A 55,007-nucleotide genomic window follows, 5' to 3' on the forward strand; every position below is an offset into this window, starting at 1 on the left:
CATCAGGCGCCAGCCGGCGGGATTGGCCGGATCGGTCATGGCGGCGGCATTGGCGAGAGGCAGGGCGCCGCGCGCATCGCCGCGGGAAAGCGCGGCATTGCCGTCGCGCAGCAGCGTCGCGAGGGGACGCTGGCTCGCCCCGACCTCGCGTTTCAGCCTTTCCTCCAGCCGCTGGCCGTCACCGGCGAGATCGGGCCGGACATAGGCCTTCTGGGCCAAGGCCGGCGCGGCAGCGAGAGCGAGACCGAGGATGAGGGCGAGACGGGCGAGGAGGGACATGGCTCGGTCTCCGGGGAGGCAGCAGGCGGCGTGAGGATAGCCGCGGCAGGCGTCGACGCGATGACGTAACGTCGCGCCGTGGCCGAAACGAGGCTATCATCAGGCCCGACTAGCGCAACTTGCAAGGCCGGGCCAACCGGTGCGTTTGGCGAGGTCTGAGCGGCTTTTGCCGAGCGGTCCGTCAAATCGTCCGTCATCCTCGACCTGCGCCTCGCCCCCTTGCCTCGGCGGCACAGCTCGCGCTGAATAGCGGCCCGCGGCACTGCCTGCGCGCCTGAACGGGAGGTCGTCTTGATCAGTTTCCGGTCGATACCCGGCCTCGTCGCAGCTCTGCTGCTCTGCCATGGGCCGGCGTCGGCACAGCCGCGCCCTGCGGATCCGCGCGTGGAAGCTGCGACGCGCATCTTCGAAGGACTGTCAGAAGCCGAACGCAAGGCGATCCAGGCCGATCTGATCTGGACCGGGCATCTCAACAGTGCCGCCACCGGCAATTTCGGACCGCTGACCTTCCGGGCCGTCAATGGCTTCAAGGCCGGGCGTGGTCAGCCGGACGGCCGGTTGAGCCCCGCGGAACGGCAGGAACTCGCCCGGCTGGCGCGGACGGCGCGCGAGGCGGCGGGGTTCGCGGTCGTCACGGACGAGCGCACCGGCGTGCGCATCGGCATCCCGCAAAGGCTGCTGCCGAAGCGCGAGGCTCTGCCGAACGGCGGCAGCCGCTGGCAGAGCGCCGATGGCAGGATCACGCTCGATGTCAGCGCCGGGCCGGCGAGCGAGCCGCTGGCGGCGCTGTTCGAGCGGCAGATCGCCGTCAATCGGAACGTGCCGCGCCGCATCACCTACAAGCTGCTGCAGCCGAGTTTCTTCGTTGTCGCCGGCGAGACGCCGGGTGGCAGGTTCTTCCGCAGGCAGGCGAGCGGGCCGTCCGGTCTGCGCGGCTTCTCGGTCGGCTACGACAAGGCGGTGTCGGCGACCTTCGACAAGGTCGTGACCGCGATCGCCGACAGTTTCGAGCCGTTTCCGACCGGCCCGGCTCCGGCGGCGCCCTTGGCCGGCGCGGCGATGGCAAACGCGACGCCGGTCGCCGCAGCGACGGAGCGTCTCGGTGTCGGCCTCGTCGTGGCCCGGGAGCTGGTGCTGACGGCCGGGGTCGCAGTCGAGGCCTGCAAAGCGCTGAAGGTCGGCGGACATCCGGGGAAATTGCGGCTGCAGGATCAGGCGAGCGGGCTGGCCCTGCTCGACGTGCCCGGCCTCGGAGAGCAGCCCGGCCTCGGCCTGCGCGATAATGCGGCGCAGCCGGCGCAAGCCGCGGTGGTGCTCGGTTTCGACAGCAATGGCGCGGCGCGCGGCGCCGTCGCCCTGGCCGCGGAACTGCGCGGCGAGGCCGTGCTCGCGCCGCTGCAGCCGGGTGGGGCGGGGAGCCCGGTCTTCGACCGGCAAGGCCGGCTCGCCGGGCTCGTCACTGCCGGTCCTTCGGACAAGGCGCTTGTCGCAGGCGTCGCTCCGCAGCGGAGTTATGCGATGGCGGACACGGGAGCGTTGCAGGCATTCCTGGCCCGGACGCAGACCCGGATTCCGGCCGCGAAAGGCGATGCGCCTGAGCAAAGTACTGGCGCGATCGTCGAGGCCGCCGGAAAGGCCGTGGTCCCGGTGAGCTGCGCGCCCTGAGAAAAACTTGCATGCAAGCCGGTGCATACTGCATGCAAAACTGTTGCCTCTGCGGCTGCAATCAGTTCAGATGGCGCCCGAAGTTCAAGATGGCCCCGCTGCGCGGAGAAGCCGTCACCTTCTAAATCGATTGAAGTGGAGGAGCGCTATCGTGAGTGAGTTCAGCAGACGTACGATTCTGAAAGGTGCCGCGGCCGCCGGTGCGACCGGGCTGATCGCGCACCCGGCGATCGCCCAGGCACAATGGCCGAACCGGCCGGTGACCCTGGTCTGCCCCTGGGGGGCCGGCGGCGGCACGGACGCGACGGCGCGCATCGTCGCCGCCATGCTGGAAAAGAGCCTCGGCCAGCCCGTCAACGTGGTCAACCGGACCGGCGGCTCGGGCGTGGTCGGCCATTCGGCGATCGCGACGGCGGCGCCCGATGGCTACACGATCGGCATGATCACCGTCGAAATCACGATGATGCATCATCAGGGCCTGACCGAGCTCAATCCGACCAGCTACACGCCGCTCGCCCTGATGAACGAGGACCCACCGGGCGTGCAGGTCTCGGCCTCGAGCCCCTACAAGGACATCAAGGCGCTGGCCGATGCGATCAAGGCTGCGCCTCCCGGCAAGTTCAAGGCGTCCGGCACCGGCCAGGGCGGCATCTGGCATCTGGCGCTGATCGGCTGGCTGGTCGCCATGGGCCTTAAGCCCGACCATGTCGCCTGGGCTCCGTCGAACGGCGCGGCGCCGGCGATGCAGGACCTGGCGGCGGGCGGCATCGACATCGTCACCTGCTCGGTCCCCGAGGCGCGTGCCATGCTCGATGCCGGCAAGGCGAAGTCGCTCGCCATCATGGCGAAGGCGCGCAACCCGCAGTTCAAGGACGTGCCGACCCTGAACGAGACCCTCGGCATCAACTACTCGGTCGGCGCCTGGCGTGGCATCGCCGGGCCGAAGGGGCTGCCCGAGGCGGTGCAGACCAAGCTCGTCGCCGAGCTGAAGAAGGCCTATGAGTCGAAGGAGTTCCAGGACTTCATGAATGCCCGCGGCTTCGGCATGACTTTCGCCGACCAGGCCGGCTTCACCAAGTTCATGGCCGACGGCGACAAGGCGATGGCGGCGGCGATGAACGCCGCCGGGCTGGCGAAGAAGGCCTGATTTCAACCTGATTTCGAACGGGCCGGCTTTGCCGGCCCTGGCCCCGCGCGGGACTGCCGCGCGGGTCGATGGAGAGACTGCCAATGCGTTTCAACGACGCCGTGGTCGGGCTGGTGTTCCTCGCGATCGCCGCCGCCATGATCGCGATGACCTTTTCATTTCCGGCGTTCCCTGGCCAGCAATACGGGCCGAGCCTGTTTCCGCGCATTCTCGGTGCCGGAATCATCGGCTGCTCGGTGCTGCTGATGCTCCGCGGCTGGCGCGAGCATGCCGCAGGCGGACGCTGGCTCCTGCTCGACGGCTGGACCTCGCAGCCGCGCCGCGTCGCCTCCTTTGCTTTGATGCTCGGCGCCATGGCGTTCTACATCCTCGCCTCCGAGCCCCTCGGCTTCATTCCCAGCGCCATGCTGATCCAGCTCGTGCTCTTTCTCTGGTTTGGCGTAAGGCCGCTGACGGCGGTCATCGTGGCGGTCGGCATGACGTTGCTGGTCCACTGGTTCTTCAGCTCGATGATGCGCGTGCCGTTGCCGCGCGGCATTCTCGACAGCGTGCTCTGAGGAGGCGGTAATGGGCGCAATCGCAACCGCTTTCGGGCTGGTCTTCGACCCTTATGTCCTGGCCATCATCATGGGCTCGGCCGTGTTCGGCATGTTCGTCGGAGCGATGCCGGGGCTGACCGCGACCATGGCCACGGCGCTCCTGGTGCCGGTCACCTTCTTCATGGCGCCCGTGCCGGCTCTCGGCGCGATCGTCACCGCGACCGCCATGGCGATCTTCGCAGGCGACATCCCGGCGGCGATGCTGCGCATGCCCGGCACGCCCGCCTCGGCGGCCTATGCCGATGAGAGCTATGAGATGACCAAGAAGGGTCAGCTCGATCTGTGCATGGGCGTCAACCTGGTCTTCTCGGTGCTCGGCGGTATTTTCGGCGTCGCCATCTTGGTGCTGCTGGCGCCGGTGCTCGCCGAGGTCGCGATCAATTTCTCCTCCTTCGAGTATTTCTGGCTCGCCTGCCTCGGCCTGACCTGCGCTGTCTTCATCGGAACGGGCGATCCGTTGAAAGGACTGCTCTCGCTGTTCATCGGTCTCGCCATCGGCACGGTCGGCATCGATCCGGCGGCAGGCCAGCCGCGCTTCACCTTCGGCAATGTCGATCTGTTGTCGGGCATCAACTTCATCCCGACGCTGATCGGCATGTTCGCCGTCTCGGAGCTGCTGCGCGGCGCCGTGACGATGGAGGCGGCCGGCGCGCGGGTCCAGCAGGCGGTCGGCAACATGTTCGCCGGGCTCGGCGCGGTAGCGCGGCGCTACTGGAAGAACTTCATCCGTGGCTCGGTGATAGGCACCGTGATCGGAGCCCTGCCGGGCGCCGGCGCCGACATCGCGGCCTGGGTCTCCTATGCCGTTTCGAAGAAAATGTCGAAGGAGCCGGAGAAGTTCGGGACCGGCCATATCGAAGGCATCGTCGATTCGACCTCGGCCAACAATTCGGCGCTGGGTGGCGCCTGGATCCCGGCCCTGGTCTTCGGCATCCCCGGCGATTCGATTACGGCGATCGTCATTGGCGTGCTCTATATGAAGGGCATGAACCCCGGTCCGACCGTCTTCCTGCAGACGCCGGAGCTGATTTATGCCGTCTTCATCATCTTCATCCTCGCCAATCTGCTGATGTTCCCGCTCGGGTGGGCGGCGATCAAATCGGCCAAGCAGATCCTGCGCGTGCCGCGCAACATCCTGCTGCCGGTGATCCTGATCTTCTGCATGGTCGGCTCCTTCGCCATGACCAACTCGCTCTACGGCGTGGTGCTGATGGTCGTCATGGGCGTCTTCGGCTGGCTGCTCGAGGAGCACGGCATCCCGGTCGCACCGCTGATCCTCGGCCTGGTGCTCGGCGAGATGCTCGAGCAGAACTTCATGTCCTCGATGATCAAGGCGAGCGGCTCCTTCATCGGCTTCCTCGACCGGCCGATCGCCGGCACGCTCGGGGTGCTGACCATACTGCTCTGGGCCGTGATGGCCTGGAAGGCGCTGCCCTTCGGGCGGCGCCAGCCCGTCGCCGCCTGAGCCGCTCGCCTGCGGCGGCTTCGCTTCTCGCCGGTCATCGCGGCGAATCAGTGCTAGAGACGGGCGCATGGACGATGCGCTCGACAAGGGGCAGGGCGGCGGCACGGTCGAGGTGCTGATCCCGCTCGGTCTCGACCAGGCTTACAGCTACGCCGTCCCGGCCGGGCTCGCGCTCGCGCCGGGCGACGTCGTTCAGGTGCCGCTCGGACCGCGCGAGACGATCGGCGTGGTCTGGGAACGCGGCTCGGGCCGCGGCGGCAACCTCAAGAAGGTCGCGGCCAAGCTCGACTTGCCGCCGCTCGATCCGGCGCTGATGAAACTGGTCGACTGGGTCGCCTGGTACACGCTCGCCGCCAAGGGCTCGGTGCTGGCACTCGCCCTGCGCCGACCGCCGGACGACCGGCCCGAGCGCCCCAAGCTCGGTGTGCGGCTCGTCGGCCCGCCGCCGGCCCGGATGACGCCGGCCCGCGCCCGCGCCATCGCCGCGGCCGAAGGCGGATTGCTGGTCGGCAAGTCGGCGCTGGCCGAGGCGGCCGCGGTCAGTGCCGCGGTGATCGATTCGCTGGTCGACGCCGGCACCTTCTGCGTCGAGGCGCTGCCCCAGCAGGCGATCGCCGCGAGGCCCGATCCGGACCATGCGAGGCCGGCGCTCTCCGAGGGCCAGCAGGAGGTGGCGGAGCGTCTCGTCGCCGCCGTGTGCAGCCAGGCCTACAGCGTCGCGCTGCTCGAGGGCGTCACCGGCTCCGGCAAGACCGAGGTTTATTTCGAGGCGGTCGCCGAGGCGATCCGGCTCGGGCGCCAGAGCCTGATCCTGATGCCGGAAATCGCCCTGACGGCGCAGTTCATCGACCGTTTCGAGAGCCGCTTCGGTGTCCGGCCCGGCCTCTGGCATTCGGCGGTGAGCGGGCGACGCCGCGAGCGGCTGCAGGCGGCGATCGCCGAGGGCGAGGCGCTGGTCGTCGCCGGCGCACGCTCGGCGCTGTTCCTGCCCTATCGCGACCTTGGCCTGATCATCGTCGACGAGGAACACGAAGCGGCCTACAAGCAGGAGGACGGCGTCGCCTATCACGCCCGCGACATGGCGGTTGTGCGCGGCAAGATCGAGAGCGCTCCGGTGGTGCTGGCCTCGGCGACGCCCTCGCTGGAAACGCGGGTCAATGCCGAGCGCGGGCGCTATCTTCACCTCAAGCTGCCGGAGCGCTTCGGCGGGAGGCACCTGCCGACGCTCGGCCTGGTCGACCTGCGCCGCGACAAGCCCGAGCGCGGGCGCTGGATCTCCGGGGCGCTGATCAAGGCGGTCGAGGCCAATCTCGAGGCGAAGGAGCAGTCTCTGCTCTTCCTCAACCGGCGCGGCTATGCGCCGTTGACGCTCTGCCGCGATTGCGGCCATCGCTTCCAGTGCCCGAACTGCTCGGCCTGGCTGGTCGACCATCGTTTCCGCCGCGCTCTGGTCTGCCATCATTGCGGCCATGTCGAGCGCCGGCCGCATGAATGCCCTTCCTGCCACAAGCCGGAGACGCTGGCCGCCTGCGGCCCCGGTGTCGAGCGCCTCGCCGAGGAGGTCGCGACCCTGTTCCCGCAGGCGCGGGCGATCGTGCTTTCGAGCGATTTCCCGGGCGGGACCGAGCGCCTGAAGCAGGAGCTGATGGCAGTCGCCGAAGGCGAGTTCGACATCGTCATCGGCACCCAGCTCGTTGCCAAGGGCCATAATTTCCCGGGCATGACGCTGGTCGGCGTGGTCGATGCCGATCTCGGCCTGACCTCGGGCGATCCGCGCGCCGCCGAGCGCACCTTCCAGGTGCTGCGGCAGGTCACCGGCCGAGCCGGGCGCGGCGAGAAGCCGGGACGCGCATTGCTGCAGACCCATGATCCCGCTCACCCCGTCCTGAAGGCGCTGGTCTCCGGCGATCCTGAACGCTTCTACGCCGCAGAGACGGCGGCACGCGAGGCGGCCGGGCTGCCGCCCTTCGGGCGCCTTGCGGCGCTGATCGTCTCGGCCAATGCGCAAGCCGAGGCCGAGACCCATGCAAGGGCGCTGGCCCGCTGTGCCGAGGCGCCGGCCGGCGTCGCCGTCCTGGGGCCGGCCGAGGCACCGCTCGCCATCCTGCGTGGGCGCCACCGCATGCGGCTGATCGTGCGCACCTCACGGGAGATCGATCTGCAGGGCTATCTGCGCGCCTGGCTGAAGCGGGCGCCGCGGCCGAAGGGCTCGGTCAGGGTGGCGGTCGACGTCGATCCGCAGAGCTTCCTCTAGCGAATGTCCGAATTTCGCCGAAACGCGAAAACGCCCTGCGCCCCTGTCATGTAGAATTGTCTTCGCACGAGCCGGCAACCGCCTCGTGCGAAAATGTGCCGGACCGCGATCGGCCTTGCCGAAAGGCGCCATGTCGCCTCCAGAGTCCGAACACCGGACCGGCCGGTTGGAGCCTGCATCGAACGTGGCCACGGGCCGAGTCGCCGGCCTTGTCGCGCGGTTGGCGCATGGGGCGCTTCCTTTGACCGCATCCAAAGCGTGCGCTACCCCGTTCCGTCGGGTTGCGGCCCCCCGATCCCCATGCTAGTGCACCGCCGCAATCCAAGCGCGGCGCGCCCTGGCAACGGGCGGGCGTGCGCTTGATCATCGCAGCGTCGGGACCATGCACTCCACCTTCGTCAGAAGGTCGCCGGGGCGGTCCCTTGGAAGAGAGAGCGAAGCGTGGCCCAGGGCGGATCGCAGGAACAGTCCCCTGTCTCGGGTGTTGCCGGGCGCTATGCCACGGCTCTGTTCGAGCTGGCCACCGAGGCCAAGACGGTCGATGCCGTCGCCACCGATCTCGACTCTTTCAGCGCGATGATCGCCGAGAGCGCCGATCTGCAGCGGCTGATCGGCAGTCCGGCCTTCTCCGCCCAGGATCAGGTCGCAGCCGTCAACGCGCTGCTCGCCAAGGCCGGGATCGCGGGTCTCGCCGCCAATTTCATCGGCCTCGTCGCCAGCAAGCGCCGTCTGTTCGCGCTGCCGGGCATGATCCGCGCCTACCGCGCCAAGGTCGCCGAGGCCAAGGGCATCGTCAGCGCCGAGGTGACGCTGGCCGAGGAGCCCTCCGCCGCCCAGCTCAAGGACATCACCGCGACTCTCAAGGACGTCGCCGGCCAGGATGTCGCGCTTTCCGTGAAGATCGACCCGGCCATCATCGGCGGACTCGTCGTCAAGATGGGCTCGCGCATGGTCGATGCGTCCCTGAAAACCAAACTCAATTCAATTCGTCTTGCCATGAAAGAGGTCGGCTGATGGACATCCGCGCCGCTGAAATCTCCGCGATCCTGAAGACCCAGATCAGCAATTTCGGGTCCGAGGCGTCCGTCACCGAAGTCGGTCAGGTTCTCTCCGTCGGCGACGGCATCGCCCGCGTCTACGGCCTCGACAAGGTCCAGGCCGGTGAGATGGTCGAGTTCGAGTCCGGCGTGCGCGGCATGGCCCTCAACCTCGAGAGCGACAATGTCGGCGTCGTGATCTTCGGTTCCGACCGCGAGATCAAGGAAGGCCAGACCGTCAAGCGCACTGGCGCCATCGTCGACGTGCCGGTCGGCAAGGAGCTGCTCGGCCGCGTCGTCGACGCGCTCGGCAACCCGATCGACGGCAAGGGCCCGATCAAGGCCAAGACCCGCGCCCGCGTCGACGTCAAGGCGCCCGGCATCATTCCGCGCAAGTCGGTGCACGAGCCGATGGCGACCGGCCTCAAGGCGATCGACGCCCTGATCCCGATCGGCCGCGGCCAGCGCGAGCTGATCATTGGCGACCGCCAGACCGGCAAGACCGCCGTGGCGCTCGACACGATCCTGAACCAGAAGTCGCTCAACGTCGAAGGCGCTGACGAGCAGCAGAAGCTGTACTGCGTCTACGTCGCCGTCGGCCAGAAGCGCTCCACCGTCGCCCAGTTCGTGAAGGTGCTCGAGGAGCGCGGCGCGCTGGAGTACTCGATCGTCGTCGCCGCGACCGCCTCGGACGCCGCCCCGATGCAGTTCCTGGCGCCCTTCGCCGGCTGCGCCATGGGCGAGTATTTCCGCGACAACGGCATGCACGCCGTGATCATCTATGACGACCTCTCCAAGCAGGCCGTCGCCTATCGCCAGATGTCGCTGCTGCTGCGCCGCCCGCCGGGCCGCGAGGCCTATCCGGGCGACGTGTTCTATCTCCATTCCCGCCTGCTCGAGCGCGCCGCCAAGATGGGCGACGCGGCCGGCAAGGGTTCGCTGACGGCGCTGCCGGTCATCGAGACCCAGGCCAACGACGTCTCGGCCTATATCCCGACCAACGTGATCTCGATCACCGACGGGCAGATCTTCCTCGAGACCGACCTGTTCTACCAGGGCATCCGCCCGGCGGTGAACGTCGGCCTTTCGGTGTCGCGCGTCGGCTCGGCCGCGCAGACCAAGGCGACCAAGAAGGTCGCGGGCAAGATCAAGGGCGAGCTCGCCCAGTATCGCGAGATGGCGGCCTTCGCCCAGTTCGGCTCGGACCTCGACGCGGTCACGCAGCGCCTGCTCAACCGCGGCGCCCGCCTGACCGAGCTCCTGAAGCAGGGCCAGTTCTCGCCGCTGAAGATGGAAGAGCAGACGGTCGTGATCTATGCCGGCGTCAACGGCTATCTCGATCCGCTGCCGGTCAACAAGGTCCGCGCCTTCGAGGACGGCCTGCTCTCGCTGGTCCGTGCCAAGCATGCCGACCTGCTGAACGAGATCGGCTCGACGAAGGATCTTTCGGACGCGAACGCCGCGAAGCTGAAGGACATCGTCTCGGGCTTCGCCAAGACGTTCGCCTGAGGCGTGCAAGCGCCTGGCCGCGCGAATGCCCGGCCATGAGGGTCAAGGACACGGCTGGTCGCGAAGATCGCGGCCGCTGCGGATCGAGACGGGATTGGCCGCGCGCGGTCATGACGGGGTGAGAGCTAGACATGCCTTCATTGAAGGACCTGCGTAACCGGATCGCCTCGGTGAAGGCGACGCAGAAGATCACCAAGGCCATGCAGATGGTCGCGGCGGCGAAGCTGCGCCGCGCCCAGATGGCGGCCGAAGCCGCTCGTCCCTATGCCGAGCGCATGGAGAAGGTGCTGGCCAATCTCGCCGGCGGCATCTCCGGCGACAGCGCGCCGCGCCTGATCTCCGGCACGGGCTCGGACAAGGTCCACCTGCTCGTGGTCTTCACCGCCGAGCGCGGCCTGTGCGGCGCCTTCAACTCGTCGATCGCCCGTCTGGCGCGCGACAAGGCGCAGGCGCTCAAGGCCGAGGGCAAGACGGTCAAGATCCTCTGCGTCGGCAAGAAGGGCTACGACGCCCTGAAGCGGCTGTTCGAGAACGACATCATCCAGGTCGTCGACCTGCGCGAGTTCAAGCAGGTCGGCTTCGCCAATGCCGAGGCGATCACCCAGAACATCCTGACGCGCTTCGCCGCCGGCGAGTTCGACGTCGCGACGATCTTCTTCTCGAAGTTCAAATCGGTGATCTCGCAGATCCCGACGGCACAGCGCATCATTCCGGCAGAGATCCCGGCCGGCACCGCGACCACCGAAGCGGTCTATGATTACGAGCCCGAGGAAGGCGAGATCCTCGAGACGCTGCTGCCGCGCAACCTGACGGTCCAGGTGCTGCGGGCGCTGCTCGAGAACGCCGCCTCCGAACAGGGCGCCCGCATGTCCGCGATGGACTCCGCCACCCGCAATGCGGGCGAGATGATCAAGAAGCAGACGCAAATCTACAACCGCTCGCGTCAGGCGATGATCACCAAGGAACTCATCGAGATCATCTCCGGCGCGGAAGCGCTCTAATCGCCGCCTGAACATTAGGCCGGCGCGCCGGCCACCGACACGCTGAACGCGAATCCGAGGTTTTAAAACCATGGCCAAAGCCGCAACCAAGACCAAGTCCGCCGAGAAGCCCGCCAACACCGGTACCGGCCGCGTCGCGCAGGTCATCGGCGCCGTCGTCGACGTGCAGTTCGACGGCGTCCTGCCCGAAATCCTGAACGCGCTCGAGACCGACAATCTCGGCAACCGCCTGGTCCTCGAGGTGGCGCAGCATCTCGGCGAGAACACCGTGCGCACCATCGCCATGGACTCGACCGAAGGTCTGGTGCGCGGCCAGTCCGTCACCGACACCGGCGCCCCGATCTCGGTGCCGGTTGGCGACGAGTGCCTGGGCCGCATCATGAACGTGATCGGCGAGCCGGTCGACGAGGCCGGCCCGATCGGCGCAGCGACCTCGCGCGGCATCCACCAGCCGGCCCCGAGCTATTCCGAGCAGTCGACCGAGGCGCAGATCCTCGTCACCGGCATCAAGGTCGTCGACCTCCTGGCTCCCTACGCCAAGGGCGGCAAGATCGGCCTGTTCGGCGGCGCCGGCGTCGGCAAGACCGTGCTGATCATGGAGCTGATCAACAACGTCGCGAAGGCCCACGGCGGCTACTCGGTGTTCGCCGGCGTCGGCGAGCGTACCCGCGAGGGTAACGACCTCTATCACGAGATGATCGAGTCGAACGTCAACAAGGACCCGAAGGAGAACGGCGGCTCGGCGGCCGGCTCCAAGTGCGCCCTCGTCTATGGCCAGATGAACGAGCCCCCGGGCGCCCGCGCCCGCGTCGCCCTGACCGGCCTGACCGTCGCCGAGCACTTCCGCGACCAGGGCCAGGACGTGCTGTTCTTCGTCGACAACATCTTCCGCTTCACCCAGGCGGGTTCGGAAGTGTCGGCGCTGCTCGGCCGCATCCCCTCGGCGGTGGGCTATCAGCCGACGCTCGCCACCGACATGGGCGCGCTGCAGGAGCGCATCACCACCACGACCAAGGGCTCGATCACCTCGGTGCAGGCGATCTACGTGCCGGCGGACGACCTGACCGACCCGGCCCCGGCGACCTCCTTCGCCCACCTGGACGCCACGACCGTGCTCTCGCGCTCGATCGCGGAAAAGGGCATCTACCCGGCGGTCGACCCGCTCGACTCGACCTCGCGCATGCTCTCGCCCGCCATCGTCGGCGAGGAGCACTATGCGGTGGCCCGCCAGGTCCAGCAGATCCTCCAGCGCTACAAGGCGCTGCAGGACATCATCGCGATCCTCGGCATGGACGAGCTCTCGGAAGAGGACAAGACGGCGGTCGCCCGCGCCCGCAAGATCGAGCGCTTCCTGTCGCAGCCCTTCCACGTCGCCGAAGTCTTCACCGGCTCGCCGGGCAAGCTCGTCGCGCTTGAGGACACGATCAAGAGCTTCAAGGGTCTGGTCGAGGGCAAGTACGACCACCTGCCGGAAGCGGCCTTCTACATGGTCGGCTCGATCGACGAGGCGATCGAGAAGGCGCAGCGCCTGGCCGCCGAAGCGGCGTAAGTTTCACGGGCCAATCCGGCCGGCCCTGCCGGCCGGGAGACGTGACACGCGTCATTCTCGGGCCTGGCCCGAGAATCTCTGGACGAGAAGACACTGGTTTCAGAGATGGTCGGGTCAAGCCCGACCATGACGAGCCTGGAGAGATTGTACGATGGCCACCTTCAAGTTCGAACTCGTCTCGCCGGAGCGCATCCTGTTCTCGGGCGAGGTCGTCAGCGTCATCGTCCCCTCGGTCGAGGGCGAGATGACGATCCTGGCCGGTCACGCCCCGCTGGTGGCGGTGCTGAAGCCCGGCATCGTCATGCTCCAGACGGATGCGAACAACGGCAAGGAATTCTACGTTTCCGGCGGCATCGCCGAGGTCAATGCCGAGAGCCTGACCATTCTCGCGGAGCAGGCTCGCTTCATCGAGGACGTCAACCTGTCGGTGCTCGACCAGGAAATCGTGACCGCCGAGACCCGTCTCGCCGGCTCGCAGGACGAGGCCGAGCAGAAGCGCCTTGCGGAGCAGCTGGTGCAGCTGCGCGAGTTCCGCGGCGTCTTCGAGGATCGCAAGGCCGCCTGACGCGCAGCCGATCGACGGAATTGAGAGGCTGGGAGCTCGCTCCCGGCCTTTTTTATTGTGACGCCGGTGCCTATCACGAGCGGGCCTTCGTCATGGCCTGCCATCAGAGTCGCAGCCCCGCCCGAGGCGAGAGGGCGCCGCGGCCCTCCTGGCATGCGGGTCCGAGCGAAATCGGTCCGAACTGGCGAGGCTCAGATCGCCTCGGCGAGCGCGACGACACGGCGCGCCATCTCGGCATGCAGGCGCTCGACCATGCGGCCATCGAGCTGGATCGCGCCCTTGTCGGCGTTCTCGGGTTGCTCGAAGGCGGAGATGATCGCGCGGGCGCGCTCGATCTCGGCAGTTTCAGGGGCGAAAACGGTATTGGCGGCCGCGACCTGATTGGGATGGATCAGGGTCTTGCCGTCGAAGCCGAGATCGCGGCCCTGCTCGCACTCGGCCAGGAAGCCGGCCTCGTTCTTGAGGTCGTTGTAGACTCCGTCGATCACGTCGAGCCCATGGGCGCGCGCCGCCAGGATCGCCGTGGTGAGCCAGGGCAGCATCGGCGCCCGGCCGGGCACGAAACGCGCGCGTGTCTCCTTGGCGAGGTCGTTGGTGCCGAGGATGAAACAGGCGAGCCGGGTCGAGGGATCGCGCGCCGCGCGCGCGATGCGCTCACAGTCGAGGATGGCGAGCGGGGTCTCGATCATCGCCCAGATCTGGGTTTCCGGCTTGGCCCAGAGCCCGACCAGACGCTGGCCGATCTCGACCAGCGTCTCGGGGGAAGCGACTTTCGGGATCAGGATCGCGTCGGGCGCGGCTTCCGTGGCGGCGGCCAGATCGGCATCGAACCAGGGGGTGTCGAGCCCGTTGGTGCGGATCACCAGTTCCCGTCGGCCATAGCCGCCGGCCTTGACGGCGTCGCAGACCTGGGTACGGGCGAGGTCCTTGGCCTCTGGCGCGACCGCGTCCTCGAGATCGAGGATCAGGGCGTCGGCCGCGATCTCGCGCGCCTTTTCGAGCGCACGGGCATTGGAGCCGGGCATATAGAGCACGCTGCGGCGCGGACGGATTTCGGTCATGGCGACACTCCTCACGGTTCTTATTGCAGCGCACACTAAACGCTGCGCAATGGCGACGTCACCCCCGGGCGGGAGAATTCGAGAATGGGCTGGATCGTGGGCGTGGATGGCTGCAAGGCCGGTTGGATCGCAGCTTCCTATGACGTTTCGACAACCAAGGCCCCGATCCTGCAGGTCGAGCGCAGCTGGAGCGGCCTGATCCGCAGCTTGCCGCCGGGCAGCCTGGTCGCGGTCGACATGCCGATCGGCCTGCCGGACCATATCGAGCGGGCCGGCCGCGGGCCGGAGCAGGCGGTACGCAGCCTACTCGGGGCGCGGCAATCCTCAGTCTTCGCGATTCCCTCGCGCGCCACGGTCTACGCCGACACCTATCAGGAAGCTTGCAGCGCCGCGCTCGCGACCTCGTCGCCGCCGCGCAAAGTGTCGCGGCAGGGCTTCCACCTCTTCCCGAAGATCCGCGAGATCGACGGTTTCCTGCGGGCGGAGCCCGCCTGGCGTGGGGCAATCTTCGAGGTGCATCCGGAGCTCGCCTTTCGCACCTTGCGGGGTGCGCCCCTGCAGCACCCCAAAAAGATCAAGGGCGCCGTCAATCCCGAAGGCATGGCGGAGCGGCGGGCGCTGCTGCGGGCCGCCGGCCTCGCCGAAGCGGTGCTGGCCGCCGCGCCACCTCGCGGTGCCGCAGCCGATGACGTGCTCGACGCGCTCGCGGCCCTGATCGTCGCCCGGCACATTGCGGCCGGGCGTGGGAGACCCTTTCCGGATCGGCCGGGACGCGATAGCCACGGTCTTCCCATCGCGATCTGGAGCTTCGCGCCGGATCGGCCCGCTTCGCAGGATATCGCCATGTCTGACCAGCCCGTTCCGCGCCCGATGATCGAAGCCGCGGCCGAACGCATCGCCGGCCATGCCCGCACCACGCCGGTGATGCGGCTCGGAACCGGCGCCTTCGGATCGCGCGCCGATGTCTCGCTCAAGCTCGAATGCCTGCAGCATGCCGGCTCGTTCAAGACGCGCGGTGCCTTCAACAATCTGCTCTCGCTCGATGTCCCGGCCGCCGGGGTGGCGGCGGCGTCGGGCGGGAATCACGGCGCGGCCGTCGCCTATGCCGCCGGCAAGCGCGGGGTCAGGGCGACGATCTTCGTGCCGGAGATCTCGCCGGCCGCGAAGGTCGAGGCGATCCGGCGCTTCGGCGCCGATGTCCGCATTGGCGGCGCGCAATATGATGATGCCCAGGCGGCCTGCGACCAGTTCGTGGCCGAGACAGGCGCGCTCAAGATTCATCCCTTCGCCGCCCCGGAGACGATGGCCGGCCAGGGCACGCTCGGAAAGGAATGGCAGAACCAGGAGCCGGATCTCGACACGGTGCTGGTCGCCGTCGGCGGTGGCGGGCTGATCTCCGGCATCGCCTCCTGGTTCGCGGGTACCAGGGTCAAGGTCGTCGGCGTCGAGCCTGAAGGCTCGCGGGCGTTGCAGGCGGCGCTGGAGGCCAAGGCGCCGGTGACCGTGCAGGTCGCCTCCGTCGCGGCGGATTCGCTGGGCGCGCGCAATGTCGGTCAGCTGGTCTACGATGTCTGCAAGGACACGGTCGACCATGTCGTGCTCGTGCCCGACAGCGCGATCGGCGAGGCGCAAGGCGCGCTCTGGCGCGATTTCCGCCTCGCGGTCGAGCCTGGTGGGGCTGCGGCGCTCGCGGCGCTGCTCCACGGCGCCTATAAGCCGGGGCCGGGCGAGCGGGTCGGCGTCCTCGTCTGCGGTGCCAATGTCGATCTCGCCCGTCTGCAGACGGTGGCGGGGTAGGCGGCTCCCACATCGCCAATGCGCCGAAGCGGCGGCCGGAGGGCTCTTCGGCGCGCTTCGGCCGGGCTGCCGCGATCCTGCCCGCTGCCGGCTTTACCTGCGCCCCCGTTGCAGCGCACAATCGCGTTTCCGCAACGAGAGCCCGTCATGTCCGAGATCGCCCCCAAGACCAGCCCCGGCCGCTTCTTCGAGGATTTCCGCCTGGGCGAGACGATCGTGCATGCGACGCCGCGCACGGTGACGAGCGGCGATGTCGCGCTCTATACAGCCCTCTACGGGGCACGCTTCGCGGTGCAGTCCTCGGACGCGCTGGCCAAGGCGATCGGCTACCCTGCCGCACCTGTCGACGATCTCCTGGTCTTCCATATCGTCTTCGGCAAGACCGTTCCGGATATCTCAATCAACGCCGTCGCCAATCTCGGCTATGCCGATGGCCGCTTCCTGAGGCCGGTCTATCCGGGCGATACGCTCTCGGCGACCTCGGAGGTCATCGGGCTGAAACAGACCTCGGGTGGCGAAGCCGGCATCGTCTATGTCCGCTCGATCGGCCGCAACCAGCATGGCGAGATCGTGCTGAGCTATGCCCGCTGGGTGCTGGTGCGCAAGCGCAGCCCCGGTACGCCGGCGGCGTTCGAACTCGTTCCCGAGCTGCCCAAGGCGGTGCTGCCGGACGCTCTGGGTGAGAGCTGCCCGGCGCTCGCGCTCGCCGGCTATGATGACGGGCTCGCCGGCTCGCCCTTCCGCTGGGGCGACTACCGGGCGGGCGAGCGCATCGACCATGTCGACGGCATGACCGTCGAGGAAGCCGAGCATCAGATCGCGACGCGGCTCTACCAGAACACCGCCAAGGTGCATTTCGACGGCTATGGCGCGCGCGAGACCCGTTTCGGCAAGCGCCTGATCTATGGCGGCCATGTCATCAGCCTGGCGCGAGCCCTGTCCTTCAACGGGCTCGGCAATGCCTTCCATGTCGCCGCGATCAATGCCGGCCGGCATGTCGCGCCGCTCTTCGCCGGCGACACGGCCTATGCCTGGAGCGAGGTGCTCGAGGCGGCCGAACTGCCGGGACGGGAGGATGTCGGGGCGTTGCGCCTGCGGCTCGTCGCGACCAAGAACCTGCCCTGCAACGAGCATCCGCTGAAACAGGGCGACCAGTATGCCGAGGGCGTCATCCTCGATTTCGACTATTGGGCGCTGCTGCCGCGCTGAAAGCCCGCCAGGCGCGGTCCGAACCGCATATCCTCGCGGTTCGGAGCCTGAAGGCAGCAGGCGGGCCGGCTTTCGCATGGCGGCTTGCAAGAGCGGGATCCGGCGAGCTAAAGTTACAGGATCGCGTTTCTGTAACCGAGCCTTGACGCTCTCGCATTGCAGCAGAGGTCGGGTTTCGTTAGAGAGCCATTCACTCTAGAACGATACCAAGCGATCGTTCATTGGCGAGCTTGAAGGTTCGGGAGAGTTCAACTTGGCCGAGGTCAAACCGGCGGCGCGCCCGCTTTCGCCGCATCTGCAGATCTACCGCTGGTCCTGGACGATGGCGATGTCGGTCGCCCATCGCGCCACCGGAGCGGCGCTTTACGGAGGCACCTTGCTGGTCGCCTTCTGGCTCGTCGCCGCGGCGTCCGGCCCTGCCGCCTATGATACCGCGCAGGCGATCGCCGGCTCGGTGCTCGGCCGCCTCGTGCTGTTCGGCTACACCTTCGTGCTGCTCCACCACATGGTCGGCGGGCTGCGCCATTTCGTCTGGGACATGGGCCATGGCTATGATCCGCAGACCCGGATGAACCTCGCCAAGTTCAGCGGCCTGGTCTCCGGCGTCCTGACCTTGCTGGTCTGGATCGCCGCCTACGCCCTGCGCTGAGGAAACGCCGATGCTCTCAAATTCGTCGATGCGCACCCCGCTCGCCCGCGTCCGCGGCCTCGGCTCGGCCAAGTCCGGCACCGGACATTTCTGGCTGCAGCGCGTCACCGCCGTCGCCAATGTCCTGCTGACGCTGGCCTTCCTCTGTGTCGTGATCTCGCTGATCGGCAAGCCTTATGCGGCCGCCGTCGCGACGCTGGCCAACCCGCTGGTGGCGATCCTGATGCTGCTCTTCGTGATCTCGGGAGCGGTGCATATGCGCCTCGGCATGCAGGTCATCATCGAAGACTATATCCACAGCGAGGGCCTGAAGATCCTGGCCGTGATGGCCAACACCTTCTTCGCGATCGCGGTCGGCGCCGCCTGCGCCTTCGCATTGCTCAAGCTGTCGTTCGGAGGCTGACCCATGGCGATCACCCGTGGCCCCGCGCGGCCGGCCTATACCGGCCAAGCCTATCCGATCACCGATCACAGCTTCGACGTCGTCGTCGTCGGCGCCGGCGGCGCGGGCCTGCGTGCCACCGTCGGCTGCTCGCAGGCCGGCCTGCGCACCGCCTGCATCAGCAAGGTCTTCCCGACGCGCTCGCACACCGTCGCGGCCCAGGGCGGCGTCGCCGCCTCGCTCGGCAATATGGGCAAGGACACCTGGCAGTGGCACATGTACGACACCGTCAAGGGGTCGGACTGGCTCGGTGACCAGGATGCGATCGAATATCTCGTCCGCAACGCCCCGGCCGCGGTCTATGAGCTCGAGCACTGGGGTGTGCCCTTCTCACGCACCGAGAGCGGCAAGATCTACCAGCGTCCCTTCGGCGGCATGACCACCGAATTCGGCGAAGGCCCGCCGGCCCAGCGCACCTGCGCCGCCGCCGACCGTACCGGCCACGCCATGCTGCACACGCTCTATGGCCAGGCGCTGCGCTACAATACCGAGTTCTTCATCGAGTATTTCGCCATCGACCTGATCATGGACGATGACGGCCATTGCCGCGGCGTGATCGCGCTCAAGCTCGACGACGGCACGCTGCACCGCTTCCGCTCGCAGCAGACCATCCTGGCGACCGGCGGCTATGGTCGCGCCTATTTCTCGGCGACCTCGGCCCATACCTGCACCGGCGATGGCGGCGGCATGGTGCTGCGCGCCGGCCTGCCGCTGCAGGACATGGAGTTCGTGCAGTTCCACCCGACCGGCATCTATGGTTCGGGCTGCCTGATCACCGAAGGCGCGCGCGGCGAGGGCGGCTACCTTACCAATTCCGAGGGCGAGCGCTTCATGGAGCGCTATGCCCCCTCGGCCAAGGACCTCGCCTCGCGCGACGTCGTCTCACGCTCGATGACCATGGAAATCCGTGGCGGGCGCGGCGTTGGCAAGAACAAGGACCACATCTACCTGCATCTCGACCATCTCGACCCGAAGATCCTGCACGAGCGCCTGCCGGGCATCTCGGAAAGCGCCAAGATCTTCGCCGGCGTCGACGTCACCCGCGAGCCGATCCCGGTGCTGCCGACGGTGCACTACAACATGGGCGGCATCCCGACGAACTTCCACGGCGAGGTGCTGACCAAGGTCGGCGGCGATCCGGATGCCGTGGTGCCCGGGCTGATGGCGATCGGCGAGGCGGCCTGCGTCTCCGTCCACGGCGCCAACCGCCTCGGCTCGAACTCGCTGATCGACCTCGTCGTCTTCGGACGCGCGGCCGGGCTGCGCTGCGCCGAGACGGTCCAGGCCGGCGAGAAGCAGCCGGAACTGCAGAAGAATTCGGCCGATCTCTCGCTCTCGCGCCTCGACAAATACCGCAACGCCAAGGGCGGGACCTCGACGGCCGATCTGCGCGACCGCATGCAGCGGACCATGCAGAACAACTGCGCGGTCTACCGCACCGGCGAGACCCTGGAAGAGGGCCACAAGCTGATCCACGAGGTCTGGGGCGGCATCACCGACATCGCCGTGACCGACCGCTCGCTGATCTGGAACTCGGACCTGATCGAGACGCTGGAGTTCGAGAACCTGATCACCCAGGCCGTGGTGACCATGGATTCGGCGCTGAACCGTCCGGAAAGCCGCGGCGCCCATGCCCGCGAGGACTATCCGAACCGCGACGACAAGGACTGGATGAAGCACACGCTCGCCTGGATCGACGACGAGAAGCGCACCGTCACGCTCGACGACCGTCCGGTGCACACCTACACGCTGTCCAACGACATCGAGTACATCAAGCCCAAGGCGCGGGTGTATTGAGGACGATCTGACAGATGGCTGAATTCAATCTTCCTCAGAACTCCCGCCTGACCGAGGGCAAGGCTTGGCCGAAGCCGGCCGGCGCCAAGAAGGTCACCGAGTTCAAGGTCTATCGCTGGAATCCCGACGATACCGCCAATCCGCGTACCGACACCTATTATGTCGACCGCGAGGATTGCGGGCCGATGGTCCTCGACGCGCTGATCTGGATCAAGAACAAGGTCGACCCGACGCTGACCTTCCGGCGCTCCTGCCGCGAGGGCATCTGCGGTTCCTGCGCCATGAACATGGACGGCAAGAACGGGCTCGCCTGCACCACCGGCATCGACGAGTGCGGGTCCAAGGGCAAGGTCGCGATCTATCCGCTGCCGCACATGCCCGTGGTCAAGGATCTCGTCCCCGACCTCACCCGCTTCTACGCCCAGCACGCCTCGATCGAGCCCTGGCTCAAGACGACGACGCCGGCGCCGGAGAAGGAATGGTCGCAGGCCAAGGATGATCGCGAGAAGCTCGACGGGCTCTATGAGTGCATTCTCTGCGCCTGCTGCTCGACCTCCTGCCCGAGCTATTGGTGGAATGGCGATCGCTATCTCGGCCCGGCGGCGCTGCTGCAGGCCTATCGCTGGCTGATCGACTCGCGCGACGAGGCTACCGGCGAGCGCCTCGACGATCTCGAGGATCCGTTCCGGCTCTATCGCTGCCACACCATCATGAACTGCGCCAATGCCTGCCCGAAGGGGCTGAACCCCGCCAAGGCGATCGCCGAGGTCAAGAAGATGATGGTGGCGCGCCAGGTCTGAAGGCGGCGCGGCCGTCCGACACGACGGCCAGCGCTTCCGGTTCTCGAAAAACGCCAGCCCCCGGGCTGGCGTTTTTCGTTGGCGTGATCCGCGCGGCAGCAATGAGGCGTGGGGGCCGCCTCAGAGATAACGCCCCGGCGCGTAGGGCTTCGGGTCGATCGGCGGCGCTTCGCCATTGAGCAGCGCCGCGAGCAGTTCGCCGGTCATCGGGCCGGTCGAGAAGCCGAGATGCTGGTTGCCGAAGGCGAGCCAGAGGCCCTGATGCCCGGGCGCGGCGCCGATCATCGGCAGCGAATCCGGGAGGGTCGGCCGGGCTCCGCGCCAGGTCTTGCCGCGGACCGCGCCGAGCGGGAAGGCTTCGCGCGCGCTCTGCGTGACGCTTTCGATCTGGCGCAACTGGTCGGGCGCGTCGCGCCGGCTGAGATCGACACCGCTGGTGACGCGGTAGCCCTCTTCCATCGGCGTCATGAAATAGGCTGCGTCGACATCATAGACCGGCCGGCTCAGACGGGCGCCGGCGCTCGCCGCGAAATGGCGATGATAGCCGCGCTCGACATCGAGCTTGGGGTCGAGGCCGAGCGGGCGCAGCAGATCGGCGCTCCAGGGGCCGAGCGCGATGACGACGTCGCCGGCTTCGTGCAGGCGCTGCGCTGTCTGGATCCGCCAGAGCGTGCCCTCCCGGCGAAGTGCCGTGACTTCGTCCTGAACGAGCGTGCCGCCGCGGGCGACGAACAGGGCGGCGTAGCCGGCGGTGACGGCGCCGGGCGAGTCGACGGAGCCATTGGCCGCGATGAACAGACCAGTCGGGAAGATCGGTTTCAGGGATGGCTCGAGGGCGGAGATGCCCTGCCGGTCGAGGATCTCGGATGCGATGCCATGGGCCTGGAGCAGGGCCTGTTCGGCCCGGGCCGCCGAGAGTCCCGCTTCGCTACGCCAGAGCTTGAGCGTGCCGGTCTCGCGCAGGCGATGGCTGATACCGGCCTGCTGCATCAGGGAGCGGTGCAGCGTGACCGCCGTCGCGGTCAGCCCGTCCATCGCCGCGATCCGGGCCGCAGCCTGCGAAGGCCGGGCTTCCCAAAGGAAACGCAGCATCCAGCCCGGGCTGGTCAGCGCGCGGCGCCAGTCGAGATGCAGGGCGGGATGGCGGTTGCCGAGATAGCCCGGCAGCTTGGCGTAGAGCCCGGGGTTGTTGAGCGGCACCAGCGAGGAGCGGCCGATCACCCCGGCATTGCCATAGGAGGTCTCGCGGCCGGGCTCGCGCCGGTCGAGCAGCGTCACGGCGAAGCCGCGCTGCTGCAGGGCGAGCGCGCAGGAGACGCCGACAATGCCGGCGCCGAGGACGAGGATGCTGCGGCTCATGTCGATGGCTCGGCGGTTTCCGGCTGTTTCAGCCAATGGTCGAGGAAGGCGTCGAGCCAGCCGCGGACGGCCGGGTCGTATTGGTACCAGCCGTCGAGATGCTGCTGGCGCAGTTGCGCGCCCGGCATCAGCGTGCGCTCATGGCCGCGGACGGACCAGCGGCACATCATGGCGGGCGTCACCTCGGGGTGGAACTGGATGCCATAGGCCCTTTCCCCGGCGCGGATCGCCTGCACCGGGAAATCGGATCCGGTCGCTAGGCATTCGGCCCCGGGCGGGCAATCGAAGCCTTCGCGATGCCATTGATAGACCGTTCCGGGCCAGGCGAAGCCGGCGGCGTCCGCATGGCTCCTGCCAATTTCGGTCTGGTCGAGCCGGTAATAGCCGACCTCGGCCCGGCCCTGCGGATGAGCATAGACCGTGCCGCCGAGATGACGGGTCAGCATCTGGGCACCCAGGCAGATGCCGAGAAAGGCGGCGTTTTCCTTCAGGCAGGTCCCGATCCAGTCGATCTCCGCCTTGACGAAATCGTCGGGATCATTGGCGCTCATCGGGCCGCCGAAGATCACCGCGCCGGCATGGTCGCGCATCGTCGCGGGAAGAGGGTCGCCGTAGCGCGGCTTGCGGATGTCGAGGGCATGGCCACGCTCGACCAGCAACCGACCGACCCGGCCTGCGGTCGAGTTCTCCTGATGCAGGACGATCAGGACGGGTTTCCTGGTGGTAGGCAGGTCGTCGAGGCGCGTTCGCAGCCGGCGCCGGGGCGGGAGGCGAAAGGACTGGTCGTTCATCGCGGCGGTCGGTCGCGTCCCCGAACTCTCGGCATGGCCAGATGCGGGGGAGAATGCGGCTTCGGGCCGGCAGCGGCAAGGGGGCAAGCGACATGGCGGCCATGGCGCCGTCGCACGGGGAGCATGCGCAATGCAATCTGACGCCGTCGTTTACCAGACATACAACCATTGGCCGTATTCGCAGTTGACAGCCGGATTGCGTTACGACATGAGAATGAACGTTCATTCTCATTTATTTGGCCGTGCCTTGTCGCAGATCGCAGACCAGCTACCGGCCGAACGCGGCCCGTCCGAGCGCCATATCCGCATTCTCGACGCAGCGGAGCGCGTCTTCGCGCGCTCCGGTTTCCATGCCGCGACGATGAACGATGTCGCGCTCGAAGCCGGCATGAGCCCCGGCAATCTCTATCGCTATTTTCCCTCGAAGGACGCGATCGTCGCCGGCATCGCCGAGCGCGACCGCAGCGAGATCGCCGCCGATTTCGCCGGGCTCGACCCGGATAAGGGCGGACTGCTCGACCAGCTGGAGGAGCTCGGCCGTTTCCATCTCGTGCACAAGCCGCGCGAGAAGGCGATCATCGCCCTGCAGATCTGGGCGGAGGCGGCCCGCAATCCCCAGATGGCGCAGATGTGCGCGAGCATCGACGGCACGGTCGAGCAGGGTGTGACTGCGGCGGTCGCGGTCGCCCGCGAGAATGGCGAGCTGCCGGTCAATCTCGATCAAGCGCGCTTTCTGCAGGCGATCTTCATGATGGCCGATGGCTTCTTCTGCCGGCGCGCCGTCGACCCGGAATTCGACGCCGCCGCCGGCGCCGAGACGCTTTTCGCCGCGATGCGCGGTCTGGCGCAGGTCCTACTGCTGCCGCCGGGCCAGGACGAGCAACCATGAACGCGCAAAGAGCCGCACCCATGCCCAGCTTCCGCAAGACCCTCGCCGCGCTGTCCTTCCTCGCCTCCGCCGGCTTGCCGGCGATCGGGCTGGCCCAGGCGCCGGCCGCCGCGGCCGTGCAGCCGGCCCAGGCCGCGCCGGCGATTACGGTGACATCGGCCAAGCGCGACGAGATCGTCCAGAGCGTCGTCGTCTCCGGCTCGATGATCGCCCGCGACGAGGTGATGGTGACGCCCGAGATCGATGGTTTCGTGATCACCGAGCTCTTGGCCGAGGAGGGCGATCGCGTTGCCGCCGGCCAGGTTCTGGCGCGGCTCTCGCGCGTCAGCCTCGATGTCCAGCGCAGCCAGAACGACGCACAGATTCAGCGCGCCGAGGCGGGCGTCGACCAGGCCAAGGCGCAGATCGTCGAGGCCGAGGCCAATCTCGTGCAGGCGAACAACGCTTTCGAGCGGACGAAGTCCCTGCGCGACAGCGGCAATGCCAGCGTCGAGACCTATGATCTGCGCGCTACCGCCGCCCGGGCGGCGCAGGCGCGGCTGAACTCGGCCAAGCAGAACCTGGCGATCATGTCCGCCGATCTCGCCCTGGCGAAGGCGCAGGGCAAGGATATCGACGTCAAGCTGGCACGCACCGACATCAGGACGCCCAAGGCCGGGATCGTCAGCCGTCGCAATGCGCGGCTCGGCGGCATGGCCGCGATGGCGTCGGCCGAGCCGCTGTTCAAGGTCATCGCCGAAGGTGCGGTCGAGCTCGAGGCGGAGGTTGCGGAAGTCGAGATTCCCGGGCTGAAGCCGGGCCAGCGCGTGACGGTGACGCCGGCGGGTGCGGCCCAGATCCTGGAAGGCGAGATCCGGCTGATCGCGCCGGAGGTCGACAAGGCCTCGCGGCTCGGGCGGGTGCGGATCGCGCTCAAGGGCAATCCGCCGGTGGCGATCGGCTCCTTCGCCCGCGGCGTGATCGAGACCGGCCGCAAGACCAGTCTCGTCCTGCCGCTGTCGGCGCTGACCTATAGCCGCGGCGGGGTGACGGTGCAGGCCGTCAAGGATGGCAAGGTCACGACCAAGCCGGTCGAGCTCGGGCTGATCGGCCATGGCCGGGCCGAAGTCCTTTCCGGCCTCGCCGAGGGCGAGAGCGTCGTGGCGCGCGCCGGCACCTTCGTGCGCAATGGCGACGTGATCACGCCGATCATGACGAATTGACGAGCCCGGCCATGAACATCAACTTCTCAGCCTGGTCGATCCGCAAGCCGGTTCCGGCGATCCTGCTCTTCGTCGTGCTCTGCGTGCTCGGCCTGCTCTCGTTCTCGAAGCTGCCGGTGACGCGCTTCCCGAACATCGACGTGCCGCTGGTCTCGGTGACGGTGACGCAGTCCGGCGCGGCGCCTGCCGAGCTCGAAAGCCAGGTCAGCAAGCGCGTCGAGGACGCGGTCGCCAACATCACCGGCGTCAAGCATGTGATGTCGACGCTGACCGACGGCGCCTCGACCACGTTGATCGAGTTCCGCCTGGAGACCGATACCGACCGGGCGGTCAACGACGTCAAGGACGCGATCGCCAAGATCCGGGCCGATCTGCCGCGCCAGATCGACGAGCCGGTGATCCAGCGCATCGATGTCGAAGGCCAGTCGATCCTGACCTATGGCGCGGCCTCCGCCGGCATGACGCTCGAACAGCTCTCCTGGCATGTCGACGACGTCGTCGCACGCGAATTGCAGGGGCTGAAGGGTGTCGGCCGGGTCGAGCGCTATGGCGGCGTCGATCGCGAGATCAGGATCTCGCTCGATCCCGACCGGCTGCTCGCGCTCGGCGTCACTGCCGGCGAGGTCAACCGCCAGATCCGCGCCACCAATGTCGATCTCGCCGGCGGGCGCGGCGAGGTCGGCGGCCAGGAACAGGCGATCCGCACGCTCGCCGGCGCGCGCAGCGTCGCCGAGCTGGCCGAGAGCAAGATCCAGCTCACCGGCGGGCGCGAGGTCCGTCTGAAGGAACTCGGCCGCGTCGAGGATTCGAACTCGGAACCGCGCGCCTTCGGCCGGCTCGACAAGCAGCCGGTGGTCTCCTTCGCGGTCTTCCGTTCGAAGGGGTCGAGCGAGCTCTCGGTCAAGGATGTGGTCGCGGCCAAGATCGACGAGCTCAACAAGCGCTATCCCGAGATCGCGCTGAAGTCGATCGATGACGCCGTCTCCTATACCCATGGCAACTACAAGGCGGCGATGGAGACGCTGCTGGAGGGCGCGGCGCTGGCCGTGCTCGTCGTCTTCCTGTTCCTGCGCAACTGGCGCGCGACGCTGATCACCGCGGTCGCTCTGCCGCTTTCCGCGATCCCGACCTTCTGGGCGATGGAGATGATGGGCTTCTCGCTCAATCTCGTCAGCCTGCTCGGCATCACCCTGGTCACCGGCATCCTGGTCGACGACGCCATCGTCGAGATCGAGAACATCGTCCGCCACATGAAGATGGGCAAGTCGCCCTATCGCGCCGCGATGGAGGCGGCCGACGAGATCGGCCTCGCGGTGATCGCGATCACGCTCACCATCGTCGCGATCTTCGCGCCCGTCTCGTTCATGGGCGGCGTCGCCGGCCAGTATTTCCGACAGTTCGGACTCACTGTCGCGGTCGCGGTGCTGTTCTCGCTCCTGGTCGCGCGCCTGATCACGCCGATGATGGCGGCCTATCTGATGCGGCCGATGGACCATCAGGAGCCCAAGGACGGGCTCGTGATGCGCGGCTATGTCGGGCTGCTCAAGGCGACGCTGAAGGTGCGCTATCTGACGCTGGCCATCGGCTTCGTCTTCCTCTGGGGCTCGATCCAGGCCACCTCGCTGCTGCCGACCGGCTTCATCCCGGACGAGGATACGGCGCGCGTCGTCGCATCAGTCGAATTGCCGCCCGGCTCGACGCTGGAGGATACCCGGATCACCTCCGACAAGATCGTCGACAAGCTGCGCGAAATCCCGGAGGTCACCCGTGTTTTCGTGCTGGGCGGGGCGTCGCCGACCGGACAGCGCGAGGTTCGCCGCGCCGCGGTCTTCATCATGCTGCAGCCGAAGGCCGAGCGTGCCATCCCGCAAAAGGAACTCAAGGTCACGATCGCCGAGAAGCTCGCCGCGGTGCCCGATGTCCGCGCCTGGTATGTCAACGAGCGCGGCGAGCGCGAAATGGCCTTCTCGATCCTGTCCAAGGATGGGGCGGCGCTCGACGAGGCGGTGGCCCGGATCGAAGCGCGGATGCGCAAGGTCGACGGCTATCTCAACGTCGCCACCGCCGGGTCGCTGAGCCGGCCGGAGATGCGGGTCACGCCGAAGCTCGAACAGGCCGCCAATCTGGGCGTCACACCGGAGGCGATCTCGGAGGCGATCCGGGTCGCGACCATCGGCGATATCGGTGCCAATCTCGCCAAGTTCAACGCCGGCGACCGGCTGGTGCCGATCCGCGTCCAGCTCGACGAGCAGGCGCGCACCGATATCCGCAACATCGCGGCGCTGCGCGTCACCAATGTCAACGGCGTCTCGGTCCCGCTCACCGCGGTCGCCGAGATCGGCTTCGGCGAGGGCCCGTCCTCGATCGACCGCTATGACCGCGTCCGCCGGGCCGCGATCGGCGCCGATCTGAAGCGTGGCTTCGAGCTCGGCACCGCCCAGGAGACCTTCAACAAGATCGTCGCGGAGGTCGGGCTGCCCGAGGGCGTGCGCATCGCCGCGACCGGCGATGCCGAGATCCAGGGCGAGGTCGTGCAGGGTTTCATCACCGCGATGACGACCGGCCTGATGCTGGTGCTCGCCGTGCTGATCCTGCTGTTCGGCTCGGTCTTCCAGCCGATCACCATCCTGCTCTCGCTGCCGCTCTCCTTCGGCGGCGTGGTCATCGCGCTGCTCGCGACCAACAATCCGGTCTCGATGCCGGTCTATATCGGCCTGTTGATGCTGATGGGCATCGTCACCAAGAACGCGATCATGCTGGTCGATTTCGCGGTCGCGGAGGTCGGGCGCGGCAAGGACCGGATGACGGCGCTGATCGAGGCCGGCCGCAAGCGGGCCCGGCCGATCGTGATGACGACGATCGCCATGGCGGCGGGCATGCTGCCTTCGGCCTATGGCGTCGGCGATGGCGGCGAGTTCCGCTCGCCCATGGCGATCGCGGTGATCGGCGGGCTGATCGTCTCGACCGTGCTCAGCCTCGTCTTCGTGCCGTCCTTCTACACGGTGATGGATGATCTCGGGCGCCTGCTGGCCTGGGCCTTCGGCCGCTTCTTCAGCAAGGCCGAGGACGAATCGACCTGGGAGCCGATCCACGATCCCGAGCACATGCCGGGCGAAGCCAGCGCCAAGGCGATGGCCGGCAAGCTCCCCTCGCCGCGACTGGCGGCGGAGTAGAAGAACAAGGGCCTGCCTCCGGGCGGGCTCTTTCTTTTGCACGTCACTCCTCGCGCAAGGCGAGGTCGAGATTCTGGCCCTGTCCCGGCTTGCTGCCGCGCAACGTCAGGGCGATGCCGCCCTGCCGGCGGGTGATGGTCAGGGTCGCCGGCGGGTTCGGCCGCACGCTCTCGGCGGTTTCGGTGAAGGCGAGGGTCAGACGCTCGCCCTGGCGCCGGCCGCCGAGATCGGCCACGGTCCCCGTGCTCTCGCGAAAGCTGCCGGCATAGCGCCCGGTCGCCGGATCGTGCCGGAGCTCGATCCGGATCGTCGCGCTGAAGATCGCGGCGGTACGGCAGCTGCCGTCGAGGCTGAGCCGCGAGCCCTGCTGGTCGCCATTGAACTGGCATTTGAGGGAGCGGCTGCTTCCGCCGGCGTTCTGAAGCGTGCCATCGCCGCTGAAGCGCCCTTCGAGCGCGTTGAGGAAGCTTGCTTCGCCGTTGCCGGGCTCGGTCTGGGCGGCGCCGGGGCCCGCCAGCAGCAACAGGGCGGCCGCGGCGCAGGCTATCGTCATCGGATGTCGTTCCATGACAGCTCCTCCTGCCGGCTAAACGCCGGAGGAGCCGTTTGGATCGGCCGAAGGCTGAAATCGTGAAGTGAGCCGCCGGCCCGGAATCGGCCTCAGCCCTTCCTGACCATCAGTACGGCGGCCAGAATCGCGACGCCGCCGAAGGCCTGGGCGGGGCTCGGCTGCTCGGCGAAGATCGCCCAGGCGGCGAGCACCGAGACCAGCGAAGGCCAGACCATGACCAGCGAGGTCGCGTTGGCGCCGTAATGGCCGAGCGCCAGCGTGATCAGCCCCTGGCCCATGGCATGGGCGATCAGGCCGAGTGCCGCGACGGCGAGCCAGCCGGTCAGGCTCTGCGGCAGGATTGTCTCGCCGAGAGCCAGAGCGGCGGCGAGGCAGAAGACGGCGCAGATCGCCGTCGAGATCAGGCCGATGCGGCCGGCATCGGCGCGGTTGCGGGCGCGGCGGACGGCAAGGATATAGGCGGCATAGGAGAAGGCTGCGCCGACGGCGAGCGTGTCGCCGAGCAGGGAGCCGGCGGCTGGTGCGCCGGTGAACTTGGGCAGCACCAGCATGCCGGCGCCGCCCAGTGCCAGCAGCAGGGCACCGAGGATGCGCCGCGTCGGGCGCTCGCCGAAGATCAGCCAGCCGCCGAGGATGACGCCGACCGGCGAGAGGTTGCCGAGCAGCGAGGCGTTGGCGATCGTCGTGTGCAGCAGCGAGCCGTTGTAGAGGATGACGTCGACGCCGAAGGCGATGCCGGCGAGCGTGATCGGAAAGAGCGCGCCGGACCTGACGCCCGCTGTTCCGGTGCGACGCCCCTCCAGCGCCATCCAGGCGCCGAGCACCGGCAGCGCGAACAGCATGCGCCAGAAGCCGGCGGCGGCGGGGCCGACATCGGCGAAGCGCACGAAGATGCCGGAGAACCCGATGCAGGTGGCGCCCAGCATCAGGATGAGGAACATGCCGAACGCCGGCGAGGCCGGGCGGTCGGAAAGGCTGAGGCCGGGGGCGGACATCGGGCAGCTTTCGGTCGCTACATGCGAGCCCTCATCCTGAGGAGCCGGCGCGCGACTCCTCAGGATGAGGGCTGTCTTGGTGCCTGCCGCTATAGGCCGCTTCCGGCAATCGGAAAAACGGATTATTCTGATTCGTCTATTGGCGTTTCCGATGGAGCGCGAACATGTCCACCCATCTTGATCTCGACGCGCTCGCCATGCTGGTCGCGGTCGCTGAAACCGGTGGTTTCACTGCCGCCGGACAGCGGCTCGGCAGGACGCAATCGGCGATCTCCGGGCGCATCCAGGATCTCGAGGCGACGCTTGGCAGGCAGTTGCTGGAGCGGTCGCGCCGCGGCGTCACGCCGACCGAGGCCGGCGAGCGGCTGCTCGCCCATGCGCGCCGCCTGCTTGCGGTCGAATGCGAGGCGCGGGCCGAGCTCGCCGGCGACAAGGCCTCGGGGCGGCTGCGCATCGGCGTGCCCGACGACTACGTCGACGCCTATCTGCGGCCGCTGATCATGCGCTTCTCGGCCGAGCATCCGCGCGTCGAGCTCGAAGTGCATTGCGAGCTCTCGAAGCGGATCGAGCCGGCGGTTGCGGCGGGCGAGCTCGATCTGGCCGTGATCACCCAGGATCCGGGCCGGCCGAAGGGCGAAAGGCTGCGGCGCGAGCCGCTGGTCTGGGTCGCCGGTCGCGGCCACCGGCCGGAGCTGGACGAAACCCTGCCGCTCGGCCTGTTCAACGAGGGTTGCCGGGCGAGGCCGCGCATCCTGGCGGCGCTCGAGGCGGCCGAGCGGCCGCACCGGCTGGTCTTTTCCTCCTCGCACATGGCCGGGCTGCTCTCGGCGGTCGAGGCCGGTTTATGCGTCACGGCGATCACCGAGAGCGCTGTGCCGACCGAGCTGCGGCGGCTCACTCCGGGCGATGGGCTGCCGCCACTGTTCGAGCTTTCGGTGGCGCTGCTGATCGCCCCGGGGGCGGGGCTCGCGGCCCGGCATTTCGCGCAGGCGCTGCGCGAGGCGATGACGGCGCCGAAGCTTGCGGCCTGAACGGCTTGCCTCCACCGTCACGCTCGCCCTTGTGGCGAGCATCTCTGTCTCGAACGTCGCGTTGGGGCGGCGGCCCGAAGACGTGGATGGTCGGGACAAGCCCGACCATGACGGGAACGCGGTCTATTCCGCCGCCTGCGGCTTCAGTACGCCACGGCGGATTTGGTCCTCCTCGATCGACTCGAACAGGGCGCGGAAATTGCCCTCGCCGAAGCCGTCATCGCCCTTGCGCTGGATGAATTCGAAGAAGATCGGCCCGACCACGGTGGCCGAGAAGATCTGCAGCAGCACCTTGCTCATCCGGCCGGCCTTCTCGCCGAGCGCGACGGCGCCCTCGCCGTCGATCAGGATGCCATTGGCCTTCAGCCGCTCGACCGGCTCGCCATGGTTCGGCACGCGGCCATCGACCTTCTCGTAATAGGCCGCGGGCGGGGAGGGCATGAAAGGCAGGCCGTTGGCGCGCAATTGCTCGACGCTGGCATAGATGTCGCGGGCGCCGAGCGCGACATGCTGGATGCCCTCGCCCTTGTACTGGCGCAGGTATTCCTCGATCTGGCTCTTGTCGTCGAGGGATTCGTTGATCGGAATGCGGATCTTGCCGCAGGGCGAGGTCAGGGCGCGCGAGATCAGCCCGGTCAGCTTGCCCTCGATGTTGAAGAAGCGGATCTCGCGGAAGTTGAAGAGCTTGCCGTACCAGTCGGCCCAATGGTCCATGCGGCCGCGCATGACGTTGTGGGTGAGATGGTCGAGATAATACATCCCGGCCTGCTCGGGGTGCGGGTCGCGCTCGCCGAGCCAATCGAAGTCGACATCCCAGATCGAGCCCTTCTCGCCATAGCGCTCGACGAAATAGAGCAGGGAGCCGCCAATGCCCTTGACTGCCGGGATCTGCAATTCGCCGGGGCCGACGCGGGTCTCATAGGGCTCGGCGCCGAGCGCGACGGCGCGCTCGAAGGCGTGTTTGGCGTCGACGACGCGGAAGGCCATGGCGCAGGCGCAGGGGCCGTGCTGCGCGGCAAAGCCCTGCGCGAAGGAATCAGGCTCGGCATTGACGACGAAATTGACGTCGCCCTGGCGATAGAGCGTCACCTGCTTGGAGCGATGCTTCGCGACCTTGGTGAAGCCCATGGTCTCGAACAAGGATCCGAGCTTCTCCGGCTCGGGATGGGCGAACTCGACGAACTCGAAGCCGTCCGTGCCCATCGGGTTGGCGTCGGAAATGGCGGGCGGGGCGGTGTCGTGCGGGAACGGGCCCATGGCGTCCTCCTCCTGGGTCGATTTATAAGGACCATGGTCGCGCATCGCCGCGGCGATGATCTTGCAAAATAGACCGATCGAGCGCTTAATTTGCACGAAACGTGCATCATGAAACGGAGACGCTCACGAAATGCCCGCCTTGGACGCTTTCGACTGGCGCCTGCTCGAAGCCTTGCAGCAGGACGCCTCGCTGACCAATGGCGCGCTGGCGGAGAAGATCGGCCTGTCGGCGAGCCAGGTTTCGCGCCGGCGCCAGCGGCTCGAGCAGGAGGGGGTGGTGCGCGGCTATCGCGCCCTGATCGATCCCGAAGCGATCGGGCTGTCGGTCACCGTCTTCATCCATGTCGCGCTGAACACCCATTCGCGCGACAATGCCCGGCGCTTCCGCGATCTGGTGAAGCTCACCCCGGCCGTGCTCGAGGCCCATGCCCTGACCGGCGAGGCCGACTACATGCTGAAGGTCGCGGTCGGCGATCTCAAGGAATTGTCGCGGCTGGTGAACGAGGTGCTGCTGCCGCATGAGAGCGTCGCCCGGGTGCGCTCCGAGATCGCGCTGGAGACGCTGAAGGAGCCGGGGCTGCTGCCGCTGCGGCTCGGCTGAGCGCGCGGCGAAACCGCCCCTTCCGCCGGCGCGGCGGCGCGCTATAAAGCTGTCATGGTCATTCTCAATCGCATCTACACACGCACGGGCGACGACGGCACAACGGCGCTCGCCACCGGGGCGCGCCGGCCGAAATTCGACCTGCGCATCGCCGCCTATGGCACCACGGACGAGACTAATGCCTGCATCGGCCTGGCGCGGCTCCACTGCGCCTCCGAGGATGCGAGCGTCGACGCGATGCTGGGCCGCATCCAGAACGATCTCTTCGACCTCGGTGCCGAGCTCGCCTCGCCCGATACCGGCGAGAAGCTGGAATGGGAGCCGCTGCGCATCGTCCAGGCGCAGGTCGACCGGCTCGAGGCCGAGATCGACACGCTGAACAAGGGGCTCGGCACGCTGCGCTCCTTCGTCCTGCCCGGCGGCACGCCGGCCGCCGCCCATCTCCATCTCGCCCGCACCGTCAGCCGGCGGGCGGAGCGGCTGATGGTCGAGCTCGCCGGTATCGAGGGCGAGAGCGTGGCGAAGCCGGCGCTGAAATTCATCAACCGGCTTTCCGACTTCCTGTTCGTGGCCTCCCGCTACCTCAACGCCAGGGCGGGGGGCGACGTGCTCTGGACGCCCGGGCAGAACCGCTGAACCGATGTTCGTGCCGCTGCATGACGGCGTGCCGATGCGCTTCATCCGCGTCGCCTATGTCACCTATGCGCTGATCGCGATCTGCATCCTGCTGCGGCTCGTGCTGATGCACTGGACCAGCGAGGCGAGCGAGATCGCGGTTCTCGCCGGGTTCGGCACGATTCCGGCGGTGCTGTTCGGCGAGGCGCAATTGCCGCCTGAATTGTTCAAGGCGCCGCCCTGGCTGACGCTGATGACCGGCATCCTGCTGCACGCCAGCTTCGCCCATCTCGTCGGCAATATGCTGTTCCTCTGGGTTTTCGGGGATAATGTCGAGGATGCGATGGGCCATCTGCGCTTCCTCGTCTTCTTCATGCTCTGCGGCATCGCCGGGGCGCTGCTGCACGCGCTGATGAATCCCGACTCGGAACAGCCGCTGGTCGGCGCCTCCGGGGCGATTTCGGGCGTGATCGCCTCCTATCTGATGCTCTACCCGCGCGTGCGCGTCTGGGGGCTCGCTTTCAAGTGGATTCCGATCCGTATCCCGGCGATGTACGCGCTCGGCGCCTGGATCCTGTTCCAGCTGCTTTCGGCGCTGTTCGACCAGCAGGGCGCGGTCGGCTGGTGGGCGCATCTCGGTGGGCTGGGGGCCGGCGCGGCGCTGACGCCGCTCCTGATCCGGCGCGGTCAAACGCTGTTCGGGCGCCCGGCCTGAGCCCGGCGCGACCTTCACGCCGTTGACAACGGCAAATTCCCGTCGCTACGGTCCCCGCGCATTCCAGCCGCGGGCCGCGATGCCGAACTGCCGCGATTTCGTTCGGCACCGGGTCACGGTCCATCTCTCCCGAACGGTGAAGCGCCCATGAAGATTCTCGTGCCTGTCAAGCGGGTCGTCGACTACAACGTGAAGATCCGCGTGAAGGCGGACGGCTCGGGCGTCGAGCTGGCCAATGTGAAGATGTCGATGAACCCCTTCGACGAGATCGCCGTCGAGGAGGCTCTGCGGCTGAAGGAAGCCGGCAAGGCGACCGAGGTCGTCGTGGTCTCGATCGGCCCGGCGCAGGCGGCGGAGACGATCCGCACCGGCCTCGCCATGGGCGCCGATCGCGGCATCCTGGTCAAGGTCGAGGGTACGGTCGAGCCGCTCGCCGTCGCCAAGATCCTGAAGAAGCTGGTTGAGCAGGAGAATCCCGGCCTGGTGATCCTCGGCAAGCAGGCGATCGACGACGACGCCAACCAGACCGGCCAGATGCTGGCGGCGCTGCTCGGCTGGCCACAGGGCACCTTCGCCTCCAAGGTCGTGGTCGGCGACGGCTCGGTCGACGTCACCCGCGAGGTCGATGGCGGCCTGCAGACCGTCGGGCTTAAGCTGCCGGCGATCGTCACCACCGATCTGCGCCTGAACGAGCCGCGCTACGCCTCGCTGCCGAACATCATGAAGGCGAAGAAGAAGCCGCTCGACGAGACCACGGCGGAGACGCTCGGCGTCGATGTCGCGCCGCGCCTGACCGTGCTGAAGACCGCGGAGCCGCCGAGCCGCTCGGCCGGCGTCAAGGTCTCCTCCGCTGCCGAACTTGTCTCCAAGCTGAAGAACGAAGCGGGAGTGCTCTGAACCATGACGACGCTGCTGCTCGCCAAGCACGACAACAAGACCCTCAACGAGGCGACCCGCAAGGCTTTGACCGCCGCCAAGGCGCTCGGCGCGCCCGTGCATGTCCTGGTCGCCGGCCACAACGCCAAGGCTGTCGCCGAGGCCGCCGCCAAGCTCGACGGTGTCGAGAAGGTGCTGCACGCCGAGGACGCGTCCTATGAGCACCGTCTCGCCGAGCCGCTGGCGGCGCTGATCGTCTCGCTCGCCGGCGCCTATGACGCGCTGGTCGCGCCGGGCACCACGACCGGCAAGAACGTGATGCCGCGCGTCGCCGCCCTGCTCGACGTGATGCAGATCTCCGAGGTGACCAAGGTCGTCTCGGCCGATACCTTCGAACGGCCGATCTATGCCGGAAACGCCATCCAGACCGTTCAGTCGGGCGATGCCAAGAAGGTGATCACCGTGCGCGGCGCCTCCTTCCAGGCGGCCGGCGACGGTTCGGCGAGCGCGCCGATCGAGAGCGTCGCTGTCGTGGCCGACACCGGCATTTCGAGCTTCAAGGGCGAGGAGGTCGCCAAGTCCGATCGTCCGGAGCTCGCCTCGGCCAAGATCATCGTCTCGGGCGGGCGGGCGCTCGCCTCGGCGGAGAATTTCGGCAAGGTGATCGAGCCGGTCGCCGACAAGCTCGGCGCTGCCATGGGCGCCTCGCGCGCCGCGGTTGACGCCGGCTACGCCCCGAACGACTGGCAGGTTGGCCAGACCGGCAAGGTCGTGGCGCCCGACCTCTATGTCGCGGTCGGCATTTCCGGCGCGATCCAGCATCTCGCCGGCATGAAGGACTCCAAGGTGATCGTCGCGATCAACAAGGACGAGGAAGCGCCGATCTTCCAGGTCGCCGATTACGGCCTGGTCGGCGATCTCTTCACGATCATGCCCGAGCTCGAGGCCGAGCTCGCCAAGATCGGCAAGTAAGCCGAAACCTCGCGGGTCGCAGCGATGCGGCCCGCGCCAGAGCGGAATGCGAAAAAGCGGGGGCCGGTTTTTCGCATTCCGCCCTAACGTCATGTCGGGAGACGGGATGTCTCGAGGTGGGAACGCAGTGCGCCTCGCCTGAAAGGCATCCGGCTCCAGCCACCGGGAAACAGAAGCGTCACATGGACCAAGAGATCAGGACGATCGGCATCATCGGTGCCGGGCAGATGGGCAACGGCATCGCCCATGTGGCGTCTGTGGCCGGGTTCGAGGTCAAGCTGCACGATATCGCCGAGGACCGCATCAAGGCGGCGCTGGCGACGATCGACGGCAACATGGCCCGCCAGGTCTCGAAAGGCGCCATCGCCGACGAGATCCGGCGCGACGCCATGTCGCGGATTTCCGCGGCGCCGTCTCTCGAAGGCTTGAGCGCCTGCGACCTGGTGATCGAGGCTGCGACCGAGAGCGAGGAGATCAAGCGCAAGATCTTCACCGCGGTCTGCCCCTATCTGCGGCCCGACGCGCTGCTCGCCTCGAACACCTCCTCGATCTCGATCACCCGCCTCGCGGCGGCGACCGACCGGCCGGAGCGCTTCATCGGCATACATTTCATGAATCCGGTGCCGCTGATGCAGCTCGTCGAGCTGATCCGCGGCATCGCCACCGACGACCACACTTTCGAGCTCGCCAAGCACTTCGTCGCCCGGCTGCACAAGACGGCTTCGGTTTCCGAGGATTTCCCGGCCTTCATCGTCAACCGCATCCTGCTGCCGATGATCAACGAGGCCGTCTACACGCTCTATGAGGGCGTCGGCTCGGTCGAGGCGATCGACACTGCGATGCGGCTCGGCGCCAATCACCCGATGGGGCCGCTCCAGCTCGCCGACTTCATCGGCCTCGACACCTGTCTCTCGGTGATGCAGGTGCTCCATGACGGGCTGGCGGATTCCAAGTACCGGCCCTGCCCGCTGCTGGTGAAATATGTCGAGGCCGGCTGGCTCGGTCGCAAGACCAAGCGCGGCTTCTACGATTATCGCGGCGAGAAGCCGGTCCCGACCCGCTAGGAGGCGCAGGCGCCCCTCACGGGGCACTGACATTCCGGACAGGCGCCGAAGGCGCGCGCTCTGGAGGCCATCGTAGAGCGCCCGCGCCCTATGACGGCTTCCGGCGCTATGCTGCGCTCTGGCCGGCATCACGGAGATCGGTGGCGTCCGCGTCGCCCCGGCTGGTGTCCTAAATCACGTTTCCCATTCGCGCCGCAACATCGCCGCTTCACAATCCTGTCGTCTCGCGCTTACATTATCGGGCTACGGGATTCGTCCGGCTCGATTAAGCGGAGGCGCGATACGGGTGACGGCGCATGTAATGCATCCGATGGCTTCGCCGGATGGCTGTCCGGCTTTGGTGCTCAACGCGGATTTCAGGCCGCTGAGCTACTACCCCCTGTCGTTGTGGAGCTGGCAGGACGCGATCAAGGCGGTCTTCATGGACCGGGTCAACATCGTCTCCGAATACGATACCGTGGTGCGCAGCCCGAGCTTCAACATGAAGCTTCCCTCGGTGGTTTCGCTCAAGACCTATATCAAGCCCTCGCGTACCCCCGCCTTCACCCGCTTCAACGTCTTCCTGCGCGACCGTTTCGCCTGCCAGTACTGCCTGGGGCGCGAGGAACTGACCTTCGACCATGTCATTCCGCGCTCCAAGGGCGGGCTGACGACCTGGGAGAACGTCGTCGCAGCCTGCTCGCCCTGCAATCTGCGCAAGGGCGACAAGATGCCGAACACCGTCGGCATGATCCCGATGCAGAAGCCCTTCGCGCCGTCGATCAACGATCTGCACCGCAACGGCAAGCTCTTCCCGCCGAACTATCTGCACGAGAGCTGGCTCGATTATCTCTACTGGGATTCCGAGCTCGAACCCTGAGAGTGCCTCTCGGTTCTACCCGCGCGGCCGCTTGACGCGACCGCCTGCGCTTCCGGTGCTCACGGACATCAGTCCGCTGCGCTCTTCAATCCCAGCAGCGCTGCGATAAGCAGCCCGAGCGAGGCGAGAGCATTCCAGCCGGCGAGCGAGAGGCCGAGGAAGCGCCAGGCCGCCTCGGTGCAGGAGACGACGCGGACCGTCTGCAGCTGCTTCATGAAGTCCTGCATGCCGGATGCGGCGGGCGCGACTGCGCCGCCGCAATCGTTCGGGCCGGCGAACCAGCCCCACTCGACGCCGGAATGGTAGATGCCGAGCCCGGTGCTCCAGGCCATCAGCAAAGCGAGGGCGGCAAGGGCGACGAGCTGACTGCGGTGCGAGCGGGCGAGCAGCAGCGCGACGGCGGCAAGCCCGATCGTGGCGTAATGCGGGACGCGCTGCTCGAGGCAGAGCTTGCAGGGCCGCAGCAGCACGACGAGTTCGAAGAACCAGGCACCGGCGATCAGCGCGAGGCTTGCGAGGCCAATCAGGGCGATGACGCGGCGCGGCTTTGCGAAGAGGTCGGCGAGAGGCGTGGCGGTCATGGGTCGCTCAGCAGGAAAAGAGTTGGCCGGAGCCTGTCAGCAGCTTGAGGCCGAAATAGAGCAGGATCAGCAGGGCAGCGCCGCCAAAGGCGATCAGCTTGAGGCGCCGCTCGATGAAATGGCGGATCGCCGGGCCATGGCGGCGCAGCAGGAAGGCGAGGGCGAAGAATCGGGCGCCGCGGGCAAGCACGCAGGAGATGACGAAGAAGCCGAGCCCGACCTGCACGGCGCCGGCGAGGATCGTCACCACCTTGATCGGCGGGAGATGGGCGAGGCCGGAAGTGGTCAGCAGCAGCAGAGTGGTGTCCGGCCCGGCGCAGGCGCGCAAAGCCTCGAAGGCGGCGAGCTTGCCATAGAAGGCAAGGACCGGCCGGGCGAGCGCATCGAAGGCGAAATAGCCGAGGCCGTAGCCGGCGATGCCGCCGAGCGTCGAGAATGCGGTCGCGACCAGGGCGTAGCGATAGGCCTTGCGTGGGTCGGCCAGCGCCATCGGCACGAACAGGACATCGGCCGGGATCAGAAAGAAGGAGCTCTCGACGAAGGCGACCACGGCGAGCCAGAGCTGGGCGGCCGGGCGTGCGGCGAGCGACAAGGTCCAGAGATAGAGGCGCTGGAAGGCGCCACGCCGTTCCGGCGGCAGGGCGGCAGCGGGTGGCGTGTTCGCGGAAGCCATGCTGCGGCCCTCTGACGGTGACGGCGCATCCGGCGGTGAACCTGCCGGAGGCGATGCGCTTCTAGCTATCTGGCTGCGCCGGCGCCGTCCATGCCGGGCTGGAGTGAAAAAAGCCGCTCACGCGAGATTGACCGGGCCGGATCGACAGTTATAGTCCGCGCCGCCCGCAAGGGGCCCCTGTGGCGGAATTGGTAGACGCGCTCGACTCAAAATCGAGTTCCGCAAGGAGTGCTGGTTCGATCCCGGCCAGGGGCACCATATCGGCTTTCGGCGCCATTCGCCGCAGACCGCCAGAGCGGCAAAACCCCCGAAAATTCAGGTCCATCGCTTTCGCGGCCGTTCGCAACGGTTCGTTGACAGCCGCGCAAAATGTTGGCCCTCTACTGCCGCAAGGCCAACAGGCCAACTTGCTAGGGCCAACAAATGCCGTTGACCGATATAGCCATCAGGAATGCCAAGCCTCGCGAGAAGGTGGTGAAGCTGTCTGACGGTGGCGGCCTTCAGCTCTGGATCGAGCCGAAGGGCGCGAAGCTCTGGCGGCTGGCGTATCGTTTCGACGGCAAGCAAAAGAAACTCTCGATCGGTCCCTATCCGGCAATCGATCTGCGCGCGGCGAGGGCGAAGCGCGAAGAAGCCAAGGACCTGTTGCGAGAAGGGAAGGACCCCGGCGCCGAAAAGCGGCTCGCCAAACTGACCGCCGCCGCCAGTCGGGAATCTACCTTTGAGGTTCTGGCCTCAGATCTGCGCGCGCAGAAGGTCGCGAGTGGCAAGGCTCAGACCACTATCGACAAGTACGATTGGCATATCAGCCTCGCGGCGCCCGATCTTGGGAAGCGGCCTATTGCCGAGATAAGCGCCGCCGAAATCCTGGCCGTCTTGCGCAAGGTCGAAGCTCGGGGCCGGCTCGAAACGGCGCGGCGCCTGCGGTCTATCATCGGGCAAGTATTCCGCTTCGCCATCGCGACACAGCGAGCCAAGGATGACCCCACGGTCGCGTTGCGTGGCGCGTTGACGCCGCCCATCGTGAAGAGCCGGGCCGCGGTCATCGAGAGGACAGCGTTCGGCGCCTTGCTGCGTGCGGTCGACGGCTACGAAGGCGCCCGGCTCACGACGGCCGCGCTGAAGCTCGTGGCGCTCCTGTTCCCGCGGCCGGGCGAACTGCGATGGGCCGAGTGGCTCGAGTTCGATATCGCTCAGGCCGTTTGGACAGTGCCTGCCGGGCGCATGAAGATGCGGCGGCCTCATGCCATCCCCCTGCCGCGCCAGGCGCTCGCTGTTCTTGAGGAGGTCCGCCGAATCTCTGGCAACGGACGATATTTGTTCCCGTCCGAGCGCTCGGTCGAACGCCCGATGTCGGAGAACACCCTGAACGCCGCGCTGCGCCGGCTGGGCTACTCCAAGACGGACCATACCGCCCACGGCTTCCGAGCCAGCGCTTCTACCCTTCTGAACGAAAGCGGCATGTGGTCCGCGGACGCCGTCGAGCGCGCGCTAGCGCACGAAGAGGAGGACAAGAGCCGCCGCGCCTACGCCCGCGGGCAGTATTGGGACGAGCGCGTGCGCATGGCGCAGTGGTGGGCCGACTATCTCGACACGCTTCGCCAGGGGGCGGCGATTATTCCGATGCCAGCCAAGACCGGCTGACATCGTCCGAAACGGATGGGGATAGGCCGGCCAGCCGATAAGCCAAGGCGCACCACTTGGTTTCCCCGTCCTCCCTTTGGTGACGTTGCTGGGGTGCGACGTGGCAGACGATAAAGATGACGACCTTGAGATTCCCCTAATTCCCCATGAGCGGCTATGGGCGCCGGGGAAACCGGGCAGTGTCTTGAAAGGGCGCGCGGTCGAAGTTCGCGGCCTGCGTTCAATGCGCAAAGACATCTATCATGACGCGGGTTTGAACGCCGTCGAGGATGCGACCCCCGACCACAACAACCCCGGCGTGGTTTTCGCCTGGCTCAATCAAAGCGCTGATCGGGTATTGAAGGCTGCCGGCGAGAAAACTCGCGACGAGGTAGTTGCTTCGGTCCGAGACGCTCCTCCCTTTGGAACTCCAGAAGCCAATGAGGTGTACAAACTCGCGTTCGGCCAACACCTAGTTGAGGTCACTGGGCGGCACGGCGCCCTCTCACGTGAAGCGACCGCAGCGAGGTGGATGCTCATGTCCGATGACATCACCTATAGCCTGAGGCTCTTTGATGATGCCAACCACGACCTTCTAGAGCGCCTGATACATTGGGCTGACGCTTGGTATTGGCTCAGGTTTGAAGAGTCCGCCGCCCATTATCTCGCTTTCTCTGGGCTCAAGTCTCATCAAGGGCGCAAAGCCGGGCCGGAGGCGAGGGCGAAGGCTAAGCAGGCGCGCGAGCGGATAATCCGGGAAGAGTTCTTGAACCTCCATCCGGCGTCCCGGCTCAACCTAGATGCCGCGGTTTTCGACATCACAACGCCGTTGGCGGCCAGGTTCGCCAAAGCCGGCTACCAGCCATACACGCAAAACACGCTTCGCAGGGAGCTATCCCGGTTAAAGCTCGTCAACGAAGCCCGCTCGGCTCAGAATAGGAAGTAAAAACGGAGCGAATGGCCATTCGTTCCGGGATTCCGGAAGGAATGGCGATTGAGTAACCTGCTTTTCGTGACTTCCCGGCTGCTGTCGTCATTGTCTGATCACCCGCTGAGTTGTGTTCATTTGAACGCGGGCGAACAAAGGACAGGCAATGACGCAGGACATTGTTTCGATCGTCGACCCTCTTATTCCGATCCGGGAGGCCTTCGGGCTTGCTGGTCTTCGGACGACGAAGGGATACGACGAGATCAAGGCCGGCCGGCTGAAGCCGGTTCGGAACGGACCTCGGACCTTTATCCGGGCTAGCGAGATCCGCCGCTACATCGACGCCATCGAGACTTCCTCCATCCCGGAGGTCGGCAACTGATGCACGTCGAAAATGTGAAACCCGCGGCGCCGGCCATGGCGCTCGCGGGGTCCGAATTGCAAAGCTGGGCAGCTACGCATTCGGACCATAGCACACTCCCCCTCATCATCAACCGGCTTCGGCAGCAGTTCGCTATCAGCGCACCGCACGCGCTGACTATTGCCCGCCTCGCCGGTCTTGGTCCGAAGGAGGCCAACTGATGGCTAAGCGCGCTTTTCCCAAAGTCCTCGCCCGCATCGCTGGCGAAACCATGATCTGCGTGAACGGCCGCGAGGCCCTGACGTTGTTGACCCTCGTCGAGCGCGGCAGCAAGGGCGTCTCCGGCATCGATTTCCCCGGCGGGCCTGCCTATCGGCTCGGCGCCTACGTCTTTGATCTCCGCGGCTTCGGCGTCGGCATCCAGACCGACCGCGAGCCTCATAGTGTCGGCACGCATGGGCGCTACACGCTGACGACCCCTGTTGAGATTGTCGCGGTCGATCGCGGCGAGAACGTCGGGGGGCACAAGTGAGCGAGGTCGTTCCGTTCCCCATCCGCTCCTTCGTCGAAATCGACGCGGGCACGGTCACGAAGTCCGATGATGCCGCGCGCATCGGCCGGTTCTTCTACTTCGTCAACGTCGTGCAGATGGGCGAAGGCAGCCTTGGCGTTTGGGATGGCGAGAGCCATTCCGACGCCGTCCGCGAGGCGAACGCGCTGGCGGCGGACCTGTCCTTGCCGGTCGTCGACAACAGCCAGGGGAGGCAGAATTGACTGGGCTCGTCTCACCTCTCAGCACCGCGGCCGTTGGCCTTGCCAATCTCCGCTACTTCCGGCCGCCGGTCCCTGGCGTCCGGACGGTCTGGCACTCCTTCCAGGACATGCAGGCGTGCCTAGCTCTGCCTCGCGAGCTGCGCCGGCAGTTCATCGCAAGGCTCCGCAAGGAGTGGAGCAAGGACACCCGCGCCGTGATGACTGCGAGCGGCCCGACGACCATCGCGCCCCACTTTATGGCGCAAGGCCTCATTCATTCGATGATTGAGATGGGGCAGGTCACGCCCGAAATCGAGTACGCGTACTGCCACGGCATGGTGGCTGCGACGAAGATCTATCACGGGGAAATGGGGCTCTCCGATCTGGAGAGCGTCAACTACAGCTTGCGCGCCTTCCGCGAGGAGAACGGCATTCCTGGACCTCACCCCGTCATTGAGATGCTGCGGAGGGACGACGAATGAGCACCGCCCCCACCATCATCGCCGAATGGCCGAAGAACGACCGGGAGAACGTGCGCGTCGCTCTCGACGAGTTCAACGGCTACTCCACCGTCAACGCCCGGCTTTGGTTCCGGGCGGCTGACGGCGAGATGCGCCCCGGCAAGGGGCTCGCCATCGGTATCCGGCATCTTCCGGCGCTAGCGGCGGCTCTGAACGAAGCGCTCGCCGTCGCCATCGAGCGGGGGCTGATCGAGGGAGGTTCTGCGAATTGATGACCCTCCCCACCATCGCCAAGGCGTTGGGCGGCGTCGTCACCGGAGGCCAGGTGCTTGCGCCTGGCCCCGGCCATAGCGCCCAAGACCGCAGCCTGTCCGTCCGCATCGGCGAGACCGGCAAGCCCATCGTCTTCAGTCACGCAGGCGACGACAAACGCCGCTGCCTCGAATACGTCGAAACCCGCCTCGGCATCACGTGGCAGCCCAATACCCCCTTGTCGGCTTCGGCCGGCAAGACCAACGGCAGCAAGCCCACCAACGGGCCGGAATCTCAGCCCGTCGATAATCGGCAGGCCTTGGCCCTGCGAATCTGGTCGGAAGGCGTCGACCCGCGCGGGACGCTGGTCGAAACCTACCTCGCTTCCCGCGGTCTGGAGTTGCCGGATTTCGTGGCGATGACGACGCTGCGCTTCCATCCGGCCTGCCCGTTCGGCCAGGGCCTGCGGCATCCCTGCATGGTCGCGGCCTTCCGGTCGATCGAGACAGGCGCGGTCGTGGCGATCCATCGCACGGCTTTGACGGCCGATGCGAAGAAGATCGATCGGAAGATGCTCGGGCCGGTCGTCGGCGCCGCCATCATGTTCGGCGATCTGGATGCCGAGCGCGGCGCCCTGGCGGCTGGCGAAGGCATCGAAAGCGCGATGTCTGGTCTGGCCATGGGCTTCGCCCCGGCCTGGGCTCTGGGCTCGGCCGGCAGCATCGCTAAGCTGCCTGTCGTCAACAGCGTCGATACGCTCACCATCCTGGGCGAGCACGACCGCGCCAATGCCGAGGCAGCTCGGGCCTGCGGTGCGCGCTGGAGCGAAGCGGGGCGCGAGGTCTTGATCGCACTCCCCAAGCCCGGCCTGGGCAAGGACACGAACGACGCTTGGCAGGCCCGGAAAGACGATCAAGCCGACGTTCTGGCCTTCCATGGTTTCGGGGCCGAAACGGAACAGGAGGCGCCGCCGGTAGTCTCCCAGCCCATCAAGGCGACGCCGTTCGTTCTGATGGACCCGAGCACCATCCCGACGCGCAAATGGCTCTACGGGCGCCACTACGTCCGCCGCTTCGTCAGCACGACGGTTGCGCCGGGCGGTCTTGGCAAGTCGTCGCTGGGAATCGTGGAAGCCCTTTCCATGGTGACGGCGCGCGATCTGCTGGGCGTGAAGGTCCGCGAGCCGCTGGGGGTCTGGCTCTGGAACGGCGAAGATCCGATGGAAGAGCTTAACCGGCGCATTGCTGCGGCCTGCCTGCACTACGGCATCAGCAAGGCGGATATCGCCGGCCGGCTGTTCGTCGACAGCGGGCGCGATCTGCCTATCCGTATCGTCGAGATGGCAGCCGGGCAGCGCACCGCTGTTGCCGTCCCGACCGTCGAAGGCGTCGAGCGGGCTATCCGGGAGAACCGGGTCGACCTCTTGGTTATTGACCCCTTCGTCGCGTCTCACGGCGTGCCGGAGAACGACAACGGGGCGATTGACCGCGTGGCCAAGGTCTGGGCCGGCATTGCCGAGCGGTGCGACTGCGCGATTGAGCTAGTGCATCACGTCCGCAAGTCCGCCAGCGGCGCCGAGGGATACACGGTGGAAGACGCCCGCGGCGGTTCCTCGCTCATCGGCGCAGTCCGTAGCGCTCGCGTCCTGAACGGCATGACGAAGGAAGAAGCCGAGCGTGCGAACGTCGAGCCCGAGCGCCGCCGGCTTCATTTCCGGGTCGACGACGGCAAGGCGAACATGGCGCCGCCAATGGAAAAGGCTGCGTGGTTCCAGATGGTGAGCGTCGGGCTTGGCAACGGGCGCGGGGCTGAGCCGGAGGACAATGTCGGTGTGGCCACTGCCTGGGAAATGCCGGGCGTGCTCGACAACGTGACCGCGGCCGATTGCGAGCGCGTTATCGCGATGGTCCGCGCTGACGAGACGTTTCGCATGGACAGCCAGGCAAGCAACTGGATCGGGCATGCGATTGCCGAAGTGTTGGGGCTCGACGTGGATCGAAAAGCCGACCGCGAACAGGTTAACCGCGTCCTCCGCATGTGGATCGACAAGGGCGCTTTGGCCACACAGCGACGGCAGGATGACCACCGCAAAATGCGGGTCTTCGTGGCCCCTGGGCCAGAAGCATGATGAGGCTGCGCCACCTCGATAATTCAAGTGGCGCAAAGGTGGCGCAAGGTGGCGCGCAAATCTGCGCCACCGCACCTCCCCTTTAGGGGGTGCGGGTGGCGCAAGTGGCGCACCGTTTTGAGGTGGCGCACAAGGGGAGCAAGAAGGACATCGAATGACGAACGAACCCGACTTCAAGAATCCGAACCGCGAGCCGGTCATCTCGCTCATGGATCTGGCCCGGCTGGACGATTCCGAGATGGCCGAGGGCTTTCGCGACGGCGCGGATGGGCTGCCATGCGGCGACAACCGATCCCGCTCCTACTGGCACGGCTGGCGCCAGGGCTCGCGGGACCATGGGCATCGGGCGAAGAACGGCGACATGTGGGACGCGCTGCTGACCGGCGCCGTGACACCCGGAGGCCGTGGCTTCGCCGATCTGCCGGGCCGGATCGAGGCTTGCCGGAAGGCTCTGAGGGAGGCCGGAGAGCTTGCGTAGGGCTCGATGTGGCTCCATGGCGCCGCTGAATGTCGCGTGCTGACTCAGGCGCGATCCGTGGCGGGCGTTTTGACGTGGCAGGCTATCCATGTAGCCAAAATTCAAAAACGGCCACTGGCGAGCTTCTGCGAGCGTTTTACGCCTTACCTGCGCGCCATGCACAAAACGTGCGCGCACTCGCCGATTGACGCACGCCTCGTGCGGCCGCGCGTACTGATACGAGAATTTCAACTGCCTCCGCTTAGCGTCATCAATTGTCATCATCCGAAGGGCCGCATCCGCGGGTGACTTTCCCATCTTTTTCGGACTCAAGAAACTCCGCCTCAGCAAGCGTATCCCTGCCCGTCATCTGCGGCGGCCGCGCTATCCGCAACGACGGAACCGTTTCGGATCGAAGTCGAAGCCTCGGATACGCGTAAAAGTTAGCTCGTTTGCATCAACACGAATGACGAACGAAACCCGCATCGGGCGGCCTTCCCCGCTACATTGAGCGGTGAGTTCATAGCCGTGCGGATGCTTCTTCGATCTGACGCTCTGACAGTACGTTTCGAATGTCGACAGATCCAGCTTCCTCGGGCTTAGGCCGATTATTATTGCATCACCCGCACAATTGGGAGACCCCCATCGGCCGACCCATTCCGATGCAATCGTCGGGCTGCTGGCTCCGATCAACACCATCGCAATCGCCCCGGTTCGTCGCATTGCGTCCTCCAGATCGTCGCAGGCCGGAAAAGTTTACAGGGAACGCCCCGCCCAATCAGCAGCCAATAAGGTGTACTCACCTCGACCAAGCTTCGCAGGCCGCGCGGCGCGCGTACTTTTCACAAAGCTGGACCGCCTCCGCGAGCACGAAAAAATCGCCGCATGCGGGGAAATGAACCTTCATAACCACGGAAATGGGGTTTCGAGGGTTTTGAAGGTTCATTCCGGACAGGAGCCCGTGAATTTTTCGCCGCAGCACCGTCTGCCAATGACGCTGCAGCGCAGTTCGAAGAGCACGCCAATCCTCGAATATGACGAGGAGCTATCTCGCGAAGAGGCCGAGCGCGTCGCTCACACTCAGCTTTGACCCCTCTTCACTGCTCAGATGCGGCCGGCGTGCGTCTCGGCGGAACCAGTGCAAGCGTTCGCCGTTTCATTCTTGCGCTTCATTCACCAACGGGAGAGTGAGATGACCACCGCTGCAAAGCCGCTTGATGAGCTGTTCCTCGACACGCTCAAGGACGTGTATTACGCCGAAAAGCAGATCCTCAAGGCGCTACCAAAAATGGCGAAGGCGGCGAAGGCGCCTGAGCTGAAGAAGGCCTTCGAAACCCATAAGATGGAGACCGAGGGCCATATCGAGCGCCTCGCGGATGTCTTCGAGCTCATCGGTAAAGCCCCGCGGGCTAAGACGTGCGATGCCATTCTGGGTATTCTCGACGAGGGTAAGACGGTGATGGAGGATTACGCTGACAGCCCTGCGCTCGATGCTGGCCTCATCGCCTCGGCGCAAGCTGTCGAGCATTACGAGATGTCGAGGTATGGCACCCTGAAAGCCTGGGCGATGCAACTCGGCCACAAGGATGCAGCTAAGCTGCTTGATGAGACGCTTGCGGAAGAGGCCAAGACCGACAAGGCCTTAACGCAGCTTGGCAGCGCTGCTAATTCTACTGCGACAAAGCTGGCGGCTTAAATCGGAGCTTCGCTTCAGTTGGCCCGGTCGCGTTCCCGCGGGTCCGGGCCGTTTCTTGCAGGAGCTGCCTCGCGAGCGTCCCGCTTCAGCGGGGAACGATCCAGCGCCGAGCCTCGATCACGGGGGCGGATCTTTGCTTCGAGAGGGCCAGAGGAGAACCAGCGCCACCAGCACGCTCAGACCGATCGCGATGAGCCATAGAAGAGCGACCAAGGTCATCAGACCGATCCTTGCGCGAGGGACAGACGCACCAAACTCGTAAGCTGGCGGAAGGTTCCCGATCGCTTTTGCAGGTTCGCGCCTCGTGGGTGCCCGGTATGCTGACTGCGATGATGACGTTGCCCAGCGGAGCCAGCTAAAACTTACTCTGGTGATATTGCCGGAGTTTAAGCAGATGCCCTTCTCGTCGCTGAGTGATCCACTTAATCTCGCGCGGGCGTGTGCTGCGCTGGATGCCGCCTGGGAAGCTGTAAGGGCGGAAGTAGGCGACGATGAGCAGGAACGGATCAGGCTTTCCTACATCATTGCCAGTTTGGTGGCGGTCTCGTGCGAGGAAACGGAACTCGTCGAGCGAGCGGTGGGCAAATTTCGGGATGGGGCGTGATCCGTGCCAGCTAGGCCGGGCTGGTGCGCGCATACCAGATACCATCCATCCAGCACGTGACAGCCTCCAAAGGCGCTCTGCTTCTGAGCCCGCTTAGGGATGTCGTGACCGATCGAGTCGAAATCCGTCCCATAAGGCTTACAGATAGTCGGACGAGATCCTGTGAAATCTCGCAAAATTTCAGAGATTTCGGTTGATATAGTAATTTTAAAATATTCTGATTGCGTTTCTCAAATATATGCATTAGATGTGTCGATATCGAGATTGCTTGGACGGCCGTTGTTATTTTCGCGCTTTGGCGCGGCTCTGATAATCTCCCCCTTTCGAAATCGTTCTGAACTCGCCGAACATTCTGTCGGTGAGCGACAGGTCTTGCCAAAAGGAGGGTTATCAATGACCACCGGCACAGTGAAATGGTTCAATTCCACCAAGGGCTTCGGCTTCATTCAGCCTGACGATGGCAGCCAGGATGTGTTCGTACACATCTCCGCAGTCGAGCGCGCAGGCATGCGCGATCTGCAGGAAGGCCAGAAGCTCGGCTTCGAGGTCGCCCGCGACAGCAGGTCCGGCAAGATGGCCGCGGAACAGCTCCAGGCTGCGTGATTTTGGCAATCGTCGCCGTTGACCACGGATGTACTGGCACCAGCGACTTTAGCCACTCGAAAGGCCGGGCATCTGCTCGGCCTTTTTGCTTTTCAATCTAAGCAAGAACGGAAATCGTAATGTTCGAACTATCAAAACAGCGCTTAACGGCCGACAATCAATTCTCGAAGATCCAGACCCGATCGCTCTCGCACGCTAGAATTCTCTCCGAAACCGAAAAACTGATCCAGCATCGTGAAGAGAACATGCTGAAACTGCGCGGGCTTCGTCTGGCGAAAGAGGCCAATGTTAAGCAGGCTGGGATTGCAGCACAGATCAACACGAAATCGCGGCGACGTCCGGGCTTCAAATAGCCCTAGATTCGAACTCTGTCAGTCATGGCAGTAAGTGACGGTCCATCCCGTCTCTGTCAGGATCGGGCTCATGCTCGCAGCTCATGCTGCGGCTCGCACCTCCGATCGGCGGACAATCACGCGGACGATGTGGAAGGCCTTCGGGTCCGCCTCCTCGATCGCCGCCAGCCGAGCGGGTCTGTCTGCTGGGTCGCAATCCAGAACGTGCCGCACGACGCGGCGAGCGAGCTGGGTCGCGGCGCTGCTCAGTTCCAGCTTGGCAATGCGCTCGGCAATCCTGCTCATCGCGTTGGCCTCACGTTTCCATTCATCGAGGGATCTGCCAGCAAAACGCGCATCAACGGTTCGCCGGGCCGATAGCGGCCTTCGTCAACCGCAGCCTGGTACCGACGATCCACATCGATAACGGAGCCGATCAGAACGAGGCTCTTGCGTGGCTCTCCCGCCTTACGGGCCTGTTCGAGCCTGCCGAGGCGGTGGGCGAGCGCGCTGGTCATGTGTCTGCCCTCAGAGCTGCGGCGATGGCCGCCTGGCCTGAGCGCCATCCATCCTCATTGCCGCGCAGTCGAGCCCTGATAGCCGCCATCGCTTCCGGAGAGGCCGGAAGCCTGGCGAGTTCTGCGGCCACTTCGGCATCACGCTCCGCTTTCGAGCGCACGGTGGCGGCGGGTCGGCGCCGCTCCTCCAGCTTGGCGATGCGGGCTAGGATGGCGCTGCTCATTGCAGCACCTCGGGCTCGGCCAGAAGATCCAGACATTCCTCATGCGACAGGCCGCAAAGCTCCACTCGCTCCGGCACAGCATCGGGTTCGTCGGAATCCGACCACAGGATGAAGCGCGCAGCCCGGACTTCTCGGGCCTGCTCTAGCCGTTCGATGCGTGTCGCGATCTGTCTTGTCATCGGCCTCCCTCCAATGCTGAGAGCCTGCGGTGAAGATCCGTCACCTCGATGGCCTTCGCATGCGCGTCGACCAGTTTGCCGAGTTCGGCCGCTTCGGATGGCGTAAGCTCGCCGCAGGCCACTGCCTCCATGATGGCCTGCGTTGCCTTGGGCAGATCGTCCGCCGTCTCGATCTTCGGCAGATCGAAGGTGACGGGGCGGTCGCGGCGGACGGGCGCGAGGCGATCCATGCAGAGGCGCAACGCGGTCATGTCGCCGTCCAGCGCGAGTTCGATGGCCTTCTGCGTCAGAGCGGTAGCCTGGCCATCTAACAGCGCCTCGATGGCGAGCGTGGTCCTGTGGCGCGTCCCCTTCGGCTTGCCGGCGGGATTTCCCGACTGGCCCGGCTTGAATGGCACGCCACGCTGCTTTCCCGCTGCATTTCCAGCGCTCATCGTCATGCCAGCCCCCGCAGCATCACCCACCCGATCAGCGCGAAGCTGGCGCAGAGCACGGTGAGGGAGGCCCTTGCGGGGCCAAGAGCCTTACGCCACGGTGCGACCAACAGGAGAAATGGATGCGGCGCCATGTGCACGCGCTGGCCCTGGGCGTTGCGATTGCCTTCGGCCCTCACCCGTACACCCTAGCGCTCATCGTGATCTGCTGCGGCTGGCAGATATCCCGGCGCGCTCCCCCGAACAGATACATCACCTGGGACTGAGATGCCGATCGAGCGTGGCGCAACCTTGCCAGCTACACCGAGGCGTTCGGCGAGACGCGGCGCGATAGGCGTGGGAGCCCCGGCATAATAGAGGCCGCGGGCCTGCCGGGCGGCGTTCATTCCGGCGACGGTCCCAAGACCCTTGCCGCCAGCGAGGCCCAGCATCGCGCCTTGCCAGCCGCCCATCGTCGCCCCCAGCGTCGTCAACAGCGCCTCGGCAGTTCGCTTTGCGACTTCGCGCATCTGGCCGGCAGCACGGTTGCCGGAGTTGGGATGATTGGTCGTGCCGGGAGGCGGAACGGTCTGCTTCAGCGCAGCCGCCAGCTTCCGCATCTGCCCGATTTCCTGCGACGAGAAGAGCCGGGTTGCGAGGCTCTGTCCCTCGCCGCCTACGAACTGAAGAATGCGCTGGCTCATCTTCTGAGCTCCCATCTGCGTCATGCCCTCGGGCACGTCGGCAATGCGCTGCCACACCCCTTGCCGGATCGCTGCCCATTCCGGGCCTTCCTTCCCGATCAGATCCCCGATGGCGTCGACCAGCCGCAAATTCATCGTGGATGACTTGTTGCCGAAGCCGAAGATGGCCGAGGATAGGTCCTCCGGCGACATCCGCTTCTCGGAGATATCCATCAGCAGCTTGACCGCTGACTGAGCCTCGGGGTTATCGGGGTTGGCTTTGGCGCGAGCCGCGAACATGCGCAGCGCCGAGGCATAGCGCTGCATGGCGGTCACCTCTTCGCCGGAGAACATCTTGCCGGCCAGGGTGCGCCCGCGCTCACCGGTAAACTCGCCGACACGCTCGGCAATCTTCAGCGCGCTTTTCGGGTCGGTCACGTCGAAACCGCCTGTGAGCTTATGCCAAGCAGCCCCCCGGATCGCCGCCAACTCGGATGAGTTGCGGCCGAGTAATTCCCCCAGCCGGTCATAGAGCCGAGCGCTCAGCCCTGCTTCACCGACGCGAGAGGCGCCGATCAGGAAGTTGGCGACCTCCTCATCAGTCGCGCCACGGTCCACGATGCGCTGGATGGCCCGGCCTGCGTCGTCTCCTGCTCCCTGCGGGCGGAAGGTCCGCATCCACGTAGAATAGGCGCCGCGCGCATCCTTCAGAGCCCCGAGCGCCGCATCGTCACCTGAGAACAGCGAGGTTGCGAACGCCCGTTCGAGCTGCTCGTCGAAGGCCTCGACGATGCCGCGCATGGCCCGCGCATCTGCCGGGCTGGCCTTGGCGTCCTTGTAGCTGGAGAGGAGGATTCGGCGGGCCTGCTCGATGCCGCGCAAGTTGACGCCCGCGACGTTCTCCCCCAGCCCCGGACTGCCGATGCGACCGAGATTGAGGTTCGCGATGCGATCGACATCCTTCAAGGCTCTTGCTGCAACGGGCGTCGTCGCCGCATCGGGGATGATGGGCTCGGCACGCAGCAGCAAGCTTTCCTCTATCCGGCGCGAGATTGGAGCAGCGAACTCGTTGAGGGGCGAGCCCGCGGCCATGAGGCCCTGAGAGCCCGGCTTGTTGACGCCAGTGAAGAACTCCGGCGCGACCTGGCCCTCTTTCGCGAACGCATCCCTATAGGCCTGCTGATAGCCCAGCTTGCCCCGCGCCGCGGCGTTTCGCGTCGAGCCCGCAACTATCTCGCCTGCATCAACCGGAGACAGCCCCCGAGGATTGAACCGGCCTGACATCGTGTCGGCTGCTTCCTGCACGGTTCTGGTAAGCCGGGCCTGCTTCGCCTCGTACGTCGACCGCGCACGGCTGGCGAAGTCATCGACCGCCTCGCCCACGATGCCGCCGGCATCAGCGGGGCGGGCAAGGTCAACCTGTCCGCGGGATGCTGTGGCGCCGATCCGGTCGCGAGCTGCGAGCACCTGTCCACGTTGCTCGGCAATGGCGTCCTGAGCGACACGCTGGGCTCGGTCCCCATAGGCGCCGCCAGCCATGGCGTTCTCGCGCGAGAGGGCGCCCACATCGCCGCTGCGCTGGCCCTGTGTCAGACGAATGCCGAGGTCATCCGCTGCCTGAACGCCTTCCGGGACCGGAGCCGGCTGTCGACCCAAGCGGTTAGATACGGCGCCGATGGTAGCTCCGAGCGCGCCGCCAAGGACGACCCCGGCACCGCCTACTTGCGCTGCGGCGGCCGCTTTGTCCGCCAGATCGCCGTCGCTCTCGACCGCGCCGCTTATTACTCCATATACACCACCGGTCGCGGCAGCATTGAGCGCGGTAGCGCCGCGGGCACCCTGCTTTACGACATTGACGCCCGGCATCACCATCGCAGTCGGGACGAACCCGGCGACTTGCCCCGCAAGGCGCGCGTTCGGATTGACCATCCTGTCGGCGTCATCCATGGCGCGCTGGCGCTCAAGGTTATCGGAATAGCGTTCGCCGAAGCTCTCGCCGGTGCCCTGGCCGAAAGCGGCATCGCCAGCGGCGGCAAGCTTGTCCATGCCGGGAATCCAGCCGGCGGCGCCGCGCACGGCCGCATCCACGTTGCCGATGATGCCGCCGCGGTCCTGCTGCTGCCGAATGCGGACAGCATCGGCGAGGAATTCCGCCCGGCGCACCTCGCTCTCGCTCCCCTCGCGTTGGGCGCGCGTGGCGAAACCCGAGGGCGGCGCCGCGAACGGGTCGTGATCGACAGGAATGAGACGGAGGTCGCTCGCCGGCTGGGCCGGCATATCGGCCGAGCCCTGCGACGCGGCAAAAGGGTCGTAGTCGACGGGGACGAAGCTTGCCATCAGGGCTGCACCATCAGCCACTTGCCGGGCCGGTTCGGGTCGGGGATGTAGGTTTTGCCGTCAGGAGCTTGGCGGGCTCCCTCCATGCTGGACGGCTGACGCTGTGGAGCCTGCTGCTGGCTGCTCTGTGGACGACCCTGCGCCCCGTCCGAAGCCTGACCGGGATTGCGGTAGTAACTGCCGCCGCGAAGCTCCTGCGCCCGCTGACGGTTGAAGCCGAGGCGCTTTTCAGCCATCGCAATGCCGCGGTCGTAGATCTTCTGGCGAACGTTGTCTGGCTGGCCGATGGAGCCCTGAATCTCCATCAGGATCTTGCGCTCGCCTTCGGTCGGAGCGGCGCCGAAGATGGACTTGAGCTGAGCCAGCGCCTGGCTGGTCACGACGTTCTCGAGTTCCGACGTGGCTTCCGACGACTGCGGGCTTGCGAGACTATCCGGGACCACCCCATCCCAGACATTGTTGCCAATCCAGGCACGGGCACCAGGAAGGGCGCCGCTATGAGCACGCGGGGAAAGCGCCTTGGCGTCGGTCAGCGCCTTGATGGCCGTTTCGGCGGCAAGAATGCCCTCATCCGCCTCAAGAATAGCCTTCTTGTCGGTCGCGGTGAGCGGTCCCATGTCCTCGCGCGGCATTTTCCCGGTGAGGATGAAACCCTGATAGCCGGCATCACCTGGCTTCAGCCCGGCCGCCGCGGCGGCAGCCTTGCGGCCTTCGGTTTCCTCGGCCGGCGAGGTCTTGGTCTTCTCCTTGGCGTACGCCGCCGGGTTCGGCGCCTTCGTCCAGCCCATGGCTTTCGCGTACATGAATTCCTTGACGCTCTCGGGCATCTTCGACGCCTCCAGCGCATCCTTCAGGAATATTTCACCCACGGCGCGGGCATTTGCCGGCAGGTTCGGATTGGCGAGGATTCGCGACAGCTGGCTGATCTTGCCCTGCTGGGCTTCGACGGCGCGCGTATGTCGATAGTCGTTCGCTTGCTCGCGCGTGGTCGGGCGAGGCATGTCCTTCGATAGGACCGGCGTCTGCCCCTGAGCAGGAACAGCGCCCGGCGCGGGCCGATCGGCCTGCGGGTTCGGCACGGTCCAGCCCTGCGGCGTGGGCGCAGCATCGAGCGTGCGCGGTGCCATCTGACGATCTGTCAGGGCGAAGGTCCGCGAGCCGGCGTCATTGCTGTTCGGGTCGATCCCGATCACGGGAGCCGAGGCCATGCCGATGGCGGTCGTGGCGCCGGGCGCAGGCTGATCGGCGCGCAGGTCATACGGCCGAGGGGGCGGGAGGGCCTGGGTCTGTCGAATGGGGGCGGCTTGGCCGAGCCGCGACAGCGCCGAGCCCATCCAAGGCTGGCTGACACCCTCCGACTGGAAGACCGGATCCAGGGGGCGCTCGCCGCGGGTAATGGCATCGAA

The 55,007-nt window shown here is 66.5% G+C and carries 56 protein-coding genes and 1 tRNA gene (2 of these 57 running past the window's edge); 42 read left to right on the forward strand and 15 right to left on the reverse strand.

Translation table 11 applies throughout. The features are described 5' to 3' along the window. On the reverse strand, window positions 1-279 hold the beginning of the coding sequence (locus ACWGRX_RS15745) for an alpha-2-macroglobulin family protein (RefSeq protein ID WP_452118301.1). It extends 4,962 nt beyond the left edge of the window; only the first 279 of its 5,241 coding nucleotides appear in the window; the start codon lies at window positions 277-279; the stop codon falls past the left edge of the window. 384 nt (window positions 280-663) lie between these two features. Between ACWGRX_RS15745 and ACWGRX_RS15750 the strand changes: the two genes are divergently transcribed. From ACWGRX_RS15750 to ACWGRX_RS15795, 10 genes are all read left to right on the forward strand, one after another. Then, window positions 664-1,944, forward strand: coding sequence for a peptidoglycan-binding domain-containing protein (locus tag ACWGRX_RS15750; RefSeq protein ID WP_452118302.1), 1,281 nt, complete (start codon window positions 664-666; stop codon window positions 1,942-1,944). Window positions 1,945-2,095: 151 nt separating this feature from the next. Next, window positions 2,096-3,091: a tripartite tricarboxylate transporter substrate binding protein gene (locus tag ACWGRX_RS15755; protein ID WP_452118303.1), complete on the forward strand. Its 996-nt coding sequence runs from the start codon at window positions 2,096-2,098 to the stop codon at window positions 3,089-3,091. 83 nt (window positions 3,092-3,174) lie between these two features. Further along, a complete protein-coding gene (locus ACWGRX_RS15760) occupies window positions 3,175-3,648 on the forward strand; it encodes a tripartite tricarboxylate transporter TctB family protein (protein ID WP_291635671.1) in 474 nt (157 codons plus the stop codon). Window positions 3,649-3,658: 10 nt separating this feature from the next. Then, entirely contained in the window at window positions 3,659-5,155 is a 1,497-nt protein-coding gene (locus ACWGRX_RS15765) for a tripartite tricarboxylate transporter permease (RefSeq protein WP_452118304.1), read from the forward strand. 67 nt (window positions 5,156-5,222) lie between these two features. Beyond that, window positions 5,223-7,409: a primosomal protein N' gene (locus ACWGRX_RS15770; protein ID WP_452118305.1), complete on the forward strand. Its 2,187-nt coding sequence runs from the start codon at window positions 5,223-5,225 to the stop codon at window positions 7,407-7,409. 441 nt (window positions 7,410-7,850) lie between these two features. Further along, window positions 7,851-8,423: a F0F1 ATP synthase subunit delta gene (locus ACWGRX_RS15775; RefSeq protein ID WP_291635677.1), complete on the forward strand. Its 573-nt coding sequence runs from the start codon at window positions 7,851-7,853 to the stop codon at window positions 8,421-8,423. Further along, a complete protein-coding gene (gene atpA, locus ACWGRX_RS15780; RefSeq protein WP_291645937.1) occupies window positions 8,423-9,955 on the forward strand; it encodes a F0F1 ATP synthase subunit alpha in 1,533 nt (510 codons plus the stop codon). The genes ACWGRX_RS15775 and atpA overlap by 1 nt, the downstream gene beginning before the upstream one ends. 131 nt (window positions 9,956-10,086) lie before the next feature. Then, the gene (locus ACWGRX_RS15785; protein ID WP_291645938.1) at window positions 10,087-10,956 is read left to right on the forward strand and encodes a F0F1 ATP synthase subunit gamma; all 870 of its coding nucleotides are present in this window, start codon (window positions 10,087-10,089) and stop codon (window positions 10,954-10,956) included. A 70-nt stretch (window positions 10,957-11,026) separates the two neighbouring features. Continuing rightward, entirely contained in the window at window positions 11,027-12,505 is a 1,479-nt protein-coding gene (atpD, locus tag ACWGRX_RS15790) for a F0F1 ATP synthase subunit beta (protein ID WP_327522956.1), read from the forward strand. A gap of 151 nt (window positions 12,506-12,656) precedes the next feature. Beyond that, on the forward strand, window positions 12,657-13,070 hold the full coding sequence (locus ACWGRX_RS15795) for a F0F1 ATP synthase subunit epsilon (RefSeq protein ID WP_291642407.1): 414 nt from the start codon (window positions 12,657-12,659) through the stop codon (window positions 13,068-13,070). Between the two features lie 191 nt (window positions 13,071-13,261). Here the strand turns inward: ACWGRX_RS15795 and ACWGRX_RS15800 are convergent, their stop codons facing one another. Further along, window positions 13,262-14,131, reverse strand: a complete 870-nt coding sequence (locus tag ACWGRX_RS15800) for an HpcH/HpaI aldolase/citrate lyase family protein (protein WP_452118306.1) — start codon at window positions 14,129-14,131, stop codon at window positions 13,262-13,264. A gap of 84 nt (window positions 14,132-14,215) precedes the next feature. Between ACWGRX_RS15800 and ACWGRX_RS15805 the strand changes: the two genes are divergently transcribed. From ACWGRX_RS15805 to ACWGRX_RS15830, 6 genes are all read left to right on the forward strand, one after another. Further along, a complete protein-coding gene (locus tag ACWGRX_RS15805; protein ID WP_452118307.1) occupies window positions 14,216-15,928 on the forward strand; it encodes a serine/threonine dehydratase in 1,713 nt (570 codons plus the stop codon). A 147-nt stretch (window positions 15,929-16,075) separates the two neighbouring features. Next, a complete protein-coding gene (locus ACWGRX_RS15810) occupies window positions 16,076-17,137 on the forward strand; it encodes a MaoC family dehydratase (protein ID WP_452118308.1) in 1,062 nt (353 codons plus the stop codon). A gap of 253 nt (window positions 17,138-17,390) precedes the next feature. Continuing rightward, window positions 17,391-17,786, forward strand: a complete 396-nt coding sequence (sdhC, locus tag ACWGRX_RS15815; protein ID WP_291642412.1) for a succinate dehydrogenase, cytochrome b556 subunit — start codon at window positions 17,391-17,393, stop codon at window positions 17,784-17,786. Window positions 17,787-17,796: 10 nt separating this feature from the next. After that, on the forward strand, window positions 17,797-18,189 hold the full coding sequence (sdhD, locus tag ACWGRX_RS15820) for a succinate dehydrogenase, hydrophobic membrane anchor protein (protein ID WP_291642414.1): 393 nt from the start codon (window positions 17,797-17,799) through the stop codon (window positions 18,187-18,189). Window positions 18,190-18,192: 3 nt separating this feature from the next. Then, on the forward strand, window positions 18,193-20,025 hold the full coding sequence (sdhA, locus tag ACWGRX_RS15825; protein ID WP_452118309.1) for a succinate dehydrogenase flavoprotein subunit: 1,833 nt from the start codon (window positions 18,193-18,195) through the stop codon (window positions 20,023-20,025). A gap of 14 nt (window positions 20,026-20,039) precedes the next feature. Beyond that, the gene (locus ACWGRX_RS15830) at window positions 20,040-20,825 is read left to right on the forward strand and encodes a succinate dehydrogenase iron-sulfur subunit (protein WP_066479300.1); all 786 of its coding nucleotides are present in this window, start codon (window positions 20,040-20,042) and stop codon (window positions 20,823-20,825) included. Between the two features lie 120 nt (window positions 20,826-20,945). On the opposite strand, the gene ACWGRX_RS15835 is transcribed toward ACWGRX_RS15830, so the two are convergent. Next, on the reverse strand, window positions 20,946-22,184 hold the full coding sequence (locus ACWGRX_RS15835) for an NAD(P)/FAD-dependent oxidoreductase (RefSeq protein ID WP_452118310.1): 1,239 nt from the start codon (window positions 22,182-22,184) through the stop codon (window positions 20,946-20,948). Beyond that, the gene (locus tag ACWGRX_RS15840) at window positions 22,181-22,975 is read right to left on the reverse strand and encodes a glutamine amidotransferase (RefSeq protein WP_452118311.1); all 795 of its coding nucleotides are present in this window, start codon (window positions 22,973-22,975) and stop codon (window positions 22,181-22,183) included. Before ACWGRX_RS15840 ends, ACWGRX_RS15835 begins: the two co-directional genes overlap by 4 nt. Before the next feature lie 247 nt (window positions 22,976-23,222). Between ACWGRX_RS15840 and ACWGRX_RS15845 the strand changes: the two genes are divergently transcribed. The 3 genes from ACWGRX_RS15845 to ACWGRX_RS15855 are packed head-to-tail and all read left to right on the forward strand — an operon-like array spanning window position 23,223 to window position 28,239. Next, complete coding sequence (locus ACWGRX_RS15845) at window positions 23,223-23,864, forward strand: TetR/AcrR family transcriptional regulator (protein WP_452118312.1); 642 nt, start codon at window positions 23,223-23,225, stop codon at window positions 23,862-23,864. Window positions 23,865-23,884: 20 nt separating this feature from the next. Then, window positions 23,885-25,066: an efflux RND transporter periplasmic adaptor subunit gene (locus ACWGRX_RS15850; RefSeq protein ID WP_452118313.1), complete on the forward strand. Its 1,182-nt coding sequence runs from the start codon at window positions 23,885-23,887 to the stop codon at window positions 25,064-25,066. Between the two features lie 11 nt (window positions 25,067-25,077). Beyond that, window positions 25,078-28,239: an efflux RND transporter permease subunit gene (locus tag ACWGRX_RS15855; RefSeq protein ID WP_452118314.1), complete on the forward strand. Its 3,162-nt coding sequence runs from the start codon at window positions 25,078-25,080 to the stop codon at window positions 28,237-28,239. 43 nt (window positions 28,240-28,282) lie between these two features. On the opposite strand, the gene ACWGRX_RS15860 is transcribed toward ACWGRX_RS15855, so the two are convergent. Continuing rightward, window positions 28,283-28,807, reverse strand: a complete 525-nt coding sequence (locus tag ACWGRX_RS15860) for a hypothetical protein (RefSeq protein WP_452118315.1) — start codon at window positions 28,805-28,807, stop codon at window positions 28,283-28,285. A gap of 92 nt (window positions 28,808-28,899) precedes the next feature. Beyond that, complete coding sequence (locus ACWGRX_RS15865; protein ID WP_291641311.1) at window positions 28,900-29,805, reverse strand: DMT family transporter; 906 nt, start codon at window positions 29,803-29,805, stop codon at window positions 28,900-28,902. Window positions 29,806-29,969: 164 nt separating this feature from the next. Here ACWGRX_RS15865 and ACWGRX_RS15870 point away from each other — a divergent pair, with 164 nt between their 5' ends. After that, window positions 29,970-30,836, forward strand: a complete 867-nt coding sequence (locus ACWGRX_RS15870; RefSeq protein WP_452118316.1) for a LysR family transcriptional regulator — start codon at window positions 29,970-29,972, stop codon at window positions 30,834-30,836. Between the two features lie 123 nt (window positions 30,837-30,959). Here the strand turns inward: ACWGRX_RS15870 and hppD are convergent, their stop codons facing one another. Next, window positions 30,960-32,093 (reverse strand): 4-hydroxyphenylpyruvate dioxygenase, encoded by a 1,134-nt coding sequence (hppD, locus tag ACWGRX_RS15875; protein ID WP_452118473.1) that lies wholly within the window; start codon window positions 32,091-32,093, stop codon window positions 30,960-30,962. Window positions 32,094-32,223: 130 nt separating this feature from the next. Between hppD and ACWGRX_RS15880 the strand changes: the two genes are divergently transcribed. From ACWGRX_RS15880 to ACWGRX_RS15910, 7 genes are all read left to right on the forward strand, one after another. After that, window positions 32,224-32,694 (forward strand): Lrp/AsnC family transcriptional regulator, encoded by a 471-nt coding sequence (locus tag ACWGRX_RS15880; protein ID WP_291645951.1) that lies wholly within the window; start codon window positions 32,224-32,226, stop codon window positions 32,692-32,694. Window positions 32,695-32,748: 54 nt separating this feature from the next. After that, window positions 32,749-33,330 carry a cob(I)yrinic acid a,c-diamide adenosyltransferase gene (locus ACWGRX_RS15885; protein WP_452118317.1) on the forward strand — a complete coding sequence of 194 codons (582 nt, stop codon included), beginning with the start codon at window positions 32,749-32,751 and terminating at the stop codon, window positions 33,328-33,330. 4 nt (window positions 33,331-33,334) lie between these two features. Continuing rightward, on the forward strand, window positions 33,335-34,024 hold the full coding sequence (locus ACWGRX_RS15890) for a rhomboid family intramembrane serine protease (RefSeq protein WP_452118318.1): 690 nt from the start codon (window positions 33,335-33,337) through the stop codon (window positions 34,022-34,024). Window positions 34,025-34,171: 147 nt separating this feature from the next. Beyond that, the gene (locus ACWGRX_RS15895) at window positions 34,172-34,921 is read left to right on the forward strand and encodes an electron transfer flavoprotein subunit beta/FixA family protein (RefSeq protein ID WP_452118319.1); all 750 of its coding nucleotides are present in this window, start codon (window positions 34,172-34,174) and stop codon (window positions 34,919-34,921) included. 3 nt (window positions 34,922-34,924) lie between these two features. After that, window positions 34,925-35,872, forward strand: a complete 948-nt coding sequence (locus ACWGRX_RS15900) for an electron transfer flavoprotein subunit alpha/FixB family protein (RefSeq protein ID WP_452118320.1) — start codon at window positions 34,925-34,927, stop codon at window positions 35,870-35,872. A 182-nt stretch (window positions 35,873-36,054) separates the two neighbouring features. Continuing rightward, window positions 36,055-36,936, forward strand: a complete 882-nt coding sequence (locus ACWGRX_RS15905; RefSeq protein ID WP_452118321.1) for a 3-hydroxybutyryl-CoA dehydrogenase — start codon at window positions 36,055-36,057, stop codon at window positions 36,934-36,936. 301 nt (window positions 36,937-37,237) lie between these two features. Then, complete coding sequence (locus ACWGRX_RS15910; protein ID WP_291646029.1) at window positions 37,238-37,795, forward strand: HNH endonuclease; 558 nt, start codon at window positions 37,238-37,240, stop codon at window positions 37,793-37,795. Window positions 37,796-37,863: 68 nt separating this feature from the next. Here the strand turns inward: ACWGRX_RS15910 and ACWGRX_RS15915 are convergent, their stop codons facing one another. Further along, window positions 37,864-38,376: a disulfide bond formation protein B gene (locus ACWGRX_RS15915; RefSeq protein ID WP_452118322.1), complete on the reverse strand. Its 513-nt coding sequence runs from the start codon at window positions 38,374-38,376 to the stop codon at window positions 37,864-37,866. 7 nt (window positions 38,377-38,383) lie between these two features. After that, entirely contained in the window at window positions 38,384-39,049 is a 666-nt protein-coding gene (locus tag ACWGRX_RS15920; RefSeq protein WP_291641329.1) for a YqaA family protein, read from the reverse strand. Between the two features lie 173 nt (window positions 39,050-39,222). Here ACWGRX_RS15920 and ACWGRX_RS15925 point away from each other — a divergent pair. The 15 genes from ACWGRX_RS15925 to ACWGRX_RS15995 all read left to right on the forward strand — a co-directional run bounded on the left by ACWGRX_RS15925 (window position 39,223) and on the right by ACWGRX_RS15995 (window position 49,268). Then, a tRNA-Leu gene (locus ACWGRX_RS15925) sits at window positions 39,223-39,307 on the forward strand. Between the two features lie 165 nt (window positions 39,308-39,472). Next, window positions 39,473-40,693 (forward strand): tyrosine-type recombinase/integrase, encoded by a 1,221-nt coding sequence (locus ACWGRX_RS15930; protein ID WP_452118323.1) that lies wholly within the window; start codon window positions 39,473-39,475, stop codon window positions 40,691-40,693. 253 nt (window positions 40,694-40,946) lie between these two features. Further along, window positions 40,947-41,618 (forward strand): hypothetical protein, encoded by a 672-nt coding sequence (locus ACWGRX_RS15935; RefSeq protein WP_452118324.1) that lies wholly within the window; start codon window positions 40,947-40,949, stop codon window positions 41,616-41,618. A 148-nt stretch (window positions 41,619-41,766) separates the two neighbouring features. After that, window positions 41,767-41,982 (forward strand): hypothetical protein, encoded by a 216-nt coding sequence (locus tag ACWGRX_RS15940; RefSeq protein WP_452118325.1) that lies wholly within the window; start codon window positions 41,767-41,769, stop codon window positions 41,980-41,982. Further along, window positions 41,982-42,182 carry a hypothetical protein gene (locus ACWGRX_RS15945; protein ID WP_452118326.1) on the forward strand — a complete coding sequence of 67 codons (201 nt, stop codon included), beginning with the start codon at window positions 41,982-41,984 and terminating at the stop codon, window positions 42,180-42,182. The genes ACWGRX_RS15940 and ACWGRX_RS15945 overlap by 1 nt, the downstream gene beginning before the upstream one ends. Then, the gene (locus tag ACWGRX_RS15950; protein ID WP_452118327.1) at window positions 42,182-42,493 is read left to right on the forward strand and encodes a winged helix domain-containing protein; all 312 of its coding nucleotides are present in this window, start codon (window positions 42,182-42,184) and stop codon (window positions 42,491-42,493) included. Before ACWGRX_RS15945 ends, ACWGRX_RS15950 begins: the two co-directional genes overlap by 1 nt. Then, complete coding sequence (locus tag ACWGRX_RS15955) at window positions 42,490-42,735, forward strand: hypothetical protein (RefSeq protein ID WP_452118328.1); 246 nt, start codon at window positions 42,490-42,492, stop codon at window positions 42,733-42,735. The genes ACWGRX_RS15950 and ACWGRX_RS15955 overlap by 4 nt, the downstream gene beginning before the upstream one ends. After that, window positions 42,732-43,196 (forward strand): hypothetical protein, encoded by a 465-nt coding sequence (locus tag ACWGRX_RS15960; protein WP_452118329.1) that lies wholly within the window; start codon window positions 42,732-42,734, stop codon window positions 43,194-43,196. Before ACWGRX_RS15955 ends, ACWGRX_RS15960 begins: the two co-directional genes overlap by 4 nt. Then, window positions 43,193-43,447: a PC4/YdbC family ssDNA-binding protein gene (locus tag ACWGRX_RS15965; protein ID WP_452118330.1), complete on the forward strand. Its 255-nt coding sequence runs from the start codon at window positions 43,193-43,195 to the stop codon at window positions 43,445-43,447. The genes ACWGRX_RS15960 and ACWGRX_RS15965 overlap by 4 nt, the downstream gene beginning before the upstream one ends. Then, window positions 43,447-45,555, forward strand: a complete 2,109-nt coding sequence (locus ACWGRX_RS15970) for an AAA family ATPase (protein WP_452118331.1) — start codon at window positions 43,447-43,449, stop codon at window positions 45,553-45,555. Before ACWGRX_RS15965 ends, ACWGRX_RS15970 begins: the two co-directional genes overlap by 1 nt. A 154-nt stretch (window positions 45,556-45,709) precedes the next feature. Beyond that, window positions 45,710-46,033 carry a hypothetical protein gene (locus ACWGRX_RS15975; protein WP_452118332.1) on the forward strand — a complete coding sequence of 108 codons (324 nt, stop codon included), beginning with the start codon at window positions 45,710-45,712 and terminating at the stop codon, window positions 46,031-46,033. A 1,171-nt stretch (window positions 46,034-47,204) separates the two neighbouring features. Continuing rightward, the gene (locus ACWGRX_RS15980; RefSeq protein WP_452118333.1) at window positions 47,205-47,708 is read left to right on the forward strand and encodes a YciE/YciF ferroxidase family protein; all 504 of its coding nucleotides are present in this window, start codon (window positions 47,205-47,207) and stop codon (window positions 47,706-47,708) included. A 394-nt stretch (window positions 47,709-48,102) separates the two neighbouring features. Then, window positions 48,103-48,312 carry a hypothetical protein gene (locus tag ACWGRX_RS15985; RefSeq protein ID WP_452118334.1) on the forward strand — a complete coding sequence of 70 codons (210 nt, stop codon included), beginning with the start codon at window positions 48,103-48,105 and terminating at the stop codon, window positions 48,310-48,312. A gap of 393 nt (window positions 48,313-48,705) precedes the next feature. Beyond that, window positions 48,706-48,915 (forward strand): cold-shock protein, encoded by a 210-nt coding sequence (locus ACWGRX_RS15990; protein ID WP_066733645.1) that lies wholly within the window; start codon window positions 48,706-48,708, stop codon window positions 48,913-48,915. A 119-nt stretch (window positions 48,916-49,034) separates the two neighbouring features. Continuing rightward, window positions 49,035-49,268 (forward strand): hypothetical protein, encoded by a 234-nt coding sequence (locus ACWGRX_RS15995; RefSeq protein WP_452118335.1) that lies wholly within the window; start codon window positions 49,035-49,037, stop codon window positions 49,266-49,268. A gap of 81 nt (window positions 49,269-49,349) precedes the next feature. Here ACWGRX_RS15995 and ACWGRX_RS16000 read toward each other — a convergent pair whose 3' ends face one another. The 6 genes from ACWGRX_RS16000 to ACWGRX_RS16025 form a co-directional block, all read right to left on the reverse strand. Beyond that, entirely contained in the window at window positions 49,350-49,553 is a 204-nt protein-coding gene (locus ACWGRX_RS16000; RefSeq protein ID WP_452118336.1) for a hypothetical protein, read from the reverse strand. Next, window positions 49,550-49,765 carry a hypothetical protein gene (locus ACWGRX_RS16005; protein WP_452118337.1) on the reverse strand — a complete coding sequence of 72 codons (216 nt, stop codon included), beginning with the start codon at window positions 49,763-49,765 and terminating at the stop codon, window positions 49,550-49,552. Before ACWGRX_RS16005 ends, ACWGRX_RS16000 begins: the two co-directional genes overlap by 4 nt. Window positions 49,766-49,985: 220 nt before the next feature. Then, window positions 49,986-50,168 carry a hypothetical protein gene (locus tag ACWGRX_RS16010; protein ID WP_452118338.1) on the reverse strand — a complete coding sequence of 61 codons (183 nt, stop codon included), beginning with the start codon at window positions 50,166-50,168 and terminating at the stop codon, window positions 49,986-49,988. Continuing rightward, entirely contained in the window at window positions 50,165-50,608 is a 444-nt protein-coding gene (locus tag ACWGRX_RS16015; protein WP_452118339.1) for a DUF5681 domain-containing protein, read from the reverse strand. The genes ACWGRX_RS16010 and ACWGRX_RS16015 overlap by 4 nt, the downstream gene beginning before the upstream one ends. A gap of 182 nt (window positions 50,609-50,790) precedes the next feature. Further along, window positions 50,791-53,601: a hypothetical protein gene (locus ACWGRX_RS16020; RefSeq protein ID WP_452118340.1), complete on the reverse strand. Its 2,811-nt coding sequence runs from the start codon at window positions 53,599-53,601 to the stop codon at window positions 50,791-50,793. Further along, window positions 53,601-55,007, reverse strand: partial view of a hypothetical protein gene (locus ACWGRX_RS16025; RefSeq protein WP_452118341.1) — the 3' portion only. The gene runs 894 nt beyond the window's last position; 1,407 of the gene's 2,301 nt are visible here — the last part of the coding sequence; its start codon lies off the right edge, out of view; the stop codon is at window positions 53,601-53,603. Before ACWGRX_RS16025 ends, ACWGRX_RS16020 begins: the two co-directional genes overlap by 1 nt.

This window comes from Allobosea sp. NPDC055594 (genome assembly GCF_053618995.1).

Excerpts from the sequence above, each read along its gene's own strand:
- ACWGRX_RS15965 (WP_452118330.1), top strand. The coding sequence starts at position 43,193 with ATGAGCACCGCCCCCACCATCATCGCCGAATGGCCGAAGAACGACCGG.
- ACWGRX_RS15905 (WP_452118321.1), top strand. The coding sequence starts at position 36,055 with ATGGACCAAGAGATCAGGACGATCGGCATCATCGGTGCCGGGCAGATG.
- ACWGRX_RS15950 (WP_452118327.1), top strand. The coding sequence starts at position 42,182 with ATGGCTAAGCGCGCTTTTCCCAAAGTCCTCGCCCGCATCGCTGGCGAA.
- ACWGRX_RS15975 (WP_452118332.1), top strand. The coding sequence starts at position 45,710 with ATGACGAACGAACCCGACTTCAAGAATCCGAACCGCGAGCCGGTCATC.
- ACWGRX_RS15805 (WP_452118307.1), top strand. The coding sequence starts at position 14,216 with ATGGGCTGGATCGTGGGCGTGGATGGCTGCAAGGCCGGTTGGATCGCA.
- hppD (WP_452118473.1), bottom strand. The coding sequence starts at position 32,093 with ATGGGCCCGTTCCCGCACGACACCGCCCCGCCCGCCATTTCCGACGCC.
- ACWGRX_RS15860 (WP_452118315.1), bottom strand. The coding sequence starts at position 28,807 with ATGGAACGACATCCGATGACGATAGCCTGCGCCGCGGCCGCCCTGTTG.
- ACWGRX_RS15945 (WP_452118326.1), top strand. The coding sequence starts at position 41,982 with ATGCACGTCGAAAATGTGAAACCCGCGGCGCCGGCCATGGCGCTCGCG.
- ACWGRX_RS16000 (WP_452118336.1), bottom strand. The coding sequence starts at position 49,553 with ATGAGCAGGATTGCCGAGCGCATTGCCAAGCTGGAACTGAGCAGCGCC.
- ACWGRX_RS15870 (WP_452118316.1), top strand. The coding sequence starts at position 29,970 with ATGTCCACCCATCTTGATCTCGACGCGCTCGCCATGCTGGTCGCGGTC.
- ACWGRX_RS16005 (WP_452118337.1), bottom strand. The coding sequence starts at position 49,765 with ATGACCAGCGCGCTCGCCCACCGCCTCGGCAGGCTCGAACAGGCCCGT.
- ACWGRX_RS15930 (WP_452118323.1), top strand. The coding sequence starts at position 39,473 with ATGCCGTTGACCGATATAGCCATCAGGAATGCCAAGCCTCGCGAGAAG.
- ACWGRX_RS15785 (WP_291645938.1), top strand. The coding sequence starts at position 10,087 with ATGCCTTCATTGAAGGACCTGCGTAACCGGATCGCCTCGGTGAAGGCG.
- ACWGRX_RS15865 (WP_291641311.1), bottom strand. The coding sequence starts at position 29,805 with ATGTCCGCCCCCGGCCTCAGCCTTTCCGACCGCCCGGCCTCGCCGGCG.
- ACWGRX_RS16020 (WP_452118340.1), bottom strand. The coding sequence starts at position 53,601 with ATGGCAAGCTTCGTCCCCGTCGACTACGACCCTTTTGCCGCGTCGCAG.
- ACWGRX_RS15850 (WP_452118313.1), top strand. The coding sequence starts at position 23,885 with ATGCCCAGCTTCCGCAAGACCCTCGCCGCGCTGTCCTTCCTCGCCTCC.
- ACWGRX_RS15970 (WP_452118331.1), top strand. The coding sequence starts at position 43,447 with ATGACCCTCCCCACCATCGCCAAGGCGTTGGGCGGCGTCGTCACCGGA.
- ACWGRX_RS15835 (WP_452118310.1), bottom strand. The coding sequence starts at position 22,184 with ATGAGCCGCAGCATCCTCGTCCTCGGCGCCGGCATTGTCGGCGTCTCC.
- ACWGRX_RS15830 (WP_066479300.1), top strand. The coding sequence starts at position 20,040 with ATGGCTGAATTCAATCTTCCTCAGAACTCCCGCCTGACCGAGGGCAAG.
- ACWGRX_RS16015 (WP_452118339.1), bottom strand. The coding sequence starts at position 50,608 with ATGACGATGAGCGCTGGAAATGCAGCGGGAAAGCAGCGTGGCGTGCCA.
- atpD (WP_327522956.1), top strand. The coding sequence starts at position 11,027 with ATGGCCAAAGCCGCAACCAAGACCAAGTCCGCCGAGAAGCCCGCCAAC.
- sdhA (WP_452118309.1), top strand. The coding sequence starts at position 18,193 with ATGGCGATCACCCGTGGCCCCGCGCGGCCGGCCTATACCGGCCAAGCC.
- ACWGRX_RS15885 (WP_452118317.1), top strand. The coding sequence starts at position 32,749 with ATGGTCATTCTCAATCGCATCTACACACGCACGGGCGACGACGGCACA.
- ACWGRX_RS15765 (WP_452118304.1), top strand. The coding sequence starts at position 3,659 with ATGGGCGCAATCGCAACCGCTTTCGGGCTGGTCTTCGACCCTTATGTC.
- ACWGRX_RS15890 (WP_452118318.1), top strand. The coding sequence starts at position 33,335 with ATGTTCGTGCCGCTGCATGACGGCGTGCCGATGCGCTTCATCCGCGTC.
- ACWGRX_RS15795 (WP_291642407.1), top strand. The coding sequence starts at position 12,657 with ATGGCCACCTTCAAGTTCGAACTCGTCTCGCCGGAGCGCATCCTGTTC.
- ACWGRX_RS15840 (WP_452118311.1), bottom strand. The coding sequence starts at position 22,975 with ATGAACGACCAGTCCTTTCGCCTCCCGCCCCGGCGCCGGCTGCGAACG.
- atpA (WP_291645937.1), top strand. The coding sequence starts at position 8,423 with ATGGACATCCGCGCCGCTGAAATCTCCGCGATCCTGAAGACCCAGATC.
- ACWGRX_RS15990 (WP_066733645.1), top strand. The coding sequence starts at position 48,706 with ATGACCACCGGCACAGTGAAATGGTTCAATTCCACCAAGGGCTTCGGC.
- ACWGRX_RS15915 (WP_452118322.1), bottom strand. The coding sequence starts at position 38,376 with ATGACCGCCACGCCTCTCGCCGACCTCTTCGCAAAGCCGCGCCGCGTC.
- sdhD (WP_291642414.1), top strand. The coding sequence starts at position 17,797 with ATGCTCTCAAATTCGTCGATGCGCACCCCGCTCGCCCGCGTCCGCGGC.
- ACWGRX_RS15880 (WP_291645951.1), top strand. The coding sequence starts at position 32,224 with ATGCCCGCCTTGGACGCTTTCGACTGGCGCCTGCTCGAAGCCTTGCAG.
- ACWGRX_RS15980 (WP_452118333.1), top strand. The coding sequence starts at position 47,205 with ATGACCACCGCTGCAAAGCCGCTTGATGAGCTGTTCCTCGACACGCTC.
- ACWGRX_RS15910 (WP_291646029.1), top strand. The coding sequence starts at position 37,238 with ATGCATCCGATGGCTTCGCCGGATGGCTGTCCGGCTTTGGTGCTCAAC.
- ACWGRX_RS15900 (WP_452118320.1), top strand. The coding sequence starts at position 34,925 with ATGACGACGCTGCTGCTCGCCAAGCACGACAACAAGACCCTCAACGAG.
- ACWGRX_RS16010 (WP_452118338.1), bottom strand. The coding sequence starts at position 50,168 with ATGACAAGACAGATCGCGACACGCATCGAACGGCTAGAGCAGGCCCGA.
- ACWGRX_RS15895 (WP_452118319.1), top strand. The coding sequence starts at position 34,172 with ATGAAGATTCTCGTGCCTGTCAAGCGGGTCGTCGACTACAACGTGAAG.
- ACWGRX_RS15760 (WP_291635671.1), top strand. The coding sequence starts at position 3,175 with ATGCGTTTCAACGACGCCGTGGTCGGGCTGGTGTTCCTCGCGATCGCC.
- ACWGRX_RS15940 (WP_452118325.1), top strand. The coding sequence starts at position 41,767 with ATGACGCAGGACATTGTTTCGATCGTCGACCCTCTTATTCCGATCCGG.
- ACWGRX_RS15855 (WP_452118314.1), top strand. The coding sequence starts at position 25,078 with ATGAACATCAACTTCTCAGCCTGGTCGATCCGCAAGCCGGTTCCGGCG.
- ACWGRX_RS15995 (WP_452118335.1), top strand. The coding sequence starts at position 49,035 with ATGTTCGAACTATCAAAACAGCGCTTAACGGCCGACAATCAATTCTCG.
- ACWGRX_RS15770 (WP_452118305.1), top strand. The coding sequence starts at position 5,223 with ATGGACGATGCGCTCGACAAGGGGCAGGGCGGCGGCACGGTCGAGGTG.
- ACWGRX_RS15810 (WP_452118308.1), top strand. The coding sequence starts at position 16,076 with ATGTCCGAGATCGCCCCCAAGACCAGCCCCGGCCGCTTCTTCGAGGAT.
- ACWGRX_RS15920 (WP_291641329.1), bottom strand. The coding sequence starts at position 39,049 with ATGGCTTCCGCGAACACGCCACCCGCTGCCGCCCTGCCGCCGGAACGG.
- ACWGRX_RS15800 (WP_452118306.1), bottom strand. The coding sequence starts at position 14,131 with ATGACCGAAATCCGTCCGCGCCGCAGCGTGCTCTATATGCCCGGCTCC.
- ACWGRX_RS15985 (WP_452118334.1), top strand. The coding sequence starts at position 48,103 with ATGCCCTTCTCGTCGCTGAGTGATCCACTTAATCTCGCGCGGGCGTGT.